Genomic DNA, 53,620 nt, shown 5'->3' with positions numbered 1-53,620 from the left:
CGCCGCCTCGGCGATCGCCTCGGGATTGTGGACCCGCGTGCGCACGATCTCGGCCACCCTGGCAGCCATGGCATCCTCCGCAGGAAGAGTTTGTCAGGACAAATCTATGTCCTGACAAAATTACTCACCAGGGATGTAGGAGTCAACGATCGCACTCACACCGCGGCGAAGGCCCGATCGAGGCCGCCGCGATCATGACGGGTGGTGCCGGAGAAGCCGCGGTCGATGTGGATCCGACCCTCGGGGATGCCGAGAGCCAGGGGTCGCCGGATCTGGATGATCGCGTCTTGCCCGCCGGTCGAGCAGCGGGCGCAGCCGGCGCGGGTTCCGTGCACGCCCTCAGGTGTTCCGTACAGCCCCCCGTTACCGGAACACCTGCACGGAACACCGTGAGCCGGGGTGCCGGTCCGATCGGGCGGTGCTCCGGTGGGAATCGCCTTACGGAACACCGCCGGACCGCGCGGGACACGACTGTCACCCCCGGCGGGGGACGGCCTCCCGCCCCCGAAGCGGCTGTGAGCCAGATCACGGTTGAGATTGACCTTGGGTCAGGGTGGAAGCTCGGCGCAGCGGCACGACGCCGGCCGGGACACAACGGATCCGAGGGACAAACCACCATGACGATCGCCCTTTCCGACCATGACAAGAACACCCTGCGGATCGCCGCGGACAGCGGGGCCGTGCCGGAGGCTGTATCCGGGCAGGATCGCCCGGAGCTGCAGAAGGCGATCGAGGAGATCGTCGAGTCCGGTTTCATCGGGGTGTCGCTGCGCGTGCACGATGAGCGGGGCGAGTGGGCCGGCAGCGCCGGGGCGCGCGAGCTGGGCGGGACCGCCAAGCCACCGATCAACGGACACGTCCGGATCGGCAGCAACACCAAGACCTTCACCGCGACCCTGGTGCTGCAGTTGGTGGCCGAGGGCAGGCTCGGGCTGGACGCCCCGGCGGCGGACCATCTGCCCGAGCTCGGGCTGGACCGGCGGATCACGGTGCGGATGCTGCTGCAGCACACCAGCGGGGTGTTCAACTTCACCGGCGAGGTCTACGACGACGGGACGGTCGTGCCGGGGATCCCCATCCCCTACGGCACCACGGGCAAGGAGTGGGTGGACAACCGGTTCAGGTCCTACCGGCCGCAGGAGCTGGTGGAGCTGGCGTTGTCCAGGCCTGCGCGGTTCGAGCCGGGGACGGGCTGGAGCTATTCCAACACCAACTACGTGCTGGCCCGGCTGCTGATCGAGAAGGTCACCGGCCGCACGCAGGCGGAGGAGATGCAACGGCTGATCCTGGGGCCGCTCGGGCTGTCGGGCACCGTGGCGCCGGACACCTCGCCGGAGATCCCCGCGCCGCACACCCACGCCTACTACCGGTACGAGGACACCGGCGAGCGGAAGACGATCGACGTCACCCGCCAGAACCCCTCCTGGATCTCCACCGGCGGTGACATGATCTCGACCACCCGGGACCTGGCCACGTTCATCTCCGCGCTGCTGGGCGGCAGGCTGCTGCCGGCCCCACTGCTGGCCGAGATGTGCACCCCGCACCCGACGGGCATCCCGAACATGGACTACGGCCTGGGAGTGTTCGTGGTGACCACGGACTGCGGCGGCACCGTCATCTCCCACAACGGCGCCGCCGTGGGCCACGCGGCGCTGATGTACGGCACCCCCGACGGCGGTAAGACCCTGACCGCCGCGCTGGGCTGCGTGGACGACGCCGACCTGTCCATCGCGGCAGCGTTCCGGAAGGCCCAGCAGAGGCTCCTCAACGAGGTGTTCTGCGGCAGGCGGGCCGATCCGGCCCAGCCGACGGGCTGAGCACCTGTGACCCGTAGCCTCAAGGGGTGGCCCCTTCCGGTCGTGCATCAGGCGGAACGCGAACCGGGGCCACGCCGGGCCCGGCGGGCTCGGCGTGGCCCGCCCACATGCCCGGCTGTGGTCTGCTCAGTCGCCGAGTTCGAGCACAAGGCAGGATTTTGCAGATGAACGGAGTCACGATCGGGCGGGCGGCGGCATTCGTCGGCGTCACGGTGAAGACGGTGCGGCACTACCACAGGCTCGGCCTGGTGAAGGAGCCGGAACGCGACGGCTCCGGCTACCGGCGGTACGGATCGGCCGAGCTGTTGCGGCTGGTGCAGGCCCGGACGCTGGCCGCCGCCGGGGTGCCCTTGGCCGAGATCGGGCCCCTGCTCGACGCCGGTCCCGCGCTGTTCGCCGCCGCGCTCGGCGACGTCGAGCGGCAGCTCACCGGGCGGATCGAGGAGCTGATCACGCGGCGTGACACGCTGCGCAGGCTCGCCGACGGCGACCGGGCTCTGCTGCCCGACCGTGCTGTGGCGCTGCTGGGGCGGCTGTCCGGCCTCGGCTTCTCCGCGGACGAGGTGGCGGCCGCCAGGGAGGGCTGGGTGCTGGCCAGGGCACTGGTCCCCGAGGGCTTCGACGACTACCTCACTCATGTCGAGCACGCCCTCGACGACACCCGGTTCGTCGCCCTGATCAAGCGCGGCGCCGAAGCCGCGGCCTGGGAACCGGACGACCCGCGCATCGCCGAGCTCGCCACCGCCATGGCCGACCACCTCCTCGCCAACCCCGCGCACCTGAAGATCGTGACCGGTCTGCAAGCCAGCACCGAGGCCGCGACCCGGTACGAGCTGATCGCCCTCCACGGCGAGGAGCGGGGATCGGCCGCGGCCCGGGGGGTCGCGCTCGTCGAGACCAAGCTCCGCGCCGCCGGCATCCGTATCCCCAGAGCAGGCACCCACTGAGGGAACGGACCCCTTGCACCGGGCCGTCCCGGTCCGGACGGCGGCACCCGGGCGATGTGGGTCCTGGCGTGACTTCGCGATCGTCTCCCGATCGGACGTGTCCGGGAAGAAGAGCTTCCAGGGGCCGGAGCGGCGCGAGGAGCGTGGGTTCCCGGTCCTGCCGGCGTTCGTGACGCGGGCCGCGGCCGGCCGGCTCGATGAGGTGGTGGCGAGGTCGTCGTGACGGCGTGGCGTCACCCGGCCGGGGTCCCACGTGCCACGCAGGATCCGCTTGGACGGCGGCGGCCGATCGCAGGGCGGCCGCGGCTCCTGGCCGACCAGGGTCAGGGAACCGGTGAACCCGTTGCGGCGCGGGGCTTCGGCGACGGTCAGACCGGCCGCCGAAGCCCTGCGACCACGATGCGGGAAGGCCGGTTCACGAGATGGTCAGCCGGATGGCCAGGGCCGGGCAGATGCGGGCGGCCTCACGAACGTCCTCCCGCAGCCCCGGTTGCGGGCTGTCGTGGAGGAGCGTGACGATGCCGTCCTCGTCACGCTGGTCGAACGTGTCGGGGGCGATGAGGACGCATTGCCCCGAGCCGGTGCAGGCGTCTTGATCGACGGTGACCTTCATACGTTCTCCCCTTCGTTCTCTCCTTCCCGGTTCACCAGGTGACGGGCAGTTCGCTGACGCCGTAGAAGACGGCGTGGTGTTTGAACGTCAGGTGCTCCAGCGGCACGGCCAGGGCCAGCGTCGGGACACGCCGGTAGAGGGTGCCGTAGACGACCTGCAGTTCCACTCGGGCCAAGGGCTGGCCCAGATACTGGTGGGCGCCGTATCCGAAGGCGACGTGGTGGCGGGCCCTGCGGTGGACATCGAGAGCGTCGGGGGCGGTGAAGGCCGACGGGTCGCGGTTGGCGATGCTCTTCACCACGATGATGCCCTCCCCCTTGCGGATCAGCCGGCCGCCGATCTCGAGGTCCTCCCGCGCGACGCGGCGGGCCTCGGTGTGGGTGATGGACAGGTAGCGCAGAAGTTCCTCGACGGCGCCTGCCACCAGCCCGGGATCCCCGTCGCGGACCGCCGCCAGCTGCGCCGGGTGCGCCAGCAGTGCGGCCGTACCCAGCGCGATCATGTTCGCGGTGGTGTCATGCCCGGCCACCAGCAGGAGCTGACCCATCGTGGAGATCTCCCGCCGGGTCATCGCGCCGCTGCGATACTGCTCGACGGCCAGCCTGCTGAGAACGTCGTCGCCCGGTTCGGCGTTCTTCGCCTCCACCAGGGCATCCAGGTAGACGTTCAGTTCCTCGCTGGCGGCCATGGCCTGTGCGGGGTCGCCCTCGTCCATGACCAGCGCGCCCGCCACACGCTGGAAGAAGGCGCGGTCGGCGTAGGGCACTCCCAGCAGTTCGCAGATCACCAGCGTGGGAACCGGCAGCGCGATCGCCTCCACCAGGTCGGCCGGGTTCGGGCCGGCCAGCATCTCCTCGAACGCCGGCCGCCACGCCCCGAACTGGGCGAACAGCCCGCCGAGCGCCGGACCGGCGAAGTTCCCCACGCCGTACATCGCCGATATCAGCGCCGCGCCGCGCGTCCACAGCCGGGCCGGCAGCGCCGCCCGGATGACGGCGAATCCCAGCCCGGACAACAGCCCGGCCCCGAGCCCCTGCACACCCCGGGAGACCAGCAGCACCGCCATCGCCGGGCTCAGCGCGCAGGCCAGCGAGCCCGCGGTGAACGTGGCGAACCCGAGGACATAGGCGCCGACATTCCCCCATCGGGACAGCAACCGGCCGGTGAGCGTCGTCGCGATCACCATGGCGACGAGATAGACCGTCATGTTCCAGGCGTAGAAACTCGCGCCGCCGAGGTCGGCCACCGCGGTCGGCAGCAGGCTCGCCGCCAGGTAGATGTTGATCGCACCGACCAGCACTCCGCCGGCCAGCACGATCACCGCGCCGAGATGCTCTCGGCCCAGCAACTCCCGCCACGCGGGCGGATCGGAGGGCGGGTTCATGCGCTCATCTCCGCGATGCGCTGAGGCCCGCCTTGCGTCTCCCCAGGTCCGGACCCGCCACCCACGGCCGAGGAGCGGCGCCGCGTCACGGCCGGTCCGCGGCGCGGCAGCGGGACGAATGTGTCGATGGCGGGCCCCGCGCCGCCGGGCTGTTCGTCGTAGTCAGCACTCATGACGTCAAGGCTGTCGTTGAACCGTTCCCGGAAGCTTTCCGCCGCGTGTTGTCCACGCTGCTGGGCCGATGGAGGAAAAACTTCAAGCCGCGGAGGAACCTTGCCCCCTGCTCGCCGTAGCCACTTCGCCGGAGATCTCTTCATCGCCACCGGGACCTCATGACGGTCCGGCGCTTCCAGGCCGGCACGCGGAAAGGCCGCGCTCCCGCGGGCGATGCGGGGGCGCGGCCTTTCCGGCTTTTCCGGTCCCGGTCAGGTGGCCGGGTGGTGGTGGTGACCCGTCAGGAGGCGCCGACCTTCCGCCCGTCGGCCTCCCCGGCCTCCTGCGCGGGCAGGTCGAGGCTGTCGCGCAGCTGGGCGGGCCGCAGGAACGCCGCGGCGACGAGGCCGACCACGGCGATGCCCGCCGAGATCAGGAAGATGTGGCCGGTGGCATCGCCGTAGGCGGCCCGGACGATCGTCTTGACCGGCTCGGGCAGCGCGGCGATGTTGAGGCTGCCGCCGGCCGCCGATCCGCCGCTGACCGGGATGTGGGCCTTGGCCAGGCCCTCGGTGATGCCGGTGGCGACGCGGTTGGCCAGGACGGCGCCGAGCACCGAGACGCCGACGGTGCCGCCGAGGGAGCGGAAGAAGGTGATCGCGCCGCTGGCGGCGCCGATCTCCCGCAGCGGGACGGTGTTCTGCACGACCAGCACCAGGTTCTGCATGGACATGCCGACGCCGACGCCGACGGCGAGCATGTACACCGAGATCAGCGGGATCGGGGTCTCGTGGTCGATGGTGGCCAGGCCCGCGAAGCCCGCCAGTAGCACGACCAGGCCGACGAGGATGTAGGGCTTGGTGCGGCCGCTGGCCGAGACCATCCGGCCGCTGATCGTCGACGACAGCAGCACGCCGAGCATCATGGGGATGGTCAGCAGGCCGGCGGCGGTGGGACCGTAGCCGCGGCCGATCTGGAAGTACTGGCCGAGGAAGACCGAGCCGCCGAACATGGCCATGCCGACCGCGAGGCTGGCCAGGATGGCCAGCGCGGGGGTGGCGCGCCGCAGGACGTGCAGCGGCACGACCGGCTCACGGACCTTCGCCTCCACCCAGGTGGCCACCACCAGCACCAGCACGCCGCCGCCGGCCATGGCCGCGGTCTGCCAGGAGAGCCAGTCGAAGGAGTTGCCGACGAAGGTGACCCAGATGAGCAGGACGCTGACGCCGGCGGCGATGAGGGTGGCGCCCCAGTAGTCGATGCTGACGTCCGCGCGGCGCACGGTCGGCAGGTGCAGGGTCTTGGCCAGCAGCGCGAACGCGGCGATGGTGAAGGGCACGGCGATGAAGAAGCACCAGCGCCAGCCGAGCCAGGAGGTGTCGGCGATGACGCCGCCGAGCAGGGGGCCGCCGACCGTGGCCACGGCCATGACCGCGCCGAGGTAGCCGTTGTAGCGGCCGCGCTCCTTGGGAGAGATCATCGCGGCGATGACGACCTGCGCCAGGATCTGCAGGGCGCCCATGCCCAGGCCCTGCAGCGCGCGGAAGGCGATGAGCTGTCCGGTGTTCTGCGCGAAACCGCAGGCCAGCGAGCTCACCATGAAGATCACGATGGAGATCTGCAGCAGCAGTTTCTTGTTGAACAGGTCGGCGAGCTTGCCCCAGATGGGGGTGGAGGCGGTCGAGGCCAGCAGGGAGGCGGTGACGACCCAGGTGTACTGCGACTGGCTGCCCTCCAGGGCGCCGATGATCTGCGGCAGCGCCACCGAGACGATGGTGCCGCTGATCATGGCGACGAACAGGACGAGCAACAGGCCGCTGAGGGCTTCGAGGACCTCGCGGTGGGTCATCGGCTCCGCCGCGGGCGGCGCTGCCGGCTGTGCGCTCACGCGCAACCTCCGATCAAGAGGGAAGGGAATGCAACCCGGACACCATACATGCCCAATGGGAAACTTTGCGCATTGAGAACTTATTCCCATTGGGTAAGCTCGTCCGCATCATGGACATCACACCGGGGCTGCGCGAGCGCAAGAAGGCCGAGACCCGCCAGGCGGTGCACGAGGCCGCGCTGCGGCTCGCCATCGAGCACGGCCTGGACAACGTCACCGTCGAGGCCATCGCCGACGCCGCCAACATCTCCCGCCGGACGTTCTCCAACTACTTCGACGGCAAGGAGGACGCGCTGCTGTACGGCGACGAGCAGCGCCTGGGCACCCTGGTACGGCGCGTCCACGAGCAGCCGGCCGGCAGCTCCGCCTGGCAGGCGCTGCGCGACGCGCTGGAACAGCTCTACGACGAGTCCGACGAGGCCGGCGGCTCCGACCGGGAGCTGCACCTGCGCACCCGCCTGGCCATGCGCCACCCCTCCCTGCTGGCCAGGCAGCTGGCCAGCAGGGTCCGGCTGGAGAGCGAGCTGAGCCGGGCGGTGGCCGGAAGGGCGCGGCCGGACGGCGTCGATCCCGAGGTGATCACCGCCGCGTTCCTGGCCGCGCTGCGCATCGCCATGCAGTGGTGGTGCGCCGAGCAGGAGAGCCGGACGCTGCGCGAGGTGATGGGCAGGGCGCTGGACCAGATGTCCCGCCCGTTCGCCTGACCGGCCGGGGCGGCCCCGGCCGGCCGTTCAGCCGGGCCCGTTACGGTTCAGGCGGGCACGCCGGCGTCGCCGTACCGGGTCCGGTTCAGGCGGGCACGCCGGCGTCGCCGCGACCGCCGGGGTCGAGTGCGCTCAGCAGCGGCCACGTCAGGGCGGCCATCCGGCCGGGGGACTGCGGGCACTCGCGCTGGAGCCAGTCGGAGGCCACGCCGATGAGCGCGCCGGCGACGAACGCGGCCAGGACGTCGTGCGACTCCTCCGGCGAGCCGGCGGGCCCGGACGGTCGGCCGGCGGCCTCGCGGCGCAGGCGGTCGCGGACGGCCGCGGCGAGGCGGCGGCGGACGTGGTCGGTGACGTGGGCGCTGCCCCGCGGTCCGAGCAGACCGCGGTAGAGCCCGGCGTGCCCGGCCAGGCTGGCGAAGAAGGCGGCCAGAGTCTCGGGCCCCTCCCCCTTCGGATCGGGGCCCGAGGCGGGCAGGAACCCGATCAGGTCGTCGATCATCGCGGTGCAGGCGGCCTCGGCCAGCTCGTGGACGTCCCGGTAGTGGTCGTAGAAGGCGGTGCGGCTCACCCCGGCGCGTTCGGCGACGTCGGAGACGCTGATCCGCGACAGGTCCCGCTCCTCGGCGAGCTCCAGCAGCGCGCGCGCCAGGGCCGCGCGGGTACGGCGGACGCGCCGGTCACCGGAGGGGACGCCGTCGTCCTTCATCGTGGCCACGCCGCCAGTCTAACCTTGCTTACAACTGTCAGTTATCTTGCAGATGTAAGATAACGTGGCGGGGTAGCCGACCATCTCTCGAAGGAGACGCCGGATGAGCGCCGAGGAGCAGGTCCTGAACTACCCGATCCCGACCGACGCGGCCCTGGAGCCGCCCGCCGAATGGGCCGAACTGCGCGGCCGGTGCCCGGCGGCGACCGTCCGGCTGCCCAGCGGCGACCGGGCGACGCTGCTGACCCGCTACGAGGACGTCAAGCGGGTGCTGGCCGACCCGCGCTTCACCCGCCGGCTCACCGCGCCCGACGCCGCCCGGCTGTCGGCCGAGGGCGGCGGGGTGTTCAGCAGCGAGATGTCGCAGATCATCCCCGACGGCGGCGAGGAGCACCTGCACTGGCGCCGCCTGGTCATCAAGTGGTTCACCGCCAGGCGCATGGCCGCCCTGCGGCCCGCGATGACGCGGATCGCCGAGGACCTCGTCGACGACATGATCAAGCGCGGCGCGCCGGGCGACCTCAAGGCGTCCCTGGGCTTCCCGCTGCCGGTGTACGTGATCTGCGACATGCTCGGCGTGCCCGCCGCCGACCGGGACCGGTTCTCGTACTGGTCCGACACCATGCTCAACCTCACCCGCTACGGCGAGGCCGAGATCGCCGCCGCCCAGGGCGAGTTCTTCCAGTACATGTCCGACCACGTCGCGGCCAAGCGCGCCGAGCCGGGCGACGACCTGCTGAGCGCGCTGATCGCGGCCGGCGGCCCCGAGGACGGCGGGCTGTCCGACGTCCAGATCGTGGTCACCGGCATAGCGCTGCTGGTCGCCGGGCACGAGACCACCGCCAACATGATCGGCAAGATGGTCTCCATGCTGCTGGCCGACCGTTCCCGGTGGGAGCGGCTGCTGGCCGACCCGTCGCTGATCCGCACCGCGGTGGAGGAGAGCCTGCGCCTGGACGCCAACTCCGGCTTCGGCCTGCCCCGCTACCTGAACGAGGAGGCCGAGGTCGGCGGCACGGTCCTGCCCCGCGGCACCACCGTGGTGTGCAGCATGGCCGCCGCCAACCGCGACGAGGACGCCTTCGGCGCCGCCGCCGAGATGGACCTGTCCCGCAGCCCCAACCAGCACCTGGCCTTCGGCTCCGGCTCCCACTCCTGCCTGGGCCAGGCGCTGGCCCGCACCGAGCTGCAGGTCGTGCTGGAGGTGCTGCTGCGCAGGCTGCCGGATCTGGAGCTGGCCGTGCCGGCGGCGGAACTGGAGCGGGTGGAGGGGCTGGCCGTCGGCGGCCTGCGCACGGTCCCGGTCCGCTGGTGACCGGCGGCGCCGTACCCGGCGCCTCGCGACGCGCCCGCGCCCCTCACGAAAGGGCCGGGGACGGCGGCGCGAGGAGGGTCAGAGCGGCAGCACTACGGCCTCGTGACGCGCCCGCGCCCTCACGAGAGCACCGGGGACGGCGGCGCGAGGAGGGTCAGAGCGGCAGCGCGGCGGCCTCGTGGCGCAAGACGAGGATGAGCAGTGTGGCGATCAGCGTGGCGATCAGCAGCCAGCTCGTCATGAGGACGACCGTCGAGCGACCCGGCCGCCGCGACGGGCGCTCGCGCCTGCGGCCGCCCTCCTCGCGGCGCCGCACACGCCTGTCGAACGACTCCAGCCGAGCCGCCAGCCTCGGGTCCTCATCGATGAGGTGGCGTTCGATCCGCAGCAGAATCCGCTCTTCCTCCTGCGACCAGGCCATGCCGCACCTCCCCGGAACGCAAGGCGTGTGCGGGTTTCCTGCCCAATCATGATGATCGTTATCCATTCCCGGGGCTGTTGATTTACGGCTTCTTTACACCGGCGGGCGGTCCCCGGGTTCGGGGACCGCGTCGGCGCAGCGGGCCAGCCGTCCGGCCAGGGCCCGGACCTCCTCGCGCAGCCCGTCGGGGGTGACGACGGTGAACGGCCGGCCCAGCCCGGCCAGCATCAGCGCCATGCCGTCCAGCCGCTCGGCCCTGGCGCGCAGCAGGACCCCCCGCGGCGTCGGCGTCAGCGTCGCCACCGACGCCGGCACCCGCTCACGCGCCTCCTCCGGCGGCATCTCCAGCAGCACCTCCACCTCGTGCCGGTACGGCACGGCCGCCAGCGAGGCGACCACGTGCGCGACCGGGTCGAAGCCGTCGGGCACCTCGAAGGACCGCCCCGCCTCGGGTCCCCGCGCCCGGCCCGGCCCCTCCGCCCGCCCCGGACGTCCGTCCGGCTCCCCGGGCCCGGCGGCCGGCTCCACGCGCCCGACCCGGTCCACCCGGAAGGTGCGCACCTGCCCGCTGGCGTGGTCCAGCCCGGTGACGTACCAGCGGCCGGAGTGGAAGACCAGGCCGTAGGGGTCGAGGTCGCGTTCTGAGGACTCCCGCCGCCAGGAGCGGTAGGCCAGCCGTACCGTACGCCCGCGCCGGGCCGCCTCGGCCAGGGCCAGCAGCGGACCGGCCTTCGGGCGGGTCTCCGCCGGGGCCGCGTCCCGGGTGTGCCCGAGCGTGGCCTGGACCGCCTCGACGCGCTCGCGCAGCGCCCGCGGCAGCACCCGCTGGATCTTGGCGAGCGCGCTCTCGGTCGCCGTCTCCCCCACCGACAGCCCGGTCCGCCGCCCGGCCAGCAGCCCCAGCACCACGGCGGCGGCCTCGTCGTCGGTGAACATCAGCGGCGGCAGCCGGTAGCCGGGCAGCAGGCGGTAGCCGCCATAACGGCCCCGGGCGGCCTCGACCGGCACCCCCAGCTCCGACAGCCGCACCGCGTAGCGGCGCACCGTCCGCTCGTCCACCTCCAGCCGCGCGGCGAGCTCGGGCCCGGTCAGGCCGGGGGCGGCCTGCAGCAGCTCCAGCAGGGCGAGCACCCGGGTGACCGTCATCGGAGACTCCTCACCAATCAGGACCGATTCTGTCCGGATTCGATTCTACGGTGGAACCGTTCCGACGAAGGAGAGATCGATGAGCACCTATGTCCTGGTACCCGGATTCTGGCTCGGCGCGTGGGCCTGGGAGGAGGTCACCGGGCCGCTGCGCGCGGCCGGGCACGACGTCCACCCCCTCACCCTGACCGGCCTGGGCGACCGCTCCCACCTGGCCGGGCCCGGCGTGGACCTGGAGACCCACATCGACGACATCGTCCAGGCGATCGTCTACGCGGACCTGCGGGAGGTGATCCTGGTGGCCCACAGCGGCGGCGCCGCCCCCGTCACCGGCGCGGCCGACCGGATCCCCGAGCGGATCTCCCGCGTCGTCTACCTCGACAGCGGGCCGACGGCCGACGGCCTGACCCAGCTCGACCTCTACGACCCCGCCCAGCGGGAGTACATCGAGAGCAGCGTCGCCGCCTGCGGGGGGACCGCCTACCCGCCGCCCTCCTGGGAGCAGCACGAGCGCTTCGGCGTCAGCCTGGAGGGGTTGGGCGCCGCCGAGCGCGCCAGGTTCACCGCCCGCGCCACCGCGCAGCCGTACGGCGCGCTCACCCGGCCGCTGAAGCTCGGCGGCGGCGCGGACCGGCTGCCCAAGACGCTCATCACCTGCTCCTACCCCCTGGAGCAGGTCCGCGCGCTGATCGAGGCCGGCCACCCGTACTTCGCCGCGCTCGCCGGGCCCGAGTGGAGCTTCGCCGCGGTGCCCACCGGCCACTGGCCGATGTTCTCCGCGCCCGCGGCCACCGCGGCGGCGCTGGCCGAGCTCGGCGAGCCCGCCCGGCCTCGCGGCTGAGAGACCGGCACGGCCGGGGACCCGCCCCGCCTTTCCTAGGCTGATTAATCCTTTGCCTATATCTTTTAGGCAAGGTAGCGTTCCACGGCATGAAAGCAGTCTCTGAACAGGAGATCCGCGGCTCGTTCGTCAACTGTTCCAAGGGAGAGGCCAAACGGCTGACGCTCCCGCGGGACCTGGCCGAGCGTCCCTGGGACGACCTGGACTTCCTGGGGTGGCTCGACCCGGCCGCCCCCGAACGCGGCTACCTCGTCACCGAACACGGCGGCGAGGTCGTCGGCGTGGCGCTGCGACTGGCGGCCCGGCAGCGCGGCGGCCTGCACCGCGGCATGTGCTCCCTGTGCCTGACCATGCACCCGGGCGCCGGCGTCTCCCTGATGACCGCCCGCAGGGCGGGCCCGGCCGGCCGCGACAGCAACTCCGTCGGCCTGTACGCCTGCACCGACCTGGACTGCTCGCTGTACGTGCGCGGCAGGAAGCTGCCCGGCCTGGGCGGCCGGCTGCAGGAGTCGCTGACGGTGGAGGAGCAGATCGACCGCACCCGGACCAGGCTGACGGCGTTCCTGGAGAAGGTCCTGGCCTGAAAGGACCCGCTCAGGTGACCCGCTCCCCGGCCGGCTCGCGCAGCCAGTCCTCGATCAACGGGAAGGTCAGCTGGGCGATCAGCCGCTGCCCGGAGGCGCTGGGGTGGAAGAAGTCCCACTTGCTCAGCTGGTCCCGGGTGAAGCGGCAGCCGAACAGCGCGTTGCCGTCGAACCGGCAGGCCGGGCCGTAGGCGGCGCACACCTGCGCCAGCGCGGAGTTGTAGCCGGAGACCCGGGCCCGGACCCGGTCCCGGCGCTCCCGGTCGGCCGGGGCCGTCGAACGCGGCCGGGCCAGCATGCTCGGGCAGATGCGGCCCACCGCCCAGAACGCCCGCGCCGCCACGCTGTTCCTGCCCACCTGCCACAGCCGCCTGAGGTCGGGGACGCTGGCCAGGAACACCCGGGCGTCCGGGCGTCCGGCCCGCAGCGTCTCCAGCGCCCCGGCCACCCGCCTGCGGTAGACGTCCACCGGCGTCATCTGCCGCTCGTCGGCCACGCACGCGTCCTGCGCGCCGACCAGCACGGTGACGTAGTCGGCGCGCCGGGCGACGGCCCCGGCCATCTGCCGGGCCAGGTCGGCGCTGGTCGCCCCGGGCACGGCCAGGTTGACGCCGTGCCCGGCGACCGGGGCTCCGCCGCCCAGCAGCCGCAGGTAGTGGCTGCGCACCCGCTCGTCGTCGCCCGTCGCCCAGGACCGCGCCGGGCACGGCACGTACCAGCCGCAGGCGTTGAACCCCGAGCTGATCGAGTCGCCGACCGCCACCATCACCACCGGCCGCCACCCGGCGGGCGCGCCGCGCCCGGCCGCCACCGCCCGCGCCCGCACCGGCCGCCCTCCGGCCGCCCGGATCCCCGTCCGGGCCCCCGCCACCCGCGCCTGCACCGGCGCCGCCCGCCTCGCCGTCCCCGCCTCCACCGGCCGCGACCCGGCCGCCCGCGCCGGCGCCGCCGGGCAGACGGCCACGAGCGTCACCACGCCTGTGAGCACTGTCACAATCCTGCCGGCCATGGCACCTCCGAGCGGTCGATCACCCCTGTCATGGGATGTATCACCGCAGGACACCGCGGCGCCCTTCGTTGACCGAGCACCATGGCTTTCTTGACGTAACGTGGCGGAGGCACTGATACCGGGGCCGTCGTCGAACACGTTCAGTTTCCGGCATAGAGTGTTCCGGGTGAGTGTCGCGCTCGGACTGACCCGCCCCCTCGTGGTGAGAACCACCCTCGTCGGTGACCCCGGCGATCTGCTCGCGCGACTTCCGGAGGCCGCCCCCTACGCCTGGATCAGGCGCGGCGAGGGACTGGTCGCCTGGGGTGAGGCCGCGCGCGTGGCCGTGCCACCCGGCCCCGGCCGCTTCGACTGGGCCCGCCGGTGGCTCTCGGCGATCCTCGGAGAGGCCCACGTCGACGACGGCGCCGGCGTCCCCGGCTCCGGACCGGTCGCCTTCGGCTCCTTCACCTTCGACCCGGACGCCCACGGCTCGGTCCTCGTCGTCCCCCAGGTCGTCCTCGCCCGCCGCGGCGGCCGCGCCTGGCTGACCACCGTCGGCGACGAACGCCTCGACCTGGTCACCCCGCCCACCGACCCCGGCCGGATCCGCTACGGCGACGGCAGCCTGACCGCCCCGGAGTGGGAGCACGCCGTGGCGCTGGCCGTACGGCAGATCAGGTCAGGGCGGCTGGAGAAGGCCGTGCTGGCCCGCGACCTCACCGCCGTCGCCGAGCGGCCGATCGACGTCCGGCTGCTGCTGTCGCGCCTGGCCTCCCGCTACCCGGAGTGCTACACCTTCTCCTGCGCCGGCCTGGTCGGCGCCACCCCCGAACTGCTGGTCCGCCGTACCGGCGAGACGATCGAGTCGCTGGTACTGGCCGGCACCGTCTCCCGCGGCACCAGCCAGGCCGACGACGACGCGCGAGGCGCCGGCCTGTTCGCCTCGGAGAAGGACCGCTACGAGCACATCTGCGCGGTGGAGTCGGTGCGCGAGGCGCTGGCCCCGCTGTGCGCGGAGCTGACCGTGCCCGCCGAACCCGAACTGCTGGTCCTGCCCAACGTCCAGCACCTGGCCAGCCCGGTCACCGGCCGCCTGGCCGACGGCGCGTCGGTCCTGGACGTGGTGGCCGCCATGCACCCCACCGCCGCCGTCGGCGGCACCCCCACCCACACGGCGCTCGACGTCATCCGCGAGCTGGAGGGCATGGACCGCGCCGGATACGCCGGCCCGGTCGGCTGGATCGACGCCCGGGGCGACGGAGAGTGGGGCATCGCGCTGCGCTGCGCCCAGATCGAGGGACCCCGGGCCCGGCTGTTCGCCGGCTGCGGCATCATGGGCGACTCCGACCCGGCCGCCGAACTCGCCGAGGCCCAGGCCAAGCTGCGCGTCATGCAGTACGCCCTGGAGGGCTGACCGTTCCGGGGGCGCCCTGTCCCGAGGGCCCCGAGGGCCCCGTGGTCACCGCGGAGCCCCCGGCCGGGATCACCCGCACGGCCCGGGATCACCCGCACGGCAGCTCCGCGGTGACCACGGTCGGCCCGCCGGGCGGGCTCGCCACCTCGAACCGCCCGTCCAGCGCCGCCACCCGCCGGGCCAGTCCGGAAAGACCCCCGCCCGCCGGGTCGGCGCCGCCGCGCCCGTCGTCCCGCGTCCGCACGACGACCGCCGCCCCCTCCCGGACGACCTCCACGGTGACCGAGCCCGCCGCCGCGTGCTTGGCCGCGTTGGTGACGGCCTCGCAGACCACGAAGTACGCCGCCGTCTCCACCGGGCCGGGCAGCCGCCCGGTCAGGCCGTAGCGGACCGTGACCGGCACCCCGGCGCGCTCGGCGACGGTGGCCAGCGCCTCCCGCAGCCCCAGGGAGTCCAGGCCCGCCGGGTAGACCCGCCAGGCCACCTCCCTCAGGTCGCCCAGGGCCTCCTGGGCCTCCTGATGGGCCTGGCGCAGCAGCTCCTCCAGGATCTCCGGCGACCGGCCCCGCCGGGCGCGGCCGATCAGCATGGCCAGCGCCACCAGCCGCTGCTGCACCCCGTCGTGCAGGTCACGCTCGATACGGCGGCGCTCCTGGTCGACGGCCGCCACGATGCCCGACCGGGTCTCGGCCAGCTCGGCGATGCGCCGCTCCAGCCGCTCCGTCGGGCTGGGCCCCAGCGCCGAACGCGCCAGCCGCCGCTCCAGCGCCGCCAGCCCGATCAGGCCCGTGACCTCCAGGAACAGCAGCACCACCCCGGCCGCCAGCCCATAAGCCACCAAAAAGCCGCTGGGCAGCATGCCGTCGAACGGCTCGCCCCTTCCCCAGCTCCAGGCCAGCCGCGCCGTCACGGCGACCCCGGCGACCAGCAGCGTGAGCACCAGCGCGCCCAGCACCCCGACCGGCCAGCGCAGCGCCAGGTAACGCAGCGCCCGCCGCCCGTCGTAACCTCCGGGACGGCCCTCCGCGCTCCCGGCGACCTCCACCCCGCCGAGCAGCCCCAGCCGCCGCACTTCGGTCCCGGTCAGCCGTACGGCCACCGCCAGCACCCCCCGCCGCGCCCGGGGCACCCCCAGCAGCGGCCCCGCCACCAGCAGGAAGAGCAGCTGCGCCACCGCCGCCGGAACGCCCAGGGCGATCCCGGCCAGCACCCGGGCCGCCCGAACCGCCGTCCTCACCTCAGCGCTCCGCGTGGTGCCTGCCCCGGCGCCGCAGCCGGACCACGACGAACACCACCACCGCCAGCGCCACCACGCCCAGCACCGCCTTGGACAGGATCCCGGCGTAGCCCTCCACCAGCTCCCAGTTCTCCCCTAGCAGGTATCCCGCCATCACGAAGACCGTGTTCCAGATGAGACTGCCCAGCGTGGTCAGCACCAGGAACACCGGGACCGGCATGCGCTCCACCCCCGCCGGAATGGAGATCAGGCTGCGGAAGATGGGGATCATCCGCCCGAAGAACACGGTCCTGCGGCCGTGCCGGGCGAACCACGCCTCGGTCTTCTCGATGTCGGAGACGTCCACCAGCGGCAGCCTCCGCGCGATGGCCACCACCCGCGCCCGGCCCAGCAACGCCCCCACCCCGTACAGCGCCACCGCGCCGACCACCGACCCCAGCGTGGTCCAGAAGATCGCCTCGAACAGCGTCATGTCCCCCTTGCTCGCGGTGAACCCGGCCAGCGGCAGGATCACCTCGCTCGGCAACGGCGGGAACAGGTTCTCCAGCGCGATCGCCAACCCCGCCCCCGGGGCTCCCAAGGTCTCCATCAGGCTGACCGCCCAGCCGGCGACTCCGTCGACAGTCGTTGAGGTGCTCATGCCCCGAACCCTACGAAGCCGCGAGCACCCGCGAGAATGCGGAAACCCGCCGGCCCCTCACGGCCTCACCCCACCCCGGGGCTGCGGAAAACCCCAGCCCCGCGCCGACCGGCCCGGCCACGGATCCGCCCGGAAAGTTCCGGGAAACCATGTGATCCATCCCACATCCCCGCATCGGCCCACCGGCCCCGTCGCCCCCGACACCTGCGGGCCGCGCGTCACCCGGCCCGCAGGTGGACCGCCTCCCCCTCCTCGACCTCCGCCCGGCCCGCCGTCAGCGTGGCCACCCAGCCGCCGAACACCGGCAGGTCCGCCTCCCGCACCGCGACCGTGAACCGGACCCCCGCCCCGTAACCGACCTCCCGCACCTCGTACGGCGAGGCCCGCAGGTCGCTCTCCAGCCGCCCGGCCCGCACGTGGTCCACGCTCACCGCCACCAGCCGCGCCGGGACCATCTCCACCAGGCGGGCCCGGTCGAGCGTCTTGCCGACCGACGAGCCGTAGGCCCGCACCAGCCCGCCCGCGCCCAGCTTCACCCCGCCGAAGTACCGCGTCACCACCGCCACCACGTCCGACAGCCCCCGGCGCAGCAGCGTCTCCAGCATGGGAGTGCCGGCGGTGCCGCCGGGCTCGCCGTCGTCGTCGGCCCTCTGGACCCCCCGGTCCCCGCCGATCACGTAGGCCGAGCAGTTGTGCGTGGCGTCGCCGTGGGAGCGCCTGCGCCCGGCGACGAACTCCCGCGCCGCCTCCTCCGAGCCCGCCGGGGCGACCGCGCAGAGGAAGCGCGACCGCTTGATCTCCGTCTCGTGCTCGACGATCTCGTCCACGGTCAGGTACGGCTGGTTCATCGCACCAGGCTACTCGCCTTTACAATGTAGATTAATAAGAGGTCCCCGGCTCGGGGCGGCACACCTCGGCCATCACCGAGCCGGCCAGGTCGAACCCGCCGACGTGGGCGAGGTAGCCGCCGGGGGCGAACAGGGAGTCGCCCAGCGGCAGGTAGACGCCGCCGGCCTGCCGGATCAGCAGCACCCCCGCCGCGACGTCCCACGGCTTGACCCCGGAACCGTAGGCCACGTCCGCCCAGCCTGCGGCGACGTGCGCGAGGTGCAGCGCGGCGCTGCCCGGCCGGCGCACCGAGGCGAACGCCTCCAGCATCCGGCCGAACCGGTCCAGCGACCCGGCGCGGTCGGCGGCCAGGTCGCCGGCCGTGGGGTAGCCGCTCAGCAGCATCGCCTCCCGGTCACCCGCCGCGCCCCGGCTGTGCAGCCGTACGCCGTTGCACCAGGCGCCGCCCAGGTCGGCGCGGAACTCGTCGTCGCGCACCGGGTCGTAGACCACCCCCGCCACCGGCTCCTCCCCCACGGCGGCGGCCACCGACACGCAGAAGAACGGCAGCCCGGCGGCGAAATTGGCCGTCCCGTCGATCGGGTCGACGTACCAGCGCGGCTCGCCCGAGCCGGTGGTGCCGCCCTCCTCCCCGATGATCATGCTGTCCGGGAACCGCCGGGAGATGATCTCCCGGATGGTCTCCTCGGCGGCGCGGTCGTGCTCGGTCACCGGGTCGTGGAAGTCGCGCTTGGTCTCGACCTCGGGCCGGGACCGGAACGCCTTGCGGAGCCGCTCGCCGACCGCGCGGGCGGCCTCCGCCGCGACGTCGCACAGTTCACGCGAGGTGCTCAGGTCCATCGAATCCTCCAGCGGCGTCTGCGGGCCGCGCCGGCCTTCGGCACCCGCATGGTCATCCCATTTTCCCCGATACGTCCCTTTCACTCCGCCCGGAGCCCCCGGGGCGGGACCGGGGCGGAGTTGGTCATGACATTCTGATGTCCGCTACCCTGATCAGGACAGACGTACACGGGAGGGCGGCATGAGCGCCGAGCTCGGCATCGAGCTGGACAGATCCAGCCCGGTCCCGCTGTACTTCCAGGTGGCCCAGCAGATCTCCGACGCCATCGGGCGCGGCGACCTCGCTCCGGGGGCGCGCCTGGACAACGAGATCGACCTCGCCGATCGCCTGGGCCTGTCGCGGCCGACCGTCCGCCAGGCGATCCAGTACCTCGTGGACAAGGGCCTGCTGGTGCGCAAGCGCGGTGTGGGCACCCAGGTCGTGCAGGGCCGGGTCAACCGCACGGTGGAGCTCACCAGCCTCTACGACGACCTGCGCCGGGCCGGTCAGGAGCCCGCCACCCGGGTGCTGGCCCTGGAGCCGGTCCCGGCCGACGGAGCCCTCGCCGCGACCCTCGGCGTCCCGGCCGGCACCGAGGTGCTGCGCCTGGAGCGGATCCGCTACGCCGCCGGGGCGCCGCTGGCGCTGCTGCACAACTGGCTGCCCGTCGGGGTGGCCCCGCTGACCGCCGAGCGGCTCACCGAACGCGGCCTGTACGAGCTGCTGCGCGCGGCGGGGGTGCGGATGCGCGTGGCCAACCAGCGGATGGGGGCGCGGGCGGCCACCGCCGCCGAGGCCAGGCTGCTGGACGAGCGGCGCGGCGCCCCGCTGCTGACGATGCTGCGCACCACCTACGACGACCAGGGCCGGGCCGTGGAGCACGGCTCCCACGTCTACCGGGCCTCGCACTACTCCCTGGAGTTCACGCTCATCGAGCGCTGACGGGCCGCCCTCAGCGGGCCGGCCGGCGCCGGGCCGTACCTGGACCGCCGCGCCGTACGCCGGGCCCTCCCCCGCCTGTCCGTCCCCGTGTGCCCGCCCCATCGGTCCTCCACCCGGGTCCGTGCGATGACCGTGGTTTCCGGGACATATCCAGTCCGGGCCGAATACGGTGGCCTGTCGACGATCGGCTAAGCCCGCAAGCCTTCCGGAGTCTCCCCATGCGCACCGCAGCGGCATTCCTCTCCTTCGTGCTCGCCGTCACCATCCTGCCCGCCCGGCCGGCCATGGCCGCGGTCTCCGCCTCGCCGCTGCCGGGCGGCAAGACCACCTATGTCATCTCACAGGGTCATCTGAAGGCCGCCTCCCAGCAGAACTGGGTACGCCTGGGCAGCTACCGCTTCGCCGCGGACGGCACGGTGAGCGCCGCCCTGTACCTATGGTGGCAGCGTCACCCCAAGGCCAGACAGCGCACCGGCACCGTCCCCGATCCGAGCTGCACCACCAGGGCGGGCGGTGTCGCATCGCGGCCCCGCGCCTGCGAGGTGCTCACCGCCGGGGGCTTCACCGGCGCCCCCGACGAGAGCCGCACCGGGACGTACACCGTGGCGGGCGACGTGCTCACCATCCGCTGGAAGATCGCCCAGACATGGACGGAGCAGTGGTACGTGCGGCCCTCGCCCGACGGCAGGCTGGCCCGCCTGGACCTCAAGCAGAGCACGCTGGCCACGCACGGGTACGGCTACGGCAGCAACGCCGCACTCGGCACCCGCCGAGCGATGAGCTCGGTGAAGGCGTTTCCCGGCTCACTCAGGCAGGACCTGACGAGCTGGGCGGGCGGCGGACTCGTCACGTCCGGCAATCAGCCGTTCGGCCACTCCGCCTTCCGCTCCTGCGCCGCCACCACCTCGTGCCTGACCTACCTGCAGCCATCCTCGCGCGGCGCGTGTCAGAAGTCGGGCGGCTGCCCCAGATACGGTGGCGGAACGCGCCCCGATGTCAGCTCCATCCAGTACTACCTCACGATGATCTCCAAGACCGACCGCCGCGACACGCTGTGGCACTGGTGCACCTGCCTGGCGATGGAGCGCGGTGAGTTCTGCTATACCGGCAACTCCCACGTCAAACCGCTCATGCAGATCATCGACGACACGGGAGCCTTCCGCGGCTGGGTCGGCGCGGAGGCATCCTTCTCGACCGGCTCCCGGGCGACGGACATGCTGGCGGTGCTGCGCATCTCCGACTTCCGCTGACCGGCCCGAACCTCGTATCCACACGTTGCCGGCCCGGTGGGAGCAGGGCGGGGGCGGCGGCCCCGCCGAGCCGGCCGCACCACGCCGCTCGGTCGGTGACGGCGTCTCGGTCACCGAGGCCGCCCGCGCCCTCAGGGTCGGTCGCCTCACCGCGTACGAGGCGCCGGCCCGACGCCGAACAGCCGCCACGCCACCCGGCGGCTCGTCTCCGCCGTATTCCGGTGGCACCCGTCGTGGCGTCGATCGTTGCTTTCGTCACCCGGAGCCGCTTCGGGGCTCATCGCACGGACCCGAGTGGAGGGCCCCACCGTGTGCCCGGCCGGTCCCATTCCGGCAAAAAGACCGTTGATCTGGGTATTCGTCCATCTAAATGGGTTTTCCCGGGTGGTCCGCGGCGCAGGAACCCGGTCATGGAAGAGCGGCCGCGTGCCGCGACATGACCCCGAGGTGACCTGCGATTCCGGAAACGCTGGGAACGCCGATGCGCGGACGGGAGCGCGAGCGGGCGGAGGTGCTCCGCCTGCTGGAGGGCGCCCCCGGCCCGGGCGCGCACGTGCTCCTGGTGGAGGGCGAGCCGGGGATCGGTAAGAGCCTCCTGCTGGCCGAGGCGGCGGCAGCGGCGGCCGCCCTCGGGACGGGCGTCGCCGCGGGCCGGGCCGACGAGCTGGAGCGCATGATGCCTCTGGCGCCGCTGCTGTCGGCGCTGGAGGAGACCACCGCCCGCGCCGCGGTCGCCCGGAGCGCCTTCCCCGGGGGGCCGGGGCTGCTGATGTGGCTGGCCGAGCGGGTGAGCACCACGCTGGAGCGGCGCGCCGCCGCCGGGCCGCTGCTGGTGGCCCTCGACGACCTGCAGTGGGCCGATCCCGTCACGCTCATGGCGCTGCGGACGCTGCCGTCGCGGCTGGCCGGCCACCCGCTGGCGTGGCTGCTGGCGCGCCGCGCCACCGGCGACGACGACGGCGAGCGGCTGTTCGGCCTGCTGGAGCAGGAGGGGGCCGCCCGGATCGCGTTGCGCCCGCTGGACGGCGCCGCCGTGGCGCGGGTGGCCGCCGACGCGCTGGGCGCCGTGCCGGACGCGGAGCTGACGGCGCTGGCGGCCCAGGCCGCCGGCAACCCGGCGCTGCTGCTGGCGCTGCTGACCGGGCTGCGCGAGGAGGGCGCCGTCCGGGTGGACACCGGCGTGGCCCGCCCGGCGAATGCGGCGGGACCCGCGGGAGCCGGGAGGACCGAGGAGGTCGCGGCGGCCGGGTCGCCCGCGGAATCCGCGGGGCCCGAAGCGGCGGCGGGGGCGCTGCCCCGGCGGCTGCACACCGCGGTCCGGCGGCGTCTGGAGGAGGTGAGCCCCCGGACCCGCCACCTGCTGGAGGCCGTCGCGGTGCTCGGGCGGTCCTTCTGCCCCTCCTACGCCGCCGAGCTGCTCGGCGAGCCCCCGGCCGCGCTGCTGCCCGCCCTGGACGAGGCCCTGGCCGCCGGGCTGCTGGTGGTCACGCCCGAGGAGCTGGCCTTCCGCCACGAGCTGCTGTGGCGGTCGGTCCTGGAGACGGTCCCGGCCCCGGTACGGCAGGCGCTGCGCCGGCAGGCCGAGCGCGTCCCGCCGCCCGTCCTTTCCGCGCCGCCCCGGCCGGAGCCCGGGGCACGGCCCGGGGCACGGCCCGAGCCGGGCACGGCGGACGGCGCCCTGCCCGCGGCGCGCCCGGCGCCCTTCGCGGCCGTCACGCCCACTGCGCCCACTGCCCCCACTGCGCCCGCGGCCCTCACTGCATCCGCCGTATCCGCCGCGCCCGCCGCATCCGTCGCGCCGGTGGCCGCCGCGCTGCTCGCCTGGGACGAGGGCCGCCTCTCACGCGGTCTGGAGCTGGCCCGCGAGGCCGCCGAGCCGCCGCCCGGATCCCCCGGACCGTCCGGCCGCCGGGACCCCCAGCCGCGGGCCGTGCTGGCGGCGATGCTCATCGACCTGGGGCTGCTCGACGAGGCGGAGAAGATCACCGCGAGCGCCGCGGCCGAGGCGGCGGGCCGGCCCGCGTGGGCCGCCGCGGCCCTGGTGCTGCGCGCCCGGCTCGACCTCGCGGCGGGCCGGGCCGGCGACGCGGCCGAGCAGGCCGAGGCCGCGCTGGCGGCCGCCGCCGGCCTGGACGTCCCGGACCTGGCCTGTCTGGCGCTGTCGGCGCTCGGCGCCGCGGCGCTGCGCGCGGGCGACCTGCCGCGGGCGGTGCGGGCCCTCGCCTCCGGCCAGGCCGCGCGGTCGGCGGGCACGCCGTACGGGCGGCTGCGCGCCGAGCTCACGGCCGGGCGGATCGTCGAGGCGCGGGACGGGGCGGCGGCCGCGATGGCGCCGCTCGGCGGACTCTACGACGGCCTGGCCGGGCACGCCGGAGTGCTGACCGGCGAGCCCGCGGCGGCCGCGTGGCTGGTGCGCACGGCCCTGGCGGCCGGGGACGGCCGGCGGGCCGACGAGGTGGTGGCCGCCGCCGAGGACCTGGCCGGGCGCAACCCCTGCCTGCCGGGCCCGCCGGTGGCGGCCGCCCACGCCCGCGGCCTGCGCGACCGCGACCCCGCGGCGCTGGGCCGGGCCGCGGCCGGGTACGCCGACCCGTGGGCCAGGGCGTCGGCCGCCGAGGACCTGGGGGTGCTGCTGGGCGCCGCCCCCGGCCGCCGGGACGCGGCCGTCGAGACGCTCGACGGCGCCCTTTCCGGCTACGGCGGCGTGGGCGCCCGCCGGGACGCGGCCCGGGTACGGCGCAGGCTGCGCGAGCTGGGCGAGCGGCGGCGGCACTGGGAGCGCGTCGACCACCCCGACTCCGGCTGGTCCAGCCTCACCGGCACCGAGCGCGCCGTCTGCGACCTGGTGTCCCAGGGGCTGACCAACCGGCAGGCCGCCGAGCAGATGTTCGTCAGCGAGCACACCGTCGCCTTCCACCTGCGGCAGATCTTCCGCAAACTCGGCGTCCGCTCCCGGGTCGAGCTGGCCCGGCTGGCCGCCCTGTCGGCCGCCGGCCCGGACGGGGGCTGACCCGGCCCGGATGCGGTCAGCCGAAGGAGACGGCCAGCTCCCCGCCGGACAGGCCCACCCGCACCACCGTGCCCTCGCCGACGTCCCCGGTCAGCAGCGCGCGCCCGATGCGGGTCTCCACCTCCCGGGAGATGAACCGGCGCAGCGGCCGCGCGCCGTACACCGGGTCGTAGCCGCGCTCGGCGATGTGGCGGCGCGCCTCGGCGGACAGCTCCAGCCGCATCCCGCGCTCGCCGAGGCGCACGCGCAGCTCGGTGAACATCAGGTCGACGATGTGCTCGATCTCCCCCATGGTGAGCGGCTTGAAGATCACGATGTCGTCGACGCGGTTGAGGAACTCCGGGCGGAAGTGCCCGCGCAGCTCCGCCATGACCTGCTCCTGCACGTCCTGCTTGATCTCCCCGCCGGGCGTGACGCCCTCCAGCAGGTACACCGAGCCGATGTTGGACGTCATGATCAGCACGGTGTTGCGGAAGTCGACGGTGCGGCCCTGGGCGTCGGTGAGCCGCCCGTCGTCCAGGACCTGCAGCAGGGTGTTGAAGACGTCGGGGTGGGCCTTCTCCACCTCGTCGAACAGCACCACCGAGTACGGCTTGCGCCGCACCGCCTCGGTGAGCTGCCCGCCCTCCTCGAAGCCGACGTATCCCGGCGGCGCGCCGACCAGGCGGCTGACGGTGTGGCGCTCCTGGTACTCGCTCATGTCGACGCGCACCATGTTGTCCTCGGTGTCGAACAGGGCCTCCGCCAGGGCCTTGGCCAGCTCGGTCTTGCCGACGCCGGTCGGACCCAGGAAGATGAACGACCCGATCGGCCGGCGCGGGTCCTTGATGCCGGAGCGGGCCCGGATGACGGCGTCGGCCACCAGCCGCACCGCCTCGTCCTGGCCGATGACCCGCTCGTGCAGCACCTGGTCCAGGTGCAGCAGCTTCTCGCGCTCGCCCTCCTTCAGCCGGCTCACCGGGATGCCCGTCCACCGGGCGACGATCATGGAGATCTCGTCCTCGGTGACGACCTCGCGCAGCAGCCGCCCGGCGCCCTGCTTCTCGCGCAGGCTCTCCTCCTCGGCGCGCAGCCGGCGTTCCAGCTCGGGCAGCCGGCCGTGGCGCAGCTCGGCGGCGCGGTTGAGGTCGTAGTCGCGCTCGGCCCGCTCGGCCTCGGTGCGGACCCGCTCGATCTCCTCGCGCAGCGACTGCACCCGGCGCAGCACCTGCCGTTCGGCCTCCCACTGGGCGCGCATCGCGTCGGCCTCCGCGCGCAGGCCGGTGAGCTCCCCGCGCAGCTCCGCGAGGCGGGCGGCGCTGGCGGCGTCCTCCTCCTTGCCCAGCGCGGCCTCCTCGATCTCCAGCCGCGTCACCCTGCGGGTCAGCTCGTCCAGCTCGGCGGGCATCGAGTCGATCTCCGTACGGAGCATCGCGCACGCCTCGTCCACCAGGTCGATGGCCTTGTCGGGCAGGAACCGGTCGGAGATGTAGCGGTGGCTCAGCACGACGGCGGCCACCAGCGCGGCGTCCTGGATGGTCACCCCGTGGAAGACCTCCAGCCGCTCGCGCAGGCCCCGCAGGATCGAGATGGCGTCCTCGACCGACGGCTCGTCGACCATCACCGGCTGGAAGCGGCGCTCCAGGGCGGCGTCCTTCTCGATGTGCCTGCGGTACTCGTCGAGGGTGGTCGCGCCGATCAGGTGCAGCTCGCCGCGGGCCAGCATGGGCTTGAGCATGTTCCCGGCGTCCATGGCGCCCTCGGCCGCGCCGGCGCCGACGACCGTGTGAAGCTCGTCGACGAACAGCAGGATCCGGCCCTCGGCCGCGGCGACCTCGGTGAGCACCGCCTTGAGGCGTTCTTCGAACTCGCCCCGGTACTTCGCTCCGGCGACCAGCGCCCCCATGTCGAGACTGAAGATCGTCTTGTCCCGCAGGCCCTCGGGCACGTCGCCGTCGGCGATCCGCTGGGCCAGCCCCTCGACGATCGCGGTCTTGCCGACGCCGGGGTCGCCGACCAGCACCGGGTTGTTCTTGGTCTTGCGCGACAGGATCTGGATGACGCGGCGGATCTCGGTGTCGCGGCCGACGACGGGGTCCAGCCGCCCGGAGGAGGCGGCGGCCACCAGGTCCTGCCCGTACTTGACGAGCGCCTCGTAGGCGGCCTCCGGCATGGCGGAGGTGACCCGCTGGTGGCCGCGGACCTCGGTGAGCGCCCGCAGGAAGCGTTCCCGGTCGAGCCTTTGTGCGGCCAGCAGCCGCCCGGCGGAGGTCTCCGGTCCCTCCTCCAGCAGGGCCACCAGGAGGTGCTCGACCGAGACGTACTCGTCCTTCAGCCGGTCGGACTCCCGCCTGGCCGCCTCCAGCAGGCGCGACAGCCGCTGCGTCACCCGGATCTGCCCGGGTTCGACGCCGGGCCCGGCGACCCGGGGGCGGCGGGCGAGGTCGGCCTCCACCTCCTCCCGCAGCCGCCCCGGGTCGGCGCCGGCGCGTGAGATCAGCCGGGGCACCAGCCCCTCGGGCTGGTCCAGCAGCGCCAGCAGCAGGTGCTCGCCGTCGACGTCCTGGTGGCCGTGGCGCAGCGCGGCGGTCTGCGCGTCGTGCAGCGCCTCCTGTGACTTCTCGGTCAGCCGGTTGAGATCCACGGCGTGCCTCCTGCGGGCCGGGAACGGGTGCGGGCAGCGGCCTCCAGCTCGGCGATCCGGTCGAGCAGGTCGATCACCAGGCCGAGGGCGGCGTAGTTGAGGGCGAACCCGGCGCGCAGCCGCTGGATCCGCGCCATGGCCCGCAGCTGGGACTCCTCGAACCACAGGGTCCCCGACGGGTCGGTGCGGGCCTGCAGCACGCCGAGGACGACCAGGCGGCGCGGCAGCTCCGGGTGGACGCCCGCGGCGCGGGCGAAGGTCTCCAGGTCCAGCCGCCGGGGCCGGGCCAGGGCGTAGGTCATCGCCGCCTCCTCGGGTCGTAGGACGAGGCGGCGGCCAGCCGCTCGAACAGCTCGCGCTCCTCACCGGACAGGTGGGGCGGAACCGTGATCCGCACCTCGGCGAGCAGGTCGCCGGGCGTGCCGCGGGGGTTGGGCATCCCCCGGCCGCGCAGCCTCAGCCGCCGCCCGCTGGAGGTGCCCGCGGGCACCTTGACCTTGGCCTCGCCGGCGGGGGTGTCGACGGCGACGGCCGCGCCGAGCGCCGCCTCCCACGGGGCCACCGGCAGCCGGACGTGGATGTCGCGCCCCTCGACCCGGTAGCGGGGGTGCGGCGCGATGGAGACGACCAGGTAGAGGTCGCCCGGCGGCGCGCCGCCGGTGCCCCGGCCGCCCTGCCCGGCCAGCCGGACGCGCTGCCCGTCGGTCACCCCCGGCGGGATGTCCACCTGGAGGGTGCGGCCGCCCACGGTGATGGACCGGCGGCCGCCGCGGTAGGCCTCCTCGACGGTCAGCTCGATCCCGGCCTCCTGGTCGGCGCCCGGGATCGGCCCCCAGCCCCGCCCGGCCCGGCCCGCGCGGCCCGCCCGCCCGGCACCGCCCGCCCTGCCGGTGAACAGGCCCTGCAGCAGGTCGTCGAGGTCGATGCCCTCGCCGAACTCCACACCCGGCCCGAAGCCCTCCGGTCCCATGCCCCCGGTGCCGGTCCGCGTGCCCCGCCCGGCGCGGGCCGCCCTGGCGCGCGCCCAGGTCTCCGGGTCCACGTCCTCGGGCACCTGGCGGAACTCGGGGCCGAAGGCGTCGTAACGGCGGCGGGTCGCCGGGTCGGACAGCACGCTGTAGGCCTCGGAGATGTCCTTGAACCGGTCCTCGGCCGCCGGGTCCTTGTTGACGTCGGGGTGGTTCTCCCTGGCGAGCCTGCGGTAGGCGCGCTGGATCTCCTCCTGGCCTGCTCCCCTGGGGACCCCGAGGATCTCGTAGAAGTCGCGGGCGGGCGGCATCATTCCGCCCTGGAGACCACGACCTGGGCGGGCCGCAGCTGCCGCTCGCCGTCGCCGTAGCCGGGCCGCACGACGGCGACGACCGTCCCGGCGGGCACGTCCTCGCGCGGGACCGCCGCCACCGCCTCGTGGCGGGCCGGGTCGAACGTCTCCCAGGTGTCGTCCCGGCGCGGGAACCCCAGGTGGGCCAGGACGGTCAGGCCCTGCTGCAGCACCGCCCGCAGGCCCTCGGCGAGGGAGGCGGGGTCGCCCTCGGCGTGTTCCAGGGCGCGTTCCAGGTTGTCCAGCACGGGCAGCCACTCCCCGGCCGCCCTGGCCTGCTCCTCCAGCCGCACCCGCTCGGCGTCGCGGCTGACGCGCTTGCGGAGGTTGTCGAGGTCGGCCAGGGCGCGCTTCCAGTGGTCCTCCAGCTCGGCGACCCGGTCCCGCAGCCCGGCCGCCTCCGCCTCAGCCGCCGCCTCCGCACCGGCCTCCGCACCGGCGGCCGGTCCCCCGGCCGGTCCCCCGGTCCGGCCGGCACTCCGATCCGCACCCTGGCCCGCGGCCTGCCCCTCGGACGGCTCCGCGGGCGGCCCGGCGGGCGGTCCCGCGGCGGTGCCCTCCCACTCCAGCGGGTCACTCATCGGTCGTGAACTCCGCGTCGATGACGTCCTCGTCCCCACCGGCGCCCGCACCCGCACCGGCGCCCGTCCCGGCCCCGGCGGTGCCCGTGCCGACCCCAGGCCCCGCCCCCGCCCCGGCCGCGCTCAGGCCCTGGTAGACCTGCCGCAGGTCCTCGGCCAGCGACCGCAGCCGCTCCAGCGGGGTGTCCTGCCGCTCGATCGCCCCGCGGGCCTCGGAGACGAGCATCTCGGCCCGCGCCTTCTCGTGCACCGGGGCGGCGTCCCCCAGCTCCCGAAGGCGGCGTTCCACCTGGTAGGCGGCGCTGTCGACGGTGTTGCGGGCGTCGACCGCCTCGCGCAGCCGCCGGTCCTCGTCGCGGTGCCGCTCGGCGTCGCTCACCATCCGCTCGATCTCCCCCTGGTCGAGGGTCGAGCTCTCGCTGATCGTGATGCGCTGCTCGGCGCCGGTGTCCTTGTCCCGGGCGGAGACGTTCAGGATGCCGTTGGCGTCGATGTCGTAGGTCACCTCGATCTGCGGCTCGCCGCGCGGCGCGGGCCTGATGTTCTCCAGCCGGAACCGGCCCAGCACCCGGTTGTCGGCGGCGCGCTCGCGCTCCCCCTGCAGCACCACCACGTCCACCGCGCTCTGCCCGTCCTCGGCGGTGCTGAACACCTCGGTACGGCGGGCCGGGATCGTCGTGTTGCGGTCGATGACCTTCGTCATGATCCCGCCGAGGGTCTCGATGCCCAGCGACAGCGGGGTCACGTCGAGCAGGACGACGTCCTTCAGCTCGCCCTTGATGACGGCCGCCTGGACCGCGGCGCCCAGCGCCACGACCTCGTCGGGGTTGACCGTCATGTTGGGTTCCTTGCCGCCGGTCATGCGGCGCACCAGCTCCTGTACGGCGGGCATCCGGGTCGAGCCGCCGACCAGGATCACCTCGTCGATGTCGGCCGCGGTGAGCCGGGCGTCGGACATGGCCTGCTCCACCGGTCCCCGGCACCGTTCCAGCAGGTCGGCGGTGATCTCCTCGAACGTCGCCCGCCGCAGCGTGGTGTTCAGGTGCTTGGGCCCGCTCGCGTCCGCGGTGATGAACGGCAGGCTGATCTGCGTCTGGGTGACGGCCGACAGCTCCACCTTCGCCTTCTCCGCCGCCTCGAACAGCCGCTGCAGCGCCTGGGGGTCGCCGCGCAGGTCGATGCCGGTGTCGCGCTGGAACTCGTCGGCCAGTAGGTCGACGATGCGCCGGTCGAAGTCGTCGCCGCCCAGATGGGTGTCACCGGCGGTCGCCCGCACCTCGACGACGCCCTCGCCGACGGTCAGCACGCTGACGTCGAACGTGCCGCCGCCCAGGTCGAAGACCAGGACGGTCTCGTTCTCCTTGCGGTCCATGCCGTAGGCGAGCGCCGCCGCGGTGGGCTCGTTGATGATCCTCAGCACCTCCAGGCCCGCGATCTTCCCCGCGTCCTTGGTCGCCTGGCGCTGGGAGTCGTTGAAGTAGGCCGGTACGGTGATGACCGCCTCGGTGACCTTCTCCCCCAGGAACTTCGAGGCGTCGTCGACGAGTTTGCGCAGGACCTGCGCGGCGATCTCCTCGGGCGCGTACGGCTTGCCGCGCACGTCGAAGCGGACCGCGCCGTCCGGGCCGGACACCACGTCGAAGGAGACGGCGTTGATCTCGCTGGAGACCTCGTCGTAGCGGCGGCCGATGAACCGCTTGGCGGAGTAGATCGTCCCCTTGGGGTTGAGGATCGCCTGCCGCCGGGCCAGCTGGCCGACCAGGCGCTCGCCCTCCGGGGTGAAGGCCACGACCGACGGCGTCGTCCGCGACCCTTCGGCGTTGGGGATGACCGTGGGCGTGTCGCCCTCCATCGTGGCGATCACCGAGTTGGTGGTTCCCAGGTCGATCCCGACTGCTTTGGCCATGCTGACCTCCGACGAGTGCGCTCTGGCCTCCGGCGGGCGCCCCGCGGGACGCCGCGGGGCAGGGTCTCACCCCACGCGGCCCACGATCGCTCCGCACGGCCCGCCGCCACATCCTCAGACCTGACGGTTCGGCCGATCGGCCGATCGCCGGTCCCAGGGACGCCGTCTCAGGGACGCCGTCTCAGGGGCGCGGCGGAACGGCGCCGGGCGGCATCGCCCCCGGCGCCCCATGCGCTCCCGGCGGCATCGTCCCGGGCCCCCCGGACGCCGGAGGGGGAACGGTCCCGCCGGGCGTGGCCGAGCCGGGCGGCATCGTCCCCATGGGCGTCCCGCCCGGGGACATCGACTCCAGGACCCTGCGCGCATCGACGGCGTGCGGCGCCGTGGCCAGCACCTCGTAGTGGTCGGCGACCAGCTCGCTGGAGGAGATGAAGTCGCGCTTGCCCCCGGTGAGCGCGTGACCGACCAGGCCGAAGATCGCACCGGCGATCACACCCCAGATCAGGCCCCACAGGATCAGCAGGAGGCCGAACCGCCCGGGAACGAAGATCGCCAGGAACAACCCGACCAGCAGGCCGATCCAGGCGCCCGACGCCGCGCCCATCCCGGTCGCGCGCAGGTAGGTCAGCCGTCCGAGCACCTTCTCCACGAGCCGGAGGTCCACCCCGACGATCGAGGTGTTCTCGACCGGGAACTTCTGGTCCGACAGGTAGTCCACGGCGCGCTGGGCCTCCGCGTAGGTGCGGTAGTTCGCCACCGGCTCGCGGGCGGCCGGCGGCGTCTCGGCGGGTCGCATGTGGCCCTCCTCAGGTAGGTCGTACACCCACCGTGACCGGACCGCGACGACACCACATCCCCAGACCTGGTAGTCAGACGCCGGGCGCGGCCCTCAGAGCCCTCAGAGCCCTGAAAACCCTGAAGCCCGGGAGGCCGGAGGCCCGGCTCAGGCGGCGCCGACCGGCTTGCCGTGCTCCTCCTTCGCCGCCGCCCTGGCGGCCCGCCGCTTGACGAACACCGTGGTGGCCAGGCCGAACAGCACCGCCGCGACCAGCCCAACCCAGGAGAAGCCCTTGAGCCACTGCTCGGCGACCCGGCCCACCGAGTAGACCGCGGCGGTGGTGCCGCCCGCCCACACGATGCCGCCCAGCACGTTGGCGACCAGGAACCGCCAGTACGGCATGCGCAGCGCGCCCGCCAGCGGCCCGGCCAGGATGCGCAGCAACGCGATGAACCGGCCGAAGAACACCGTCCACATGCCGTAGCGGTGGAAGTAGTGCGCGGCCCTGGCGATGTGCTCCGGACCGAAGTGCTTGGGGAACCTGCGTCCCAGCCGGTCGAACAGCGGCTGGCCCCCCTTTCGGCCGATGGCGTAGCCGATCGAGTCGCCGATGATCGCCCCGGCGCTGGCGCAGACGCCGACCCACACCGGGTCGACCACCCCCTTGGCCGCCAGCAGCGCGGCGCTGACCAGGACGATCTCCCCCGGAAGGGGGATGCCCAGGCTCTCCACCCCGATCACCAGGCCGACGATCAGGCAGACCCACAGTGGCGGGATCGACTGGAGCAACGCGTCGACATGCATGGATGCCACCCTATTGGGTCCGGTGCCGCGATCTTCGCCATCCGGACCGTCCGGGCACGGCGGGACCCGCCGTACCGGGCGGGACCGGAGGCCGGGCACGGCCGGCCGTACCGGCGGGTCGACCCGGGACGGGGCCGGGTACGCCGGACCGCGCCGCCGTACCCGGGCACCGATCCCGGTGCGGGACCGTCAGACGGCCTCGCGGATCGCGGCGTGGGCCGCCTCGCGCATCGCGGCGTGCAGCGCCGCGTTGGGCTCCCGCTCGGTACGGGCCTCGACGATCCGGATCCCCTCCCCGCGCAGCGCCTTGGGCAGCTGCCCGGCGTCGTCCACGAAGGTGTACGGCGTGCCGGTCGCCGCGGCCACGTGCGCCAGGTCCACCCCGTGCGCGGTGCCGAACACCCGCTCGAACGGCTCGCGCAGCGCGGCCTGGGGCAGCAGCGAGAAGATCCCGCCGCCGTCGTTGTTCACCACGACCAGGCACAGGTCGGGGCGGGGCTCGCGGGGCCCGAGGATCAGGCCGTTCTGGTCGTGCAGGAACGTCAGGTCGCCCAGCAGCGCGTAGGCGGGGCCGTTGTGGGCCAGCGCCGCGCCGATCGCGCTGGAGACCACGCCGTCGATCCCGGCGGCCCCCCGGTTGGCCATGATCCGCAGGCCCCGGCGGGGCCGCATCGCCTGGTCCAGGTCGCGGATCGGCATGGAGGAGCCGGAGAACAGCAGCGACCCGTTGGGCAGCGCCTCGGCCAGATCGCGGGCCAGGCGCGGCTCGCTGAACCCGGCGCCGTCCAGCACCTCGTCGACCGCGGCCCGGACCGCGGCGTCGGCGCGGCGCCAGGAGCGCAGCCAGGCGTCGTCGCCGGCCGCGACCGGGATCTCCACCGCCTGCGCCACCTGGGTGGCCGAGCGGGTCGGGTCGGGCCAGCGGGTCAGGTCGCCGGTGACCACGATGTGCTCGGCGGCCTGGCCCAGCCAGCCCAGCAGCGACCGCGACAGGCTCGGGCGGCCCAGGGTGACCACCACCTCGGGCCGATGCCCCTCGGTGAACTCCGGGGCGCCGAGCAGGAAGTGGTGGGCCGACATCGCGTGGTCGCCGTAGCGGGCGTTGCCGTGCGGTTCCGACAGCACCGGCCAGCCCGCCATGCCCGCCGCCGCGACGTACCGCCGCACATTGGCGGCGCCGTCGCCGACGACCAGCACCCCGCGCCGGGTCGGCGGCAGGTGCAGCGCCGCCGCCGGGGGCGCCACCCGGGTGCGGACCCACGGCCCGGCGGCGCCGCCGTCCAGGGGCTCGCACCAGGAGGTGTCGCCGTCGGGGACGAGCGGCTCGCGGAAGGGGACGTTCAGGTGGACCGGCCCGGGATCGGACGGGCCCAAGGCGCGCTGGTAGGCCCGGCAGGCCAGCGAACGCCAGTAGGCGACCTGGCCGGGGCGGTTCTCCGGCACGCCGACCTCGCTGAACCAGCGGACCGCCGTGCCGTACATCTTGATCTGGTCGACGGTCTGGCTGGCGCCGGTGTCGCGCAGCTCGGGCGGCCGGTCGGCGGTGAGCACCAGCAGCGGCACCCCCGACTCGTGCGCCTCGATCACCGCGGGGTGGAAGTTGGCCGCGGCGGTGCCGGAGGTGCAGACCAGCGCGACCGGCCGCTCCCCGCGGCGGGCCAGGCCCACCGCCAGGTAGGACGCCGACCGCTCGTCGACGCGCACGTGCAGCCGCAGCCGGCTGTCGGCGTGCACGGCCAGCGCGAGCGGGGTCGAGCGGGACCCGGGCGCGAGCACCACGTCGGTCAGGCCGCAGCGGGCGAGCTCGTCCACCAGCACGGTCGCGAGCGCGGTGGCGGGGTTCACCGCGCCGCCCTCCGCGGCCGGCGGGTGCGGTGCCGCACCGCACCCGCCCCGCGGCCGCCGGGGCGGCGCGACAGCGTCTCGTCCATTACGGCCGGCGCGGGAACTTGCCGAATTCGGGGCTGCGCTTCTCCTTGAAGGCGTCGCGGCCCTCCTGCGCCTCCTCGCTCATGTAGAACAGCAGGGTGGCGTCCCCGGCGAACTGCTGCATGCCGGCGGCGCCGTCGCTGACGGCGTTCAGCGCGCCCTTGAGCATGCGCAGCGCCAGCGGCGACTTCTCCAGCATCTCCTTGGCCCACTTGACGGTCTCGGTCTCGAGCTCGGCCAGCGGGACGACGGCGTTGACCAGGCCCCAGTCCAGGGCGGTCTTCGCGTCGTACTGGCGGCACAGGTACCAGATCTCGCGGGCCCGCTTCAGGCCGACGGTCTCGGCCAGCAGCCAGGAGCCGTAGCCGCCGTCGAAGGAGCCGACCTTCGGGCCGGTCTGGCCGAAGACGGCGTTGTCGGCGGCGATGGACAGGTCGCAGCAGACGTGCAGCACGTGGCCGCCGCCGATGGCGTAACCGGCGATCATCGCGATGACCGGCTTGGGGCAGCGGCGGATCTGCACCTGCAGGTCCAGCACGTTCAGCCGGCCGACGTGCGGGGTGGACTTGTCGACGTAGCCGTCGTCGCCGCGGATCTTCTGGTCGCCGCCGGAGCAGAAGGCCCGGTCGCCGGCGCCGGTGAGAATGATCACACCGACCTCGCCGTCCTCCTGGGCGACGTCGAAGGCCCGGCGCAGCTCGAACAGCGTGGTCGGGCGGAAGGCGTTGTGCCGCTCGGGCCGGTTGATCGTGATCTTCGCGATGCCCTCGCCGGTCTCGTAGACGATGTCCTCGTAGTCGCCCGACCGCTTCCAGTCGACCGCGCTCTTCTGGACGCTCTCCGGCAGGGGACGCCCCTCGCCCGCCGCCGGCTCGTTGCTGCCCGGCTCGGCCCGCTCGGTGCTCACGATCGTCTCGCCCCTTCCTCACCGGGGTCTCCCCCGGTCGTCACTCGGCATTCGGCACTAACCTTACGACCGTGACGACCGGACCCGCACATGTGGAGCCCCCTTCCGGGGAGCGGGAGCTGCACGCCCTGACGCTGCCCCCCGGCCCCCGCCTGACCGCCGCCGTCGCCGCGGCGCTCGGCGGGGACGGCCCCGCGGTCCTCCCCCTGCCGCCCGGCCTGCCCGCCCCGGCGCTGCGGGCGACGCTTGCGGCGCTGCGCCCCACCCACCTCGACGGCGCGCCGTACGCCGGCGGCGTCCCGGCGGCGCCGGAGGTGGCCGTGGTCATCACCACCAGCGGTTCGACCGGCGCCCCCAAGGGGGTCCAGCTGTCGGCCGCCGCGCTGCGCGCCTCGGCCGCCGCCTCGCTGCGCCGGCTGGGCGCCCGGCCCGGCGAGCGCTGGCTGTGCTGCCTGCCGCCCTCCCACGTCTCGGGCCTGCAGGTGCTGGTGAGGTCGCTGCTCGGCGGGACCGAGCCGATCGTGCACGAGACCTTCTCGCCGGAGGCGGTGCTGGCCTCCGGGGCCGACCACGTCTCCCTGGTGCCGACCCAGCTGCGCCGCCTGCTGGCCACGGACCCGGCCGGCCCGGCGGCCTTCCGGACGATCCTGCTGGGCGGCGCCGCCGCCCCCGCCGACCTGCTCACCGCCGCCCGCGCCGCGGGCGCCCGGATCGTCACCACCTACGGCATGAGCGAGACCTCCGGCGGGTGCGTCTATGATGGCGAGCCCCTTGACAATGTAGATCTCAAAATCGGCGGCGACGGGCGGATCCGCCTCGCCGGGCCCGTGCTGTTCTCCGGCTACCGGCTGCGTCCCGACCTCACCGCCGCCGCCCGCGACGGCGACTGGTTCCTGACCTCCGACCTCGGCGAGGTGTCCCGGGGCCGGCTGCGGGTCATCGGCCGGGCCGACGACATGATCAACACCGGCGGCGAGAAGGTCGTCGCGGCGCAGGTCGCGGCGGTCGTGGCCGAGCACCCCGCGGTCGCCGACGCCGCGGTGGTCGGCCGCCCCGACCCCGAGTGGGGCGAGCGGGTGGTCGCCGTCGTGGTCTCCCCGGCTCCGCCGTCCCTGGCCGAGCTGCGCGCCTTCGTCAAGGAGCGGCTCCCGGCCCACGCGGCCCCGGCCGAGCTCGTCGTGCTGCCGGAGATGCCTCTTCTGTCCAATGGGAAGCCGGATCTCGCCGCCCTCCGTTATGGTCGTCATCCGGAACCGTGACGGTCCGGAGTCATGGCCGTGACCCGGAACCGTTACGGGGCGGCGCGCGTCAATAGGGAGTAACCGGCATCGCCGGGCGCTCCCGGCGGACATCGGCGGGCCGGCGCGCGTCAACGGAGACAACCGGCACAGCCGATACGGAAGGGACGGAACGGATGAGGATCGACCGCAGGACACTGGTCTCGGCGGCGGTCGTCGGCGTGGTCCTGGCCGGCGGCGCGTCCGTCGCGGCGGCCGCCTCGGCGGGCAGGCTCGGCGACGGCGCCGGATCCGCGAAGACCGGCGAGGCCGGCGACCCCGGAAAGCTCGCGGGCCTCCCGGTGGAGACCGCGGAGCCGGGAGACGTGGCGCCGGCACGGCCCCTGACGCCGGGCGAGACCGCCCGGCCCCTCCCCTCCCCCACGGAGGCGGCGCCCTCCCCGGAGGACTACGTGATCTCCCGCCGGGTCAACCCCGACCCGGGAAAGGCCGCGGAATACTGGACCGAGAGCCGTCTGGAGCAGGCGGAGCCGTTCCCCATGCCCGCGGCCGAGGGCCCGGTGAACGTGACGGAGTAGGCCCGGAGCACGCCTGGAGCAGGCCGTCGCCTCGCAGGTCACCGGCCTTCCGCCGGACCGCCGTACGGGCGCCCGGAGCGGCGGGTCACAATGGGCCGTGAACTGCCCATCATATTTTCCCCGTCAAGTCGGGAACAGAAAGTTCTTGGATGGGGTTATTGGTACTGGTGCGCTGAGCGGCCCCCACGCCGCCCCACCCGACAGACAAACCGTATGCAGACGACTCCGTGATGGAGGAGGTGTCCTCATGCCCCCAACCGCCGCGGCGACCTCACCTGAGGCCCCGACGACCCTCGACCAGCTCCTCGACCGAGGGCGAGTTCAGGGTAACCTCTCCCTCGCGGAGCTGCGCCACGCGTTCGCCGAGGCAGGGGTCAGCCCGACCGAGGGCAGGGCCATCCTGAGGGAGCTCACCGAGGCGGGCGTCAGCCTGTCGGCCGAGGACGAGCCCACGCTCGCCAAGGCCACGGCCAGGCCCGCCCGCAAGACCGGTGCGCGCAAGACCGGGACGGCCGCGAAGACCACCGCCGGGTCCGCCGCCGAGCCCGCGGAGCCGGCGTCCGGGGACGACCCGGAGCCCGCCCCCGGGACCAGGGCCACCCGCGCCTCGAAGACCACCGGCTCGAAGACCACCAGGGCGCCGAAGGGCGTCAAGGCGAAGACGGCCGCCAAGGACAAGGCACCGGCCGCCGAGTTCGACGAGGACGAGTGGACCGCCCCGGACGACGCCGAGCTGGAGGCCGACGCCGAGCAGGCGCTCGACCTGGACGACCAGTCCTCGGTCATGGGCGACTCGGTGCACACGTACCTCAAGTCCATCGGCCGCCGCACGCTGCTGACCGCCGCCCAGGAGGTCGAGCTGGCCAAGCGGATCGAGGCGGGCCTGTACGCCGAGGCCAAGCTGGAGGCCGAGCCGGGCCTGTCCGCCGCCATGCGGGACGACCTGGAGTGGGTCGCCGAGGACGGCCGCCGGGCCAAGGACCACATGCTGGAGGCCAACCTCCGCCTGGTGGTCTCGGTCGCCAAGAAGTACACCGACCGCGGCATGGCCCTGCTGGACGTGGTCCAGGAGGGCAACCTCGGCCTGATCCGCGCGGTGGAGAAGTTCGACTACACCAAGGGTTACAAGTTCTCCACCTACGCCATGTGGTGGATCCGGCAGGCCATCCAGCGTGGTTTCGCCGACTCCGCCCGCACCATCCGCCTGCCGGTGCACGTGCTGGAGATGCTGTCCAAGCTGTCGCGCGTCGAGCGCGACATGCACCAGCGTCTCGGCCGGGAGCCCACCCCCGAGGAGCTGGCGGTGGAGCTGGACAAGTCCCCCGACCAGATCGAGGAGCTGCTGCGCACCAGCCGCCAGCCGATCAGCCTGAACGCCACGATCGGCGAGGACGGCGAGACCACCATCGGCGACCTCATCGAGGACGTCGACTCGCCCGAGGCCTCGGAGGTGGTCGACCGGCAGCTGCTCGGCGAGCAGCTGCGCGGCGTGCTGGGCAACCTCTCCCCCAGGGAGGCGAAGATCATGGCGTTGCGCTTCGGCCTCGTCGACGGCAAGCCCCACACCCTCGACGAGATCGGCAAGCACCTCGGCCTGACCCGCGAGCGCATCCGGCAGCTGGAGAAGGAGTCGCTGTCCAAGCTGCGCCACCCCAGCAACACCCGTCCCCTGCTCGACTGGGCCAGCTGACGGCCCGGCCGCCGGAAGCGGCGGCGGCCGTCAGGGAGCGGTGACCGGGAGCCGCCCGGCGAGATCGCCGATGTGAAGGACGCCCGGCCGCGCGGGGAGGCGGCCGGGCGTGCGGGCGTCAGCCCACCCAGCCGGCCGGCCGGGGGACGCGGATGAGGCCGGTCAGGCGGTTGCGCTCACGCAGGGTGCGCAGCCGGTTGACCTCGTCGGTCCACTCGGCGCCCTTGGGGGTGGCCCTGGCCTTGCGGCGGCGGATCCGGTCGTCGTAGGTCCGGACGCCGAACGTCGCCCGCTGGTTGGCCTCGGCGGCCCGCAGCGCCTCGGTGAGCGCCACGTCGAAGGCCCGGGCCGCGACCCGCAGCTCCTCGGTGGAGGCCCCGGCGGCCTGGACGCGGCGCAGCTCGGCCTCGGCGGCCCGCGCCTTCCTCAGGAGCTCGGGGAAGCTCTTCCCGACCTCCTGGTCAGCGTGGTAGCGAACCTCCGCCTCCCGGCTCACGCCCGGTCGGAAAAACGCCATCGTCTGCCCTCTCTCTATCGCCGGGCGTTCCCCGGCTGATCACGGCTCGTAGCCTACGCCGTTCCCGTCCGCCCCACACATCCAGGGACCGGTGTCACGGCCCTCCGCTCCCGAACGTGTCCCAGGCCCCAAAGCAGGTTGAGCGGTCCTCACCGGCCCTCCACTCCGAATGCGTGTCCCTTTGCCCGCTTGAGACCCTTGGTCGTGACGGCCTGGTGAGTCGGCTTCAGCGCGGATCGGCGGCGAAGGCGAAGGCTGCGGCCCGGTCCCGCAGCAGGGCGGCGAGTTCGGGAGAGTCGATCACCTCGAAGGGCCATCGCACCCACAGCAGGCCGCCGGCGAGGACCTCGAGACGCACGTCGGCGATGCGCCAGTGTGTCGCCGCCCGACCGGTGGCGGTCGTCGTCGAGGAGAAGTCCGTGGCGAAGCCACCCATGTACGCCTGTACCTGTTCGATCGGGGCATGGATCAGGATCGTCGCCGTATGTTTGCGAGGCGGAGCGCCGAGCCGGCTGGTGACGAACGCGACCGGGTCGCCTCCGGGGACCTCTCCCGGCTCGAAACGCACGCCCGTCGCCGATGCCCGCGTGATCCGATCGACGCGCAACACCCGCCAGCCGCGGTCGAGGTCGCGGCACACGAGGAACCACCGGGTCTGCCGCGGCACCAGGGCGACAGGCTCGACGTGGCGCGAGGACTCCCGTCCGGTGTCGGCACTCCCGGTACGCATCACGCGCAACCGGACCCGCTCCGCGTCCCGGCACGCCAGCGCCAGGACTGCCAGCACGTCGGCGTTCATCGGAGCCGGATACGCGCCGGCCACCGCATTCGGCGTGCCGCCGAGAGCGACCGAGGAGCGTAGCGCCCGCACCCGCCGACGCACCGCCGGGGGCATCACCTGCTCCATTTTCGCCAGGGCGGTGAGCGCGACCTCGCCCCCGCCGGCAGCGCCGTTGGCAGCCGACGAGGCGAGGGCGGCGGCCACGGCGAGCGCCTCATCCGGGGTGAACACCAGCGGCGGCAGGTCGCCGCCCGTGGACAGTCGGTAGCCGCCGTCGGGGCCGCGACGTGCCTCGATGTGATAGCCGAGGCCCCGTAGCCGCTCCACGTCCCGCCGCAGTGTGCGGCCGTCGACGCCGAGACGCTCGGCGAGCTCGACACCGCTCCAGGACCGGCGAGCCTGCAGCAACTCCAGCAGGCGCAGCGCCCGCTCAGTCGTGCTCTGTTCCGGCATACTCGCCGAGTCTAGTAGAAATGCGGACAGAAAATGCCCTAAACCCTCTTTAGGTTGGCGTTCAGGCCGGACAGACCGGCACCATTTCCCTAAGGAGAGGCATCGTGACCATCCTTGTCACCGGCGCGACCGGCGCCGTCGGCCGTCACCTCGTCACAACCCTGCTCGCCCGCGGCGCCGCCGTACGTGCGCTGACCCGCAAGCCCGATGACGCGAACCTGCCGGCCGGCGTCGAGGTCGTCGCCGGCGACCTGGCCGACGCCGCCACGCTCGGGCCGGAGGTGTTCGACGGTGTCGATCGTGCCTTCGTCTTCCCCGCCGAGGGCGTCGAGGCGTTCGTCACCGCGGCCATCGCGCATGGCGTCAACCGCTTCACCGTGCTGTCCTCCCTCGCCGCCGCGAAGGAGTTCCAGCGTGACCACGGCTCGGCGAGCCAGCTTCACCACAGCGCGGTCGAGGCCGCCGTGACCGACCGCACCGATGCCTGGACGATCCTGCGGCCCGGCACCTTCGCCAACAACCTGCTCTCCTGGGCCTGGCAGATCCGCTCCGGCGCACCGATCCGGGCGCCGTACCTCGCATCGGCACAGGCCCCGATTCACGAGTACGACATCGCCGAGGCCGCCGCCGAGACCCTGCTCTCCGACGATCATCTGGGGGAGGCGATCCCGCTCACCGGCCCGCAAGCCCTGACCCGCGCCGAGCAGGTGGCGATCATCGGCGAGACCCTGGGGCGGGAAATCCCGCTGGTGGAGATCACGCCCGAGGAGTTCCGTGCCGAGACCGCGCGGTTCATCCCCGAGCCCGTGATGAAGATGCTGCTCGGCTACTGGCACGACACCCTCACCGTCCCCGACGTCCCACGTCCCGTCACCGCAGTGACCGGGCGACCCGGCCGCGCTCTGACGGAGTGGGCCGCCGACCACCGAGCCGACTTCGAGGCCGCCTGACGGGACCGGGCGGACGCGATGATCGGACAGAAGCCGCCAGAACCGAATCCGCCCGACCATCTGCAACACGAACACGATCAGGCAGAAACCTCGACTGACCAGCCCCATCCGCCCCTCCGTGACGACCACGAACCGCGATCGTGATCACTCACCTGGATGCTTCGGGGCTGGGGACACCTTCGAGAGGGGGGCTGTCACGGCGCGCCTGCCTTTACGCAGTAAGGTCACGGCTGGCAGGATGGCCGCCATGCCAGCCAAACGACCGCCCATCCCCCTGTCCCGGGAACGCATCATCGACGCCGCCCTGCACATCGCCGACACCCAGGGCCTGCGGCGGCTGACGATGCGCCGGCTGGGAGACGCCCTGCAGGTGGAGGCGATGGCCATCTACCACCACCTGCCCCGCGGCAAGGACGCCCTCATGGACGCACTGGCCGAGCACGTCACCGCCGTCCACGTGGACCCCTCCCCCGACTGGCGCGAGGGCGCCCGGCAGTGGTGCCGGGCGAGCCGGGCCCTGCTGCGGGAGCACCCGGGCGTGCTGGCGCTGGCGCTCACCAGGCCCCCCAAGGGGCGGGCGGCGATGGCGCTGCGCGAGCAGACCGACCAGCTCGCCGAGGCGGGACTGCCGGACGCGCCGCGGGCCGTCCGGGCGCTGCGCGCCTACGTCTTCGGCGCGGTGGCGGTGGAGGTGCAGCAGTCGGGCTGGGCCGAGCCGATGGGCGAGGACGGCGAGCCCTGGCGCCCGCCGTCGGCGGGCGGCGGCGACCCCGCGTCCGACGCCGATTTCGAGAGCGGGCTGGAGGCGTTCCTGACCGGGCTGGCCGCCCGCTGACGCCCGCCTCGCGAGCGACCGGAGGACGGAGGGGGCGCGGCACCGGCCGGGGACGGGGGCGGCGTCATGGCCGCGCGGCGCCCACCGCCCGCCTCGCCCGCCGCGTGGGCGGGTGATTTTACCTGGACCCCGGCGTGTCGAGGTTGGCCGGGTATCTTCCTATAAGGCATGCTGTGTCATAGAACACACCCTCGACATGCCGGCGGGGCCCACTCCTGTTCAGGGTGCAAACAGTCCTAACGGGCTATGTCGCCTGGGGCGTGCGGATCGCACACTTGATCTGCCTGATGTGCGCACCTCAGCGCCGAGACGCGCACGACCATACATGTCCACCAGACGCTCGTCCCGCATGCGCGGGTATCGGAGCCCGACGCCGGTCGCCCGGCGGAACGGTCCCGGCGAGCCGAGAAGAGAGATCCGGAGGCACGCCGATGTGCCCGCATGAGCCGTCCTGTCCGTCCGCCGACGCGCAGAACCGCGAGGCCGCCCGCACGCTGGCCTCGCACCCCGAGCAGGGCTGGTCCCTGCTGTGCAACGGTGTGGTGCTGTTCGAGGACACCGGCGAGCTCCTCCCCGACGGCGCCGTCATCGAGCCGCATCGGCCGCTGGCCGGGGTGTCCTGATCCCTCACGTTCCCGCTTCGGGAGTCATACCGGGGCCGGCGGCATCCTCGCGCCGAGCCACTCCGCGACGGCCTCGCCCACCCGCCCGGGGTCCTTCTTGAACTCGTGACCTTCGCCCGGCAGCACCACCAGCCGGGCGGTGTCGGCCGCCTCGGGCACGCCGAACGGGTCGCGGTCTCCGCTGACCGCGAGGACGTCCACCCCGGCGGCACGCAACTCCCCCGCGCGGGAGCGTTCCGGCCTGCCCGGCGGGTGCAGCGGGAACGCCAGCGCGACGACCGCCCCGGCCCCGGCCTGCCGCGCCGTACGGCAGGCGACCCGCGCGCCGTTGCTCCGCCCGCCCTGCACGAGCGGCAGATCCGGGTGGCGGGCGCGGAGCGCGGCCACCAGGGCCGTCCACGCCTCATCCTGCTTGACGGCCGAGCCCGGCGCGCGGGCGCCCCGCACCCGGAACGGCTGCGTCACCCGGGCGACCAGGCCGCCGATCGGCGTCACGGCGTCCCGTACCGCCAGCAGGTCGGGGGCCTCCACTCCGCCGCCCGCGCCGTGCGTGAGCACCAGCAGGAAGCGCGGCCGGGCGATCCCGTCGATCTCGGCCACGGCCGGGCCGTGCGGGGTCGGGATCTCCAGGGTGGTCGCTTGACGCAGGGACACGGATATCGTCCTAAAGGCCGATCCCGGGAGCCGGGATCGGGTAGAGAATCGAAGCGTGCAGGAGCATCACGATATCCGACAGGACATGCGCGCCACCCTGGAGGCCCGCCAGGACCTGGGCCCCGAGTACGAGGCCGCGCTGGTCGAGTCTTTCGTCGACCGGATCGACGCCACCATCGCCGCCCGGGTGCGGGCCGAGGTGCGGGCCGAGGTGCGCGCCGCGGACGCCGATCCCCAGTCCCCGGGGAACCGGCGCAAGGGCGACGGGACGGTGGCGATCGCGCTGGGTTCCCTGGGCATCGGCGTCCCGCTGACCGCGATCGCCGCGGGTGAGGCGGGGGCCGCGGGGCTGCTGCTCGCCTGGGGCGGCATCGTCGCGGTCAACATCGCCCACGCACTGGGCCGCCGCCGCACCCGCGACTGACCCCGCGAGGGGGCGCCGACGTCTGGACCCGCGAGGGGGCGCCGGTGTCTGGACCGAGGAACGCAGGAGCGAAGCGACGCAGTGACGAGGGAAGACACCGGACTCAAGCCCCCGAGCCGCGACGCGCAGCGTCGCAATGAACACAACCCTCACTCCGCGGGTCGCGAGCCCCGGACGTAGTAGAGCAGGACCGGCAGTTCCCCCTCCTCCTCGACGCGGAATCCGGCGGCCGGGATGAGGTCTCCGAGTAGCTCCCGCGGGTCGTGCCGCATCGCGGGACCGGCCAGCGCGCCGGCGAGCCGGGCCGTCAGGCGGCCGGTGGGCCGGCGGGACTCGGCGACCAGCAGGCGTCCGCCCGGCCGCAGCACGCGGAACATCTCCCGTACGGCGGCGCCGCGCTCGGCGGCCGGCATGTGATGGACGGCCAGGCTGGAGACCACCACGTCGAAGGAGGCGTCGGGCAGGTCGAGCCGCTGCCCCTCGCCCACCAGATAGGAGCAGTTGGCCGGGGCGCGGTGGCGGGCGTGGCCGATCATGGCCTCGGACGGGTCGACGCCGGTCACGTGTCCCTCCGGGCCGGCGACCGGGGCCATGATCCGGGTGAGGTAGCCGGTGCCGCAGCCGACGTCGAGCACCCGGTCGCCCCGGCGCACCCCGGACAGCGCGGCCAGGCGGGTGAACGCCTCGCGCCGCCGTCCCAGCATCCCGACGCCGGTCACGACGTCGTAGGCGCGGGGCCGGTCCATCGTCCCGGCGCCGTGGTCGTGGCTGTGGCTGTGGCTGTGGCTGTGGCTGTGCAGCAGCTTGCTCGGTCCCATCGTCTTCTCCTTCCGGACGGCCTGTCAGGCCGTGAACGATCGGTTCGCCGGCGGGCCGGGCCGGCGACCGATCACATATCTTCGCAGGTCACCTTCGCACGCCGCCGGGCGGGAACGGCGCGACGGGCGAAGACACACCGGCGGGCGGATGCCGGGAGGGGCCCGGCAGGCGGGACGCGGGCGTGTCCCCTCCCCCCGGGGCTCCGATCGCGGTGCCCCGGTCCGGGGCCGTCAGATGTCGCGGTCGTGCCGGAGGCGGACCTCGGCGGCGAGGTCGGCGTCGCCGTCCAGGCCGTAGCGCCACACCCGCTCGGCGTCCTCGTCGCGGCCCCGGAGCGGGAGCGTGCGGGCCAGCAGTTCGATGGCCAGCGCGCTGGTCTCCACGTCGCCGTCCTCCTCGACGGCGGCGGCGAACTCCGCGCACGCCAGGTCGAGGTGGGCGATGCCGAGCAGCACCCGCAGACGGGAGGCGTCGGCGACGTCGGGTACGGCCAGCGCCGTGAGGACCGCGTCGGCGGCCTGCCCCGCCTCACCCTCCTGGAGGAAGAACTCCGCCAGCCGCTGGGCCGCCCGGGAGGCGATCTCCGGGTCCCCGGTGGCCAGCGCGGCGCGCAGCGCCTCCTCGGCCTCCTCGTCCCCCGTGGCCAGCCGGGCCAGGGCCATGTGCGCCAGCGGCACGTAGGCCGGGTTGCCGATGCCCAGGGCGGCCTGCCAGGCGGCCCGCGCCTGGTCCGGCAGTTCCTCACGCTCGAAGCTGCGGGCGAGCAGGCAGGCTGCCTGGGCGGCGAACTCCGGGTGCCCGGTCGCCAGCGCGGTGCGCGCGGCCGACCGGGCTCCGGGAACGTCGCCGCGTTCTTCCAGCACCACCGCCAGCCCCACCGCCGCCTGGGCGCGGTCGGGCTCGGCGGGGTCGGCGGCGAGATCCGCGAAGATCGCCGCGGCGGCGTCCAGGTCGCCGTCCTCGGCCAGCCTGCGCGCCGTTTCCAAGGGACGCGTGTCCACCTCTGGCATGCGGGGTCCTCTCCGGGTGAGGGAAACGCCCCGAGCCTAACGACTCGGGGCGTCCCGCGTCCCGCGGACGGGCGGTGTCCATGGCGACGCTGCGCGTCGCCGCTCGGGGGCTTGAGCCCGGCGCCTTCCCTCGTCACTCCGCCGCTCCGCGGCTGCGTTCCTCAGTCCAGACACCGGCGCCCCCCTCGCGGGTCAGTCCTCGTAGGCCGACAGCGGCGGGCAGGAGCACACCAGGTTGCGGTCGCCGTAGGCCTGGTCGATGCGGCGGACCGGCGACCAGTACTTGTCCTCGCGCAGCGACGGCAGCGGGTAGGCCGCCTCCGCCCTGCCGTAGGGGTGGTTCCAGTCGTCGGTGACCAGGCAGTCGGCGGTGTGCGGGGCGTTGCGCAGCGGGTTGTCCTTCTTGTCGTACTCGCCGGAGGCGACCTTGGCGATCTCGCCGCGGATCGCGATCATGGCGTCGCAGAACCGGTCGAGCTCGGCCAGGTCCTCGCTCTCGGTGGGCTCGATCATCAGCGTTCCGGCCACCGGGAAGGACATCGTCGGCGCGTGGAAGCCGTAGTCGATGAGGCGCTTGGCCACGTCGTCCACGGTCACACCGGTCTCCTTGGTGATCTGGCGCAGGTCGACGATGCACTCGTGTGCGACCAGCCCGCCGCGGCCGGTGTAGAGGACCGGGTAGTGCGGGGCCAGGCGGCGGGCGAGGTAGTTGGCCGACAGGATGGCCTGCTCGGTGGCCGCGCGGAGACCCTCGGCGCCCATCATCCGGATGTAGGCCCAGGAGATCGGCAGGATACCCGCCGAGCCGTACGGCGCGGCCGAGACCGGGCCGACCGGCGAGCCGCCGTGCAGCGGGTGGCCGGGGAGGTACTCGGCGAGGTGGGCGCGGACCGCGACGGGCCCGACGCCGGGGCCGCCGCCGCCGTGCGGGATGCAGAAGGTCTTGTGCAGGTTCAGGTGGGAGACGTCCGCCCCGAACTGCCCCGGCTTGGCCAGGCCGACCAGCGCGTTGAGGTTGGCGCCGTCGACGTAGACCTGACCGCCGGCCTCGTGCACCAGCTCGCAGATCCGGGTGATGCCCTCCTCGTAGACGCCGTGCGTGGACGGGTAGGTCACCATGATCGCAGCGAGCCGGTCACGGTTCTTCTCGATCTTGGCGACGAGGTCGTCGAGGTCGACGTTGCCGTCGTCGTCGCAGGCCACCACGACGACCCGCATGCCGGCCATGACGGCGCTGGCGGCGTTGGTGCCGTGCGCGGAGGAGGGGATGAGGCAGACGTCGCGGCCGGACTCGCCGCGCGCCCGGTGGTAGGCGCGGATGGCGAGCAGGCCGGCGAACTCGCCCTGGGAGCCGGCGTTGGGCTGGATCGACACGGCGTCGTAGCCGGTGACCTCGGCCAGCCAGCCCTCCAGCTCCCCGACCAGCTGGGCGTAGCCGGCGCCCTGCTCGGCGGGGGCGTAGGGGTGCAGGCCGGCGAACTCCGGCCAGGTGATCGGCTCCATCTCGGTGGTCGCGTTGAGCTTCATGGTGCACGAGCCCAGCGGGATCATCGACCGGTCGAGCGCGATGTCCCTGTCCTGCAGCCTGCGCAGGTAGCGCAGCATGGCGGTCTCGGAGCGGTGGCTGTGGAAGACCGGGTGGGTCAGGAAGTCGCTCGTCCGGGTCAGGGTGGCGGGCAGAGCGTCGTGGGCGGAGGCGTCGAGGTCGGCCAGGACCGCGCCGCTGACGCCGAAGGCGGCCAGCACCCGCTCGATGTGCGGCAGCTCGGTCTTCTCGTCGCAGGAGACGCCGACGTGGTCGTCGTCGGCCAGCCGCAGGTTGACGCCGTTGTCCCGGGCCGCGGCGACGACCTCGGCGGCGCGGCCCGGCACGCGGGCCAGCACGGTGTCGAAGAAGGCGTCGTGGACGACCTCGACGCCGCCCTGGCGCAGGCCCTCGGCGAGCACGACGGCGTGGCGGTGGACGCGGCGGCCGATCCGGCGCAGCCCCTCGGGACCGTGGTAGACGGCGTACATCCCGGCGATCACCGCGAGCAGCACCTGCGCGGTGCAGATGTTGCTGGTGGCCTTCTCGCGGCGGATGTGCTGCTCGCGGGTCTGCAGCGCGAGGCGGTGGGCGGGGCGGCCGTCGGCGTCCTGGGAGACGCCCACCAGGCGGCCGGGCATCTGCCGCTGCAGGCCGTCGCGGACCGCCATGTAGGCGGCGTGCGGGCCGCCGAAGCCCATCGGCACGCCGAACCGCTGGGTGGAGCCGACCGCGATGTCGGCGCCCATCTCGCCGGGGGCGGTCAGCACGGTGAGGGCCAGCAGGTCGGCGGAGGCCACGACCTGGGCGCCGCGGGCGTGGGCGGCGTCGGCGACGGAGCGGAAGTCCCTGATCCGGCCGCTCGCGCCCGGGTACTGCACGAGCACGCCGAAGCAGTCGGGCAGCTCGGCGGTGAAGTCGCTCTCGACCAGCTCGATGCCGAGCGGCTCGGCGCGGGTGGCGAGCACGGCCTTGGTCTGCGGCAGGGCGTCGGCGTCGACGACGAACACGTTGGAGGGCGCCTTGCCGGCGCGGCGGGCCAGGGTCATCGCCTCGGCGGCGGCGGTGGCCTCGTCGAGCAGGGAGGCGCCGGCGACGTCGAGGGCGGTCAGGTCGGTCACGACCGTCTGGAAGTTGAGCAGGGCCTCCAGGCGGCCCTGGGAGATCTCCGGCTGGTAGGGGGTGTAGGCGGTGTACCAGCCCGGGTTCTCCAGGAGGTTGCGGCGGATGACGGCCGGGGTGATCGTGTCGTGGTAGCCCAGGCCGATCATCGAGGTGAGCACCGTGTTGCGGGAGGCGAGGGCCCGCAGCTCGGCGATGGCCTCCGGCTCGCTCGCCGCCGGCGGGAGGTCGAGCCGGTCGGCGGTGCGGATCGCCTCCGGCACGGCCACCGCGAGGAGGTCGGCGGCCGAGGCGAAGCCGACGGTCTCCAGCATGCGGGCCTGGTCGTCGTCGGCCGGGCCGATGTGGCGGGTGGAGAACGGCGGGGAGCTGAGCTCACCGAGCGGTGACAGGTCGGTCATGGAAAGCCTCCCGGGGCTGGTGGAGACCGGCGCTGAGCGCGGGCGTATGCCGGATCTCCCCCTCTGTCATCTCCACCTGAGAGCTTCACCTTCCCCGTCGGGGAGGGTTTTCACCGTCGGTGAGACGCGCCTGGCGGACGCACCTGCTTTCCAGAGTCGCCTCGTCCGTGCGGTACAGGGTGCCTGAGAGATTCCGGGGAGGGTTGCTCCTTCGGCGCCCCGGCCCAGCCGGGGACTCTCCCGCACGGTGTCTGCGGCCAGACCAACTTTACCCGGTTCGCCGGGCTCTGCGACGGCGGGCCAGTTCATCCGCGTGATGATCGCCTAAAGGGCTCTGAGACGCCTCCGCGCGCTCGCCGGGCAGATCGGCCAGGGAGCCCTCCACCTCCTGCCAGACGCGGCCCAGCGCGATGCCGAAGACGCCCTGGCCGCCCTGGAGGAGGTCGATGACCTCGTCGGGCGAGGTGCACTCGTAGACGCTGACCCCGTCGCTCATCAGGGTGATCTGGGCGAGGTCGCTGACCCCGCGGTCACGGAGGTGCTGTACGGCGATGCGGATCTGCTGGAGGGAGACGCCGGTGTCGAGGAGGCGTTTGACGACCTTGAGGACGAGGATGTCGCGGAAGCCGTACAGTCGCTGGGAGCCGGAGCCCTGGGCGGCCCTGACCGTGGGCTCGACGAGCCCGGTGCGGGCCCAGTAGTCGAGCTGACGGTACGTGATGTCGGCGGCGGCGCAGGCGGTGGGGCCGCGGTAGCCGATGTCGGCGGGCGGGTTCACCGGTGCCCCGTCGAACAGCAGGCCCTCTTCACCCGCACGCTGGTGGGCCTTCCCGCGCCGTTCCGGGTCATCCTGATCGGCGTTTCTACCCTCGCCGCTGCTGACCGCCACGCGGACCTCCGGCTTTCTCTCATCCCGCGGCCTGATCTGGGGGTTTACGCGCGGCCCCGGGGTTCACTTGCACCGTAGGCTCGGGGCCAAGCCCAGTCAACGACCCCACTCGGCGCGTCGTGAAGCGTAAATGCACCGAAATACCTACCCCGCGCGACCGAAGTCCTCGGGCGTGATTGTGTCAAGGAACTCCCTGAACTTCTCCACCTCGTCCTCCTGGTCGTCGGGGATGACCACCCCGGCCTCGGCGACCACGTCCTCACTGGCGAAGATGCGGGCGCCGGTGCGCAGCGCGAGGGCGATCGAGTCCGACGGGCGGGCGCTGACCTCGGCCCCGTTGGAGAACACGAGATCGGCGAAGAAGATGCCGTCCCGGAGGGCGACGATGTTGACGGTGCTCAGCCGGACGCCCAGGGCGTCGAGCACGTCGCGGAAAAGGTCATGGGTGAGCGGCCGCGGCGGCGGCTCGTCGGCCTGGGCCATGGCGATCGCCGTGGCCTCGGTCATGCCGATCCAGATCGGCAGATAGCGCTCCCCATGTGCCTCCTTGAGCAGAACAATGGGCTGGTTGGAAGGCATCTCAACCCGAACGCCCACGACCTCCATCTGCAACACGGGCTGCTCCATCTTCGCTGGATTTCGACCGGTTCGTTCAACGTAACATCCGGGGGGCTACGGCCGTCCGGCCAGGGCTCACCGGCCCAGGGCCCCTCGAACGCCGGAACGCAGCAACGAGGCGTGTAATTCCAGCAGGAGCCCGGATATCTCCCCGGCCGTCTCGTCGGCCTTGGCGATCGCGCCGGGGCCCCGGCGGCGCAGCAGCGGCGCGATGGCCTGCTCCACCAGGCCGGCCTCACGCTCGGCGGCGGCCTTGACCACCCGCAGGTGACGGGCGCGCAGGCCGAAGGCGGCCAGGGCGCCGACGCTGCGGGCCACCGCCAGGGCCTCGGCGTCGTAGTGGCGGGCCACGGCCTCCACCAGGCCGAAGTCCTCCAGCTCGGTCAGAGCCTCCTCGGAGAGCGAGGCGGCGGCCAGCAGCTCCTGGCGGGTGAGGCGGACCTCCCTGACCGGCTCGTCGGGCAGGGCCCGGGGCGGGGCGACGGGCCGCTCCTCGCGGTCCGCCGCGTCCAGCCGGTCCTTGATCACGCGCAGCGGGAGGTAGCGGTCACGCTGCTCGCTGAGGATGTAGCGGAGCCGCTCGACGTCGGCGTAGGTGAACTTGCGGTAGCCGGAGGGGCTGCGCTCCGGCTCGATCAGCCCCTCGCCCTCCAGGAAACGAATCTTGGAGATGCTGACGTCGGGGAACTCGCCCTGCAGCAGGGCGAGCACCTCCCCGATGCTCATGTGCGCACGAGCGGCCTGCGAGCTCATCATCCTCCAGAGGCGCCGCGGGTGAGGAAGACCAGCCGGAACTTGCCGATCTGCACCTCGTCCCCGCCGTAGAGCGGCACCTCCTCGATCCGCTCACGGTTGACGTAGGTGCCGTTCAGGCTGCCGACGTCACGGACGGTGAACATGCCGCCGCCGCGCCGGTAGAACTCCACGTGGCGGCGCGAGACGGTGATGTCGTCCAGGAAGATGTCGCTGTCGGGATGACGCCCCACGGTGGTCAGGTCGCTGTCCAGCAGGAAACGGCTGCCGGCGTTGGGGCCGCGCATGGCGACGAGCAGGGCGGAGCCCGGGGGCAACTGCTCGACGGCCTGCCGCTCGGCGAGAAGCGTCTCTCCGGTCTCCGCCTCGTACGCCTCGATCCCGGAGAGGGAGATGGTCGACGTGCTGTCTCCGGGTGACTCGTACTTGGTCAGCGGCGAACCGCATTGGGAGCAGAAACGGGCATCCTCAGGGTTGGCGTGCCCGCACTGCGTGCAGTAGACGCTCGGCATCGATCGGCTCGGCCTCCTACCGCGAAGACGCGGCAACGGTGCTCAGGGATGCGCGCCTCGCTTCTTCGCTTCTCAAGTATTTTCTCTGACTGCGAATGCCGCAACATACACCAATGAGACGCAAAGATCAAGGCCGACGCTCGACCGCGGGTTCGGTCGGGACAAAGTTACCGCCGGGTGGTACTTCCGGTCCATGCCGCCGCGCTGGAGTGTCGCACTTCACTGTATTCATGGCGACGCTGCGCGTCGCGGCTCGGGGGCTCAGACCCGGCGCCTTCCCTCGTCACTCCGCCGCTCCGCGGCTGCGCTCCTCAGTCCAGACACCGGCGCCCCCTCACGGTATTCACGGCGACGCTGCGCGTCGCGGCTCGGGGGCTCTTGGTCCGGCGCCTTCCCTCGTCACTCCGCCGCTCCGCGGCTGCGCTCCTCAGTCCAGACACCGGCGCCCCCGAGCGGGTCCAGACACCGGCGTCCCCTCGCGGGGCTCAGATGCCGGCTGCCTCCTCCACGACCCGTGCCCAGTGCTCCAGCATGCCCTGCGCCGTGTCGACGTCGTTGCCCTCGGCCCACAGGTGGGTGACGGCCTCGGCCGGGTCGGGCAGCACCAGCGCCCAGGCTCCGTCGTCGGTGACGATCCGCACCCCGTCGGTGGTGTCGATGCGGTGGTGCTGGGCGGCCTCGATGACCGAGCGCATCACCACGCCCTTGGCGGCCCACGGCGTCGGCACCGTACGGCGCAGCAGCTTGGCCTCGGGGATCCTGGCGTCGATCTGGCTGAGCGACAGGCGGGTCCTGGCGACCAGGCCGAGCAGGCGCAGGAACGCGGCCAGGCCGTCCACGGTGGGCCCGAACTCCGGCACGACGAAACCGCCCCGCCCGTCCGCCGCGAAGATCATCTCTTGGCCCCGGACGGCGCTCGTGAGCGCGTCGACCGCGGTGGCGGTCCACTCGACCTGCACGCCGTGGAAGCGGCAGACCTGCTCGGCCACCCGGGTGGTGGTGACCGGCAGCGCCACCCGGCCGGCGCACCGCTCGGCCGCCACCAGGTCCAGGACCACCAGCAGGGCGCGCTCCTCGCTGATCAGGTGGCCCAGCTCGTCCACCAGTGCGATCCGCTCCCCCACCGGGTCGAACCGCACCCCGAAGGCGGCCCGGGAGGAGCTGACGAGCTCCGACAGCCGCTGCAGGTCGCGGCGGCGCTCGGCGAGGGTCTCGGTGGGCGAGGCCTCGTCCAGCCGGTTGTTGACGGTCAGCACCTCCACCCCGACCCGGCCGAGGAGGCTCGGCAGCACCAGCGCGGAGGTGCCGCCCGCGCAGTCCACGACGATCTTCATGTCGGCGTCGCGGACCCCCCGCATGTCCACGTGACGCAGCAGCTCGTGGGTGTAGTCCTCGACCGCCCGGGGCGGGAAGCGCAGCTCGGCGATCTCTCCGGGGAAGGCCCGCCGGAACTCCTGGCGGGCGAAGACCCGGTCGAGCTTGCGCTGGGCCGCCTGCGACAGGTCGGCGCCGTGCTCGTCCATGAAGACGATGTCCACGCTCTGCGGGTCGCCGGGGGTGGTGCGCAGCGCGATGCCGCCGACCGCGCTCTCCCGGGCGGTGTGGAAGCGCGACACCGGCAGCGGGGTGGCCTCCAAGTCCAGCACGTTGATGGCGCTGGCGTTCAGCGCGCTGATCACCGCCCGCTTCAGCGCCCGCGCGGCGCGGGAGGAGTCGCGGGAGGTGACGACGGAGGCGCCCTTGCTGAGCGTGGTGGCGTAGGCGCTGGCCAGCCGTACGCACAGCTCGGGGGTGATCTCGACGTTGACCAGCCCGGAGACACCGCGCGGGCCGAAGAGGTTGCGCTGGCCGCGCGGCTCCCAGATGACGCTGGTGTTGACCACCGCGCCGGCCTCGATGGTCTTGAAGGGGTAGACCTTGACGCCGGAGGAGAGGTAGGCGCCGGCCTCGATGATGCACTCGTCGCCGACGACGGCGCCCTCCTCGATCCGGACGCCGGTCATCAGGTCGGTGTTCTTGCCGACGACGCAGCCGCGCAGGTGGGCGCCGGGCCCGACGTAGACGTTGTCGCAGATCACCGCCCGGTGCAGGAAGGCGCCCTCGCGGACCACGGCGTTGCTGCCCAGCACGGTGTACTCGCGCAGCTCGGCCCCGGGCTCGACCTTGGCGTAGTCGCCGATGAACAGCGGGCCCTTGAGCACGGCGTCGGGGTCCACCGAGGCGCCCTCGGCCACCCAGACGCCGGGCGAGACCTCGAAGGCGTCGATGTCGAGCTTCACCCGGCCCGACAGGGCGTCGGCCTGGGCCTTGAGGTAGCTCTCGTGGGTGCCGACGTCCTCCCAGTAGCCGTCGGCGACGTAGCCGTACAGCGGGGCTCCGCGGGCCAGCAGCCGCGGGAAGACGTCCGCCGACCAGTCGACCGGTACGCCGGGGGCGATCTCGTCGAGGATCTCCGGCTCCATCACGTAGACGCCGGTGTTGACGGTGTCGGAGAAGACCTGGCCCCAGGTGGGCTTCTCCAGGAACCGCTCGACCCGGCCGTGCTCGTCGACGATGACGATGCCGAACTCCAGGGGGTTGGGCACCCGTTTGAGGCCGATGGTGACCATGGCGCCGTTCTCGCGGTGGAAACGCACCATGTCGGTCAGGTCGATGTCGGTGAGGGCGTCGCCGGAGATGACGAGGAACGGCTCGTCACGGAGCT

At 73.5% G+C, this 53,620-nt stretch carries 50 protein-coding genes and 1 riboswitch (1 of these 51 cut by a window edge); of the genes, 18 read left to right on the top strand and 32 right to left on the bottom strand.

The features are described 5' to 3' along the window. Window positions 1–155: 155 nt before the first annotated feature. Complete coding sequence (locus IEZ10_RS32700) at window positions 156–335, bottom strand: recombinase family protein (protein WP_189250377.1); 180 nt, start codon at window positions 333–335, stop codon at window positions 156–158. 282 nt (window positions 336–617) lie between these two features. On the opposite strand from IEZ10_RS32700, the gene IEZ10_RS32695 reads away from it, so the two are divergent. The 3 genes from IEZ10_RS32695 to IEZ10_RS40130 all read left to right on the top strand — a co-directional run bounded on the left by IEZ10_RS32695 (window position 618) and on the right by IEZ10_RS40130 (window position 2,987). Next, complete coding sequence (locus tag IEZ10_RS32695) at window positions 618–1,817, top strand: serine hydrolase domain-containing protein (RefSeq protein WP_189250376.1); 1,200 nt, start codon at window positions 618–620, stop codon at window positions 1,815–1,817. A 164-nt stretch (window positions 1,818–1,981) separates the two neighbouring features. Next, on the top strand, window positions 1,982–2,764 hold the full coding sequence (locus IEZ10_RS32690; RefSeq protein WP_189250375.1) for a MerR family transcriptional regulator: 783 nt from the start codon (window positions 1,982–1,984) through the stop codon (window positions 2,762–2,764). A gap of 97 nt (window positions 2,765–2,861) precedes the next feature. Beyond that, window positions 2,862–2,987: a hypothetical protein gene (locus IEZ10_RS40130; RefSeq protein ID WP_268246397.1), complete on the top strand. Its 126-nt coding sequence runs from the start codon at window positions 2,862–2,864 to the stop codon at window positions 2,985–2,987. Between the two features lie 192 nt (window positions 2,988–3,179). Here IEZ10_RS40130 and IEZ10_RS32685 read toward each other — a convergent pair whose 3' ends face one another. From IEZ10_RS32685 to IEZ10_RS32675, 3 genes are all read right to left on the bottom strand, one after another. Then, window positions 3,180–3,377 (bottom strand): ferredoxin, encoded by a 198-nt coding sequence (locus IEZ10_RS32685; protein WP_189250374.1) that lies wholly within the window; start codon window positions 3,375–3,377, stop codon window positions 3,180–3,182. Window positions 3,378–3,408: 31 nt separating this feature from the next. Then, window positions 3,409–4,761, bottom strand: a complete 1,353-nt coding sequence (locus IEZ10_RS32680) for a cytochrome P450 (protein ID WP_189250373.1) — start codon at window positions 4,759–4,761, stop codon at window positions 3,409–3,411. 454 nt (window positions 4,762–5,215) lie between these two features. Next, on the bottom strand, window positions 5,216–6,763 hold the full coding sequence (locus IEZ10_RS32675) for an MDR family MFS transporter (RefSeq protein WP_189250386.1): 1,548 nt from the start codon (window positions 6,761–6,763) through the stop codon (window positions 5,216–5,218). 149 nt (window positions 6,764–6,912) lie between these two features. Between IEZ10_RS32675 and IEZ10_RS32670 the strand changes: the two genes are divergently transcribed. Then, window positions 6,913–7,506 carry a TetR/AcrR family transcriptional regulator gene (locus IEZ10_RS32670; RefSeq protein ID WP_189250372.1) on the top strand — a complete coding sequence of 198 codons (594 nt, stop codon included), beginning with the start codon at window positions 6,913–6,915 and terminating at the stop codon, window positions 7,504–7,506. Window positions 7,507–7,591: 85 nt separating this feature from the next. Here IEZ10_RS32670 and IEZ10_RS32665 read toward each other — a convergent pair whose 3' ends face one another. Continuing rightward, window positions 7,592–8,215: a TetR/AcrR family transcriptional regulator gene (locus IEZ10_RS32665; RefSeq protein ID WP_189250385.1), complete on the bottom strand. Its 624-nt coding sequence runs from the start codon at window positions 8,213–8,215 to the stop codon at window positions 7,592–7,594. A 103-nt stretch (window positions 8,216–8,318) separates the two neighbouring features. Between IEZ10_RS32665 and IEZ10_RS32660 the strand changes: the two genes are divergently transcribed. Beyond that, a complete protein-coding gene (locus IEZ10_RS32660) occupies window positions 8,319–9,530 on the top strand; it encodes a cytochrome P450 (protein ID WP_189250371.1) in 1,212 nt (403 codons plus the stop codon). A 154-nt stretch (window positions 9,531–9,684) separates the two neighbouring features. Here IEZ10_RS32660 and IEZ10_RS32655 read toward each other — a convergent pair whose 3' ends face one another. Together IEZ10_RS32655 and IEZ10_RS32650 are read right to left on the bottom strand one after the other, a co-directional pair. After that, window positions 9,685–9,951 (bottom strand): DUF3040 domain-containing protein, encoded by a 267-nt coding sequence (locus tag IEZ10_RS32655; protein ID WP_189250370.1) that lies wholly within the window; start codon window positions 9,949–9,951, stop codon window positions 9,685–9,687. Window positions 9,952–10,044: 93 nt separating this feature from the next. Beyond that, window positions 10,045–11,097, bottom strand: a complete 1,053-nt coding sequence (locus IEZ10_RS32650; RefSeq protein ID WP_189250369.1) for a helix-turn-helix transcriptional regulator — start codon at window positions 11,095–11,097, stop codon at window positions 10,045–10,047. A gap of 79 nt (window positions 11,098–11,176) precedes the next feature. On the opposite strand from IEZ10_RS32650, the gene IEZ10_RS32645 reads away from it, so the two are divergent. Together IEZ10_RS32645 and IEZ10_RS32640 are read left to right on the top strand one after the other, a co-directional pair. After that, window positions 11,177–11,938 carry an alpha/beta fold hydrolase gene (locus IEZ10_RS32645; RefSeq protein WP_189250368.1) on the top strand — a complete coding sequence of 254 codons (762 nt, stop codon included), beginning with the start codon at window positions 11,177–11,179 and terminating at the stop codon, window positions 11,936–11,938. Between the two features lie 89 nt (window positions 11,939–12,027). After that, entirely contained in the window at window positions 12,028–12,522 is a 495-nt protein-coding gene (locus tag IEZ10_RS32640) for an FBP domain-containing protein (RefSeq protein ID WP_189250367.1), read from the top strand. Window positions 12,523–12,532: 10 nt separating this feature from the next. Here IEZ10_RS32640 and IEZ10_RS32635 read toward each other — a convergent pair whose 3' ends face one another. Beyond that, window positions 12,533–13,510 (bottom strand): GDSL-type esterase/lipase family protein, encoded by a 978-nt coding sequence (locus IEZ10_RS32635; RefSeq protein WP_229811878.1) that lies wholly within the window; start codon window positions 13,508–13,510, stop codon window positions 12,533–12,535. A gap of 187 nt (window positions 13,511–13,697) precedes the next feature. On the opposite strand from IEZ10_RS32635, the gene IEZ10_RS32630 reads away from it, so the two are divergent. Next, entirely contained in the window at window positions 13,698–14,927 is a 1,230-nt protein-coding gene (locus IEZ10_RS32630) for an isochorismate synthase (RefSeq protein ID WP_373287441.1), read from the top strand. Window positions 14,928–15,015: 88 nt separating this feature from the next. Here IEZ10_RS32630 and IEZ10_RS32625 read toward each other — a convergent pair whose 3' ends face one another. The 4 genes from IEZ10_RS32625 to IEZ10_RS32610 form a co-directional block, all read right to left on the bottom strand. Then, window positions 15,016–16,164 (bottom strand): sensor histidine kinase, encoded by a 1,149-nt coding sequence (locus IEZ10_RS32625; RefSeq protein ID WP_189250365.1) that lies wholly within the window; start codon window positions 16,162–16,164, stop codon window positions 15,016–15,018. Window position 16,165: 1 nt separating this feature from the next. Beyond that, window positions 16,166–16,804: a DedA family protein gene (locus IEZ10_RS32620; protein ID WP_189250364.1), complete on the bottom strand. Its 639-nt coding sequence runs from the start codon at window positions 16,802–16,804 to the stop codon at window positions 16,166–16,168. A 218-nt stretch (window positions 16,805–17,022) separates the two neighbouring features. Further along, complete coding sequence (locus IEZ10_RS32615) at window positions 17,023–17,652, bottom strand: YigZ family protein (RefSeq protein ID WP_189250363.1); 630 nt, start codon at window positions 17,650–17,652, stop codon at window positions 17,023–17,025. A 31-nt stretch (window positions 17,653–17,683) separates the two neighbouring features. Continuing rightward, window positions 17,684–18,493, bottom strand: coding sequence for an inositol monophosphatase family protein (locus IEZ10_RS32610; RefSeq protein ID WP_189250362.1), 810 nt, complete (start codon window positions 18,491–18,493; stop codon window positions 17,684–17,686). A 181-nt stretch (window positions 18,494–18,674) separates the two neighbouring features. On the opposite strand from IEZ10_RS32610, the gene IEZ10_RS32605 reads away from it, so the two are divergent. The 3 genes from IEZ10_RS32605 to IEZ10_RS32595 all read left to right on the top strand — a co-directional run bounded on the left by IEZ10_RS32605 (window position 18,675) and on the right by IEZ10_RS32595 (window position 23,675). Next, the gene (locus IEZ10_RS32605; protein ID WP_189250361.1) at window positions 18,675–19,415 is read left to right on the top strand and encodes a GntR family transcriptional regulator; all 741 of its coding nucleotides are present in this window, start codon (window positions 18,675–18,677) and stop codon (window positions 19,413–19,415) included. A 218-nt stretch (window positions 19,416–19,633) separates the two neighbouring features. Next, complete coding sequence (locus IEZ10_RS32600; RefSeq protein WP_189250360.1) at window positions 19,634–20,665, top strand: hypothetical protein; 1,032 nt, start codon at window positions 19,634–19,636, stop codon at window positions 20,663–20,665. A gap of 481 nt (window positions 20,666–21,146) precedes the next feature. Then, on the top strand, window positions 21,147–23,675 hold the full coding sequence (locus tag IEZ10_RS32595) for a helix-turn-helix transcriptional regulator (protein WP_189250359.1): 2,529 nt from the start codon (window positions 21,147–21,149) through the stop codon (window positions 23,673–23,675). Between the two features lie 16 nt (window positions 23,676–23,691). Here IEZ10_RS32595 and clpB read toward each other — a convergent pair whose 3' ends face one another. From clpB to menB, 9 genes are all read right to left on the bottom strand, one after another. After that, the gene (gene clpB / locus IEZ10_RS32590; protein ID WP_189250358.1) at window positions 23,692–26,298 is read right to left on the bottom strand and encodes an ATP-dependent chaperone ClpB; all 2,607 of its coding nucleotides are present in this window, start codon (window positions 26,296–26,298) and stop codon (window positions 23,692–23,694) included. Beyond that, the gene (locus tag IEZ10_RS32585; protein ID WP_189250357.1) at window positions 26,280–26,600 is read right to left on the bottom strand and encodes a chaperone modulator CbpM; all 321 of its coding nucleotides are present in this window, start codon (window positions 26,598–26,600) and stop codon (window positions 26,280–26,282) included. Before IEZ10_RS32585 ends, clpB begins: the two co-directional genes overlap by 19 nt. Continuing rightward, window positions 26,597–27,580, bottom strand: a complete 984-nt coding sequence (locus IEZ10_RS32580) for a DnaJ C-terminal domain-containing protein (protein WP_308426329.1) — start codon at window positions 27,578–27,580, stop codon at window positions 26,597–26,599. Before IEZ10_RS32580 ends, IEZ10_RS32585 begins: the two co-directional genes overlap by 4 nt. Further along, window positions 27,577–28,200: a nucleotide exchange factor GrpE gene (locus IEZ10_RS32575; RefSeq protein WP_189250356.1), complete on the bottom strand. Its 624-nt coding sequence runs from the start codon at window positions 28,198–28,200 to the stop codon at window positions 27,577–27,579. The genes IEZ10_RS32580 and IEZ10_RS32575 overlap by 4 nt, the downstream gene beginning before the upstream one ends. Further along, entirely contained in the window at window positions 28,193–30,106 is a 1,914-nt protein-coding gene (gene dnaK, locus IEZ10_RS32570; protein ID WP_189250355.1) for a molecular chaperone DnaK, read from the bottom strand. The genes IEZ10_RS32575 and dnaK overlap by 8 nt, the downstream gene beginning before the upstream one ends. 181 nt (window positions 30,107–30,287) lie before the next feature. After that, complete coding sequence (locus IEZ10_RS32565; RefSeq protein ID WP_229811877.1) at window positions 30,288–30,902, bottom strand: YflT domain-containing protein; 615 nt, start codon at window positions 30,900–30,902, stop codon at window positions 30,288–30,290. A 147-nt stretch (window positions 30,903–31,049) separates the two neighbouring features. After that, a complete protein-coding gene (locus tag IEZ10_RS32560) occupies window positions 31,050–31,688 on the bottom strand; it encodes a DedA family protein (protein ID WP_189250354.1) in 639 nt (212 codons plus the stop codon). A 189-nt stretch (window positions 31,689–31,877) separates the two neighbouring features. Next, window positions 31,878–33,533, bottom strand: a complete 1,656-nt coding sequence (menD, locus tag IEZ10_RS32555) for a 2-succinyl-5-enolpyruvyl-6-hydroxy-3-cyclohexene-1-carboxylic-acid synthase (protein ID WP_189250353.1) — start codon at window positions 33,531–33,533, stop codon at window positions 31,878–31,880. Between the two features lie 85 nt (window positions 33,534–33,618). Further along, entirely contained in the window at window positions 33,619–34,464 is an 846-nt protein-coding gene (gene menB / locus IEZ10_RS32550) for a 1,4-dihydroxy-2-naphthoyl-CoA synthase (RefSeq protein WP_189250382.1), read from the bottom strand. Window positions 34,465–34,595: 131 nt separating this feature from the next. On the opposite strand from menB, the gene IEZ10_RS32545 reads away from it, so the two are divergent. From IEZ10_RS32545 to IEZ10_RS32535, 3 genes are all read left to right on the top strand, one after another. Continuing rightward, a complete protein-coding gene (locus IEZ10_RS32545; RefSeq protein WP_373287440.1) occupies window positions 34,596–35,783 on the top strand; it encodes an AMP-binding protein in 1,188 nt (395 codons plus the stop codon). A 155-nt stretch (window positions 35,784–35,938) separates the two neighbouring features. Next, entirely contained in the window at window positions 35,939–36,340 is a 402-nt protein-coding gene (locus IEZ10_RS32540; protein WP_189250352.1) for a hypothetical protein, read from the top strand. A gap of 247 nt (window positions 36,341–36,587) precedes the next feature. Further along, window positions 36,588–38,030, top strand: a complete 1,443-nt coding sequence (locus IEZ10_RS32535) for an RNA polymerase sigma factor (RefSeq protein WP_189250351.1) — start codon at window positions 36,588–36,590, stop codon at window positions 38,028–38,030. A 118-nt stretch (window positions 38,031–38,148) separates the two neighbouring features. Here the strand turns inward: IEZ10_RS32535 and IEZ10_RS32530 are convergent, their stop codons facing one another. Next, complete coding sequence (locus tag IEZ10_RS32530) at window positions 38,149–38,547, bottom strand: hypothetical protein (protein WP_189250350.1); 399 nt, start codon at window positions 38,545–38,547, stop codon at window positions 38,149–38,151. A 226-nt stretch (window positions 38,548–38,773) separates the two neighbouring features. Further along, window positions 38,774–39,781, bottom strand: a complete 1,008-nt coding sequence (locus tag IEZ10_RS32525; protein WP_189250349.1) for a helix-turn-helix transcriptional regulator — start codon at window positions 39,779–39,781, stop codon at window positions 38,774–38,776. A 104-nt stretch (window positions 39,782–39,885) separates the two neighbouring features. On the opposite strand from IEZ10_RS32525, the gene IEZ10_RS32520 reads away from it, so the two are divergent. The 3 genes from IEZ10_RS32520 to IEZ10_RS32510 all read left to right on the top strand — a co-directional run bounded on the left by IEZ10_RS32520 (window position 39,886) and on the right by IEZ10_RS32510 (window position 42,189). Further along, window positions 39,886–40,731, top strand: coding sequence for an SDR family oxidoreductase (locus IEZ10_RS32520; RefSeq protein ID WP_189250348.1), 846 nt, complete (start codon window positions 39,886–39,888; stop codon window positions 40,729–40,731). Between the two features lie 247 nt (window positions 40,732–40,978). After that, entirely contained in the window at window positions 40,979–41,566 is a 588-nt protein-coding gene (locus IEZ10_RS32515; RefSeq protein ID WP_189250347.1) for a TetR/AcrR family transcriptional regulator C-terminal domain-containing protein, read from the top strand. Between the two features lie 431 nt (window positions 41,567–41,997). Then, a complete protein-coding gene (locus IEZ10_RS32510) occupies window positions 41,998–42,189 on the top strand; it encodes a DUF5999 family protein (RefSeq protein ID WP_179823793.1) in 192 nt (63 codons plus the stop codon). Between the two features lie 24 nt (window positions 42,190–42,213). Here IEZ10_RS32510 and IEZ10_RS32505 read toward each other — a convergent pair whose 3' ends face one another. Beyond that, the gene (locus IEZ10_RS32505) at window positions 42,214–42,819 is read right to left on the bottom strand and encodes an alpha/beta hydrolase family protein (RefSeq protein ID WP_189250380.1); all 606 of its coding nucleotides are present in this window, start codon (window positions 42,817–42,819) and stop codon (window positions 42,214–42,216) included. Window positions 42,820–42,898: 79 nt separating this feature from the next. Here IEZ10_RS32505 and IEZ10_RS32500 point away from each other — a divergent pair, with 79 nt between their 5' ends. Further along, entirely contained in the window at window positions 42,899–43,267 is a 369-nt protein-coding gene (locus tag IEZ10_RS32500; RefSeq protein WP_189250346.1) for a hypothetical protein, read from the top strand. A 149-nt stretch (window positions 43,268–43,416) separates the two neighbouring features. Here IEZ10_RS32500 and IEZ10_RS32495 read toward each other — a convergent pair whose 3' ends face one another. The 8 genes from IEZ10_RS32495 to IEZ10_RS32460 all read right to left on the bottom strand — a co-directional run. Then, entirely contained in the window at window positions 43,417–44,085 is a 669-nt protein-coding gene (locus tag IEZ10_RS32495; RefSeq protein WP_189250345.1) for a class I SAM-dependent methyltransferase, read from the bottom strand. A gap of 231 nt (window positions 44,086–44,316) precedes the next feature. Next, entirely contained in the window at window positions 44,317–45,096 is a 780-nt protein-coding gene (locus tag IEZ10_RS32490) for a tetratricopeptide repeat protein (protein WP_189250344.1), read from the bottom strand. A gap of 192 nt (window positions 45,097–45,288) precedes the next feature. Beyond that, entirely contained in the window at window positions 45,289–48,144 is a 2,856-nt protein-coding gene (gene gcvP / locus IEZ10_RS32485) for an aminomethyl-transferring glycine dehydrogenase (protein ID WP_189250343.1), read from the bottom strand. Between the two features lie 160 nt (window positions 48,145–48,304). Further along, a riboswitch (glycine riboswitch) is annotated at window positions 48,305–48,397 on the bottom strand. Between the two features lie 15 nt (window positions 48,398–48,412). Next, window positions 48,413–49,033 (bottom strand): MerR family transcriptional regulator, encoded by a 621-nt coding sequence (locus IEZ10_RS32480; RefSeq protein ID WP_179823800.1) that lies wholly within the window; start codon window positions 49,031–49,033, stop codon window positions 48,413–48,415. Window positions 49,034–49,177: 144 nt separating this feature from the next. Next, window positions 49,178–49,648 (bottom strand): bifunctional nuclease family protein, encoded by a 471-nt coding sequence (locus IEZ10_RS32475; protein WP_179823802.1) that lies wholly within the window; start codon window positions 49,646–49,648, stop codon window positions 49,178–49,180. A gap of 78 nt (window positions 49,649–49,726) precedes the next feature. Next, a complete protein-coding gene (ftsR, locus tag IEZ10_RS32470) occupies window positions 49,727–50,377 on the bottom strand; it encodes a transcriptional regulator FtsR (RefSeq protein ID WP_308426328.1) in 651 nt (216 codons plus the stop codon). A 26-nt stretch (window positions 50,378–50,403) separates the two neighbouring features. Next, a complete protein-coding gene (locus IEZ10_RS32465) occupies window positions 50,404–50,916 on the bottom strand; it encodes a double zinc ribbon and FHA domain-containing protein (RefSeq protein ID WP_179823806.1) in 513 nt (170 codons plus the stop codon). A 485-nt stretch (window positions 50,917–51,401) separates the two neighbouring features. Next, on the bottom strand, window positions 51,402–53,620 hold the 3' portion of the coding sequence (locus IEZ10_RS32460) for a mannose-1-phosphate guanyltransferase (protein WP_189250342.1). Its footprint extends 283 nt past the window's final position; only the last 2,219 of its 2,502 coding nucleotides appear in the window; its start codon lies beyond the right edge, outside the window; the stop codon is at window positions 51,402–51,404.

It is taken from the genome of Streptosporangium pseudovulgare, from assembly GCF_014648055.1.
Classification (GTDB): domain Bacteria; phylum Actinomycetota; class Actinomycetes; order Streptosporangiales; family Streptosporangiaceae; genus Streptosporangium; species Streptosporangium pseudovulgare.
The sequence above is the reverse complement of the archived record's forward strand: the minus strand, read 5'-3'. Positions and strand labels throughout refer to the sequence as shown.

Excerpts from the sequence above, each read along its gene's own strand:
- IEZ10_RS32650 (WP_189250369.1), bottom strand. The coding sequence starts at position 11,097 with ATGACGGTCACCCGGGTGCTCGCCCTGCTGGAGCTGCTGCAGGCCGCC.
- IEZ10_RS32655 (WP_189250370.1), bottom strand. The coding sequence starts at position 9,951 with ATGGCCTGGTCGCAGGAGGAAGAGCGGATTCTGCTGCGGATCGAACGC.
- IEZ10_RS32525 (WP_189250349.1), bottom strand. The coding sequence starts at position 39,781 with ATGCCGGAACAGAGCACGACTGAGCGGGCGCTGCGCCTGCTGGAGTTG.
- IEZ10_RS32575 (WP_189250356.1), bottom strand. The coding sequence starts at position 28,200 with ATGAGTGACCCGCTGGAGTGGGAGGGCACCGCCGCGGGACCGCCCGCC.
- IEZ10_RS32695 (WP_189250376.1), top strand. The coding sequence starts at position 618 with ATGACGATCGCCCTTTCCGACCATGACAAGAACACCCTGCGGATCGCC.
- IEZ10_RS32540 (WP_189250352.1), top strand. The coding sequence starts at position 35,939 with ATGAGGATCGACCGCAGGACACTGGTCTCGGCGGCGGTCGTCGGCGTG.
- IEZ10_RS32685 (WP_189250374.1), bottom strand. The coding sequence starts at position 3,377 with ATGAAGGTCACCGTCGATCAAGACGCCTGCACCGGCTCGGGGCAATGC.
- gcvP (WP_189250343.1), bottom strand. The coding sequence starts at position 48,144 with ATGACCGACCTGTCACCGCTCGGTGAGCTCAGCTCCCCGCCGTTCTCC.
- IEZ10_RS32595 (WP_189250359.1), top strand. The coding sequence starts at position 21,147 with ATGCGCGGACGGGAGCGCGAGCGGGCGGAGGTGCTCCGCCTGCTGGAG.
- IEZ10_RS32510 (WP_179823793.1), top strand. The coding sequence starts at position 41,998 with ATGTGCCCGCATGAGCCGTCCTGTCCGTCCGCCGACGCGCAGAACCGC.
- IEZ10_RS32675 (WP_189250386.1), bottom strand. The coding sequence starts at position 6,763 with ATGACCCACCGCGAGGTCCTCGAAGCCCTCAGCGGCCTGTTGCTCGTC.
- IEZ10_RS32605 (WP_189250361.1), top strand. The coding sequence starts at position 18,675 with ATGAGCGCCGAGCTCGGCATCGAGCTGGACAGATCCAGCCCGGTCCCG.
- IEZ10_RS32560 (WP_189250354.1), bottom strand. The coding sequence starts at position 31,688 with ATGCATGTCGACGCGTTGCTCCAGTCGATCCCGCCACTGTGGGTCTGC.
- IEZ10_RS32580 (WP_308426329.1), bottom strand. The coding sequence starts at position 27,580 with ATGATGCCGCCCGCCCGCGACTTCTACGAGATCCTCGGGGTCCCCAGG.
- IEZ10_RS32530 (WP_189250350.1), bottom strand. The coding sequence starts at position 38,547 with ATGGCGTTTTTCCGACCGGGCGTGAGCCGGGAGGCGGAGGTTCGCTAC.
- IEZ10_RS32610 (WP_189250362.1), bottom strand. The coding sequence starts at position 18,493 with ATGGACCTGAGCACCTCGCGTGAACTGTGCGACGTCGCGGCGGAGGCC.
- IEZ10_RS32670 (WP_189250372.1), top strand. The coding sequence starts at position 6,913 with ATGGACATCACACCGGGGCTGCGCGAGCGCAAGAAGGCCGAGACCCGC.
- IEZ10_RS32535 (WP_189250351.1), top strand. The coding sequence starts at position 36,588 with ATGCCCCCAACCGCCGCGGCGACCTCACCTGAGGCCCCGACGACCCTC.
- IEZ10_RS32660 (WP_189250371.1), top strand. The coding sequence starts at position 8,319 with ATGAGCGCCGAGGAGCAGGTCCTGAACTACCCGATCCCGACCGACGCG.
- dnaK (WP_189250355.1), bottom strand. The coding sequence starts at position 30,106 with ATGGCCAAAGCAGTCGGGATCGACCTGGGAACCACCAACTCGGTGATC.
- IEZ10_RS32690 (WP_189250375.1), top strand. The coding sequence starts at position 1,982 with ATGAACGGAGTCACGATCGGGCGGGCGGCGGCATTCGTCGGCGTCACG.
- IEZ10_RS32495 (WP_189250345.1), bottom strand. The coding sequence starts at position 44,085 with ATGGGACCGAGCAAGCTGCTGCACAGCCACAGCCACAGCCACAGCCAC.
- IEZ10_RS32600 (WP_189250360.1), top strand. The coding sequence starts at position 19,634 with ATGCGCACCGCAGCGGCATTCCTCTCCTTCGTGCTCGCCGTCACCATC.
- IEZ10_RS32465 (WP_179823806.1), bottom strand. The coding sequence starts at position 50,916 with ATGCCGAGCGTCTACTGCACGCAGTGCGGGCACGCCAACCCTGAGGAT.
- IEZ10_RS32490 (WP_189250344.1), bottom strand. The coding sequence starts at position 45,096 with ATGCCAGAGGTGGACACGCGTCCCTTGGAAACGGCGCGCAGGCTGGCC.
- IEZ10_RS32620 (WP_189250364.1), bottom strand. The coding sequence starts at position 16,804 with ATGAGCACCTCAACGACTGTCGACGGAGTCGCCGGCTGGGCGGTCAGC.
- IEZ10_RS32585 (WP_189250357.1), bottom strand. The coding sequence starts at position 26,600 with ATGACCTACGCCCTGGCCCGGCCCCGGCGGCTGGACCTGGAGACCTTC.
- IEZ10_RS32565 (WP_229811877.1), bottom strand. The coding sequence starts at position 30,902 with ATGCGACCCGCCGAGACGCCGCCGGCCGCCCGCGAGCCGGTGGCGAAC.
- IEZ10_RS32645 (WP_189250368.1), top strand. The coding sequence starts at position 11,177 with ATGAGCACCTATGTCCTGGTACCCGGATTCTGGCTCGGCGCGTGGGCC.
- IEZ10_RS32615 (WP_189250363.1), bottom strand. The coding sequence starts at position 17,652 with ATGAACCAGCCGTACCTGACCGTGGACGAGATCGTCGAGCACGAGACG.
- IEZ10_RS32640 (WP_189250367.1), top strand. The coding sequence starts at position 12,028 with ATGAAAGCAGTCTCTGAACAGGAGATCCGCGGCTCGTTCGTCAACTGT.
- IEZ10_RS32680 (WP_189250373.1), bottom strand. The coding sequence starts at position 4,761 with ATGAACCCGCCCTCCGATCCGCCCGCGTGGCGGGAGTTGCTGGGCCGA.
- ftsR (WP_308426328.1), bottom strand. The coding sequence starts at position 50,377 with ATGAGCATCGGGGAGGTGCTCGCCCTGCTGCAGGGCGAGTTCCCCGAC.
- IEZ10_RS32665 (WP_189250385.1), bottom strand. The coding sequence starts at position 8,215 with ATGAAGGACGACGGCGTCCCCTCCGGTGACCGGCGCGTCCGCCGTACC.
- IEZ10_RS32515 (WP_189250347.1), top strand. The coding sequence starts at position 40,979 with ATGCCAGCCAAACGACCGCCCATCCCCCTGTCCCGGGAACGCATCATC.